The 55,354-nt window shown below is 57.1% G+C and carries 59 protein-coding genes and 1 tRNA gene (2 of these 60 running past the window's edge); 22 read left to right on the top strand and 38 right to left on the bottom strand.

The window, feature by feature from the left end:
* Together KF767_11770 and KF767_11765 are read right to left on the bottom strand one after the other, a co-directional pair.
* Window positions 1-700, bottom strand: the 5' portion of a protein-coding gene (locus KF767_11770) for a ParA family protein (protein MBX3018561.1). The gene continues 47 nt to the left of window position 1, outside the view; 700 of the gene's 747 nt are visible here — the first part of the coding sequence; it begins with the start codon at window positions 698-700; its stop codon lies off the left edge, out of view.
* Between the two features lie 109 nt (window positions 701-809).
* A complete protein-coding gene (locus KF767_11765) occupies window positions 810-1,319 on the bottom strand; it encodes a hypothetical protein (GenBank protein ID MBX3018560.1) in 510 nt (169 codons plus the stop codon).
* Between the two features lie 225 nt (window positions 1,320-1,544).
* Here KF767_11765 and KF767_11760 point away from each other — a divergent pair, with 225 nt between their 5' ends.
* Complete coding sequence (locus KF767_11760) at window positions 1,545-2,240, top strand: response regulator transcription factor (GenBank protein MBX3018559.1); 696 nt, start codon at window positions 1,545-1,547, stop codon at window positions 2,238-2,240.
* Here KF767_11760 and KF767_11755 read toward each other — a convergent pair.
* Window positions 2,237-3,442, bottom strand: a complete 1,206-nt coding sequence (locus KF767_11755; protein MBX3018558.1) for an MBL fold metallo-hydrolase — start codon at window positions 3,440-3,442, stop codon at window positions 2,237-2,239. The genes KF767_11760 and KF767_11755 overlap by 4 nt on opposite strands.
* Window positions 3,443-3,483: 41 nt before the next feature.
* Complete coding sequence (locus KF767_11750; GenBank protein MBX3018557.1) at window positions 3,484-4,479, bottom strand: hypothetical protein; 996 nt, start codon at window positions 4,477-4,479, stop codon at window positions 3,484-3,486.
* An 88-nt stretch (window positions 4,480-4,567) separates the two neighbouring features.
* Here KF767_11750 and KF767_11745 point away from each other — a divergent pair, with 88 nt between their 5' ends.
* Window positions 4,568-5,569 carry a VOC family protein gene (locus KF767_11745; protein ID MBX3018556.1) on the top strand — a complete coding sequence of 334 codons (1,002 nt, stop codon included), beginning with the start codon at window positions 4,568-4,570 and terminating at the stop codon, window positions 5,567-5,569.
* Window positions 5,570-5,591: 22 nt separating this feature from the next.
* Here the strand turns inward: KF767_11745 and cheB are convergent, their stop codons facing one another.
* The 9 genes from cheB to KF767_11700 all read right to left on the bottom strand — a co-directional run bounded on the left by cheB (window position 5,592) and on the right by KF767_11700 (window position 16,144).
* Entirely contained in the window at window positions 5,592-7,202 is a 1,611-nt protein-coding gene (cheB, locus tag KF767_11740) for a chemotaxis-specific protein-glutamate methyltransferase CheB (GenBank protein MBX3018555.1), read from the bottom strand.
* The gene (locus KF767_11735; protein MBX3018554.1) at window positions 7,199-8,056 is read right to left on the bottom strand and encodes a protein-glutamate O-methyltransferase CheR; all 858 of its coding nucleotides are present in this window, start codon (window positions 8,054-8,056) and stop codon (window positions 7,199-7,201) included. Before KF767_11735 ends, cheB begins: the two co-directional genes overlap by 4 nt.
* Window positions 8,057-8,068: 12 nt before the next feature.
* Window positions 8,069-9,811 carry a methyl-accepting chemotaxis protein gene (locus KF767_11730; protein ID MBX3018553.1) on the bottom strand — a complete coding sequence of 581 codons (1,743 nt, stop codon included), beginning with the start codon at window positions 9,809-9,811 and terminating at the stop codon, window positions 8,069-8,071.
* 22 nt (window positions 9,812-9,833) lie between these two features.
* Complete coding sequence (locus KF767_11725) at window positions 9,834-10,343, bottom strand: purine-binding chemotaxis protein CheW (GenBank protein MBX3018552.1); 510 nt, start codon at window positions 10,341-10,343, stop codon at window positions 9,834-9,836.
* Window positions 10,340-12,067 (bottom strand): chemotaxis protein CheA, encoded by a 1,728-nt coding sequence (locus KF767_11720; protein ID MBX3018551.1) that lies wholly within the window; start codon window positions 12,065-12,067, stop codon window positions 10,340-10,342. The genes KF767_11725 and KF767_11720 overlap by 4 nt, the downstream gene beginning before the upstream one ends.
* 244 nt (window positions 12,068-12,311) lie before the next feature.
* Window positions 12,312-13,352, bottom strand: coding sequence for an NAD(P)-dependent alcohol dehydrogenase (locus KF767_11715; GenBank protein MBX3018550.1), 1,041 nt, complete (start codon window positions 13,350-13,352; stop codon window positions 12,312-12,314).
* 116 nt (window positions 13,353-13,468) lie between these two features.
* Window positions 13,469-14,848, bottom strand: a complete 1,380-nt coding sequence (locus tag KF767_11710; GenBank protein MBX3018549.1) for an ABC transporter substrate-binding protein — start codon at window positions 14,846-14,848, stop codon at window positions 13,469-13,471.
* 80 nt (window positions 14,849-14,928) lie between these two features.
* Window positions 14,929-15,753, bottom strand: coding sequence for a methyltransferase domain-containing protein (locus KF767_11705; GenBank protein ID MBX3018548.1), 825 nt, complete (start codon window positions 15,751-15,753; stop codon window positions 14,929-14,931).
* Window positions 15,754-15,784: 31 nt separating this feature from the next.
* Window positions 15,785-16,144, bottom strand: coding sequence for a DUF1428 domain-containing protein (locus tag KF767_11700; protein ID MBX3018547.1), 360 nt, complete (start codon window positions 16,142-16,144; stop codon window positions 15,785-15,787).
* 115 nt (window positions 16,145-16,259) lie between these two features.
* On the opposite strand from KF767_11700, the gene KF767_11695 reads away from it, so the two are divergent.
* Entirely contained in the window at window positions 16,260-16,718 is a 459-nt protein-coding gene (locus tag KF767_11695; GenBank protein MBX3018546.1) for a hypothetical protein, read from the top strand.
* A 208-nt stretch (window positions 16,719-16,926) separates the two neighbouring features.
* Window positions 16,927-17,736: a hypothetical protein gene (locus KF767_11690; protein MBX3018545.1), complete on the top strand. Its 810-nt coding sequence runs from the start codon at window positions 16,927-16,929 to the stop codon at window positions 17,734-17,736.
* A gap of 99 nt (window positions 17,737-17,835) precedes the next feature.
* On the opposite strand, the gene KF767_11685 is transcribed toward KF767_11690, so the two are convergent.
* The 10 genes from KF767_11685 to KF767_11640 all read right to left on the bottom strand — a co-directional run bounded on the left by KF767_11685 (window position 17,836) and on the right by KF767_11640 (window position 24,531).
* Window positions 17,836-18,141 carry a hypothetical protein gene (locus KF767_11685; GenBank protein MBX3018544.1) on the bottom strand — a complete coding sequence of 102 codons (306 nt, stop codon included), beginning with the start codon at window positions 18,139-18,141 and terminating at the stop codon, window positions 17,836-17,838.
* A 53-nt stretch (window positions 18,142-18,194) separates the two neighbouring features.
* A complete protein-coding gene (locus tag KF767_11680) occupies window positions 18,195-18,506 on the bottom strand; it encodes a hypothetical protein (protein ID MBX3018543.1) in 312 nt (103 codons plus the stop codon).
* 540 nt (window positions 18,507-19,046) lie between these two features.
* On the bottom strand, window positions 19,047-20,147 hold the full coding sequence (locus tag KF767_11675) for a site-specific integrase (GenBank protein ID MBX3018542.1): 1,101 nt from the start codon (window positions 20,145-20,147) through the stop codon (window positions 19,047-19,049).
* 1 nt (window position 20,148) lies between these two features.
* On the bottom strand, window positions 20,149-20,370 hold the full coding sequence (locus KF767_11670) for a helix-turn-helix domain-containing protein (GenBank protein ID MBX3018541.1): 222 nt from the start codon (window positions 20,368-20,370) through the stop codon (window positions 20,149-20,151).
* 240 nt (window positions 20,371-20,610) lie between these two features.
* A complete protein-coding gene (locus KF767_11665; GenBank protein MBX3018540.1) occupies window positions 20,611-21,336 on the bottom strand; it encodes a hypothetical protein in 726 nt (241 codons plus the stop codon).
* Between the two features lie 45 nt (window positions 21,337-21,381).
* Complete coding sequence (locus KF767_11660) at window positions 21,382-21,834, bottom strand: sigma-70 family RNA polymerase sigma factor (GenBank protein ID MBX3018539.1); 453 nt, start codon at window positions 21,832-21,834, stop codon at window positions 21,382-21,384.
* A 79-nt stretch (window positions 21,835-21,913) separates the two neighbouring features.
* Window positions 21,914-22,681, bottom strand: a complete 768-nt coding sequence (locus KF767_11655) for a hypothetical protein (GenBank protein ID MBX3018538.1) — start codon at window positions 22,679-22,681, stop codon at window positions 21,914-21,916.
* Window positions 22,681-23,496 (bottom strand): hypothetical protein, encoded by an 816-nt coding sequence (locus tag KF767_11650; protein MBX3018537.1) that lies wholly within the window; start codon window positions 23,494-23,496, stop codon window positions 22,681-22,683. The genes KF767_11655 and KF767_11650 overlap by 1 nt, the downstream gene beginning before the upstream one ends.
* Window positions 23,493-24,299, bottom strand: a complete 807-nt coding sequence (locus KF767_11645) for a site-specific DNA-methyltransferase (GenBank protein MBX3018536.1) — start codon at window positions 24,297-24,299, stop codon at window positions 23,493-23,495. Before KF767_11645 ends, KF767_11650 begins: the two co-directional genes overlap by 4 nt.
* On the bottom strand, window positions 24,289-24,531 hold the full coding sequence (locus KF767_11640; protein MBX3018535.1) for a helix-turn-helix transcriptional regulator: 243 nt from the start codon (window positions 24,529-24,531) through the stop codon (window positions 24,289-24,291). Before KF767_11640 ends, KF767_11645 begins: the two co-directional genes overlap by 11 nt.
* Before the next feature lie 43 nt (window positions 24,532-24,574).
* Between KF767_11640 and KF767_11635 the strand changes: the two genes are divergently transcribed.
* Together KF767_11635 and KF767_11630 are read left to right on the top strand one after the other, a co-directional pair.
* Window positions 24,575-25,426 (top strand): Dam family site-specific DNA-(adenine-N6)-methyltransferase, encoded by an 852-nt coding sequence (locus KF767_11635; GenBank protein MBX3018534.1) that lies wholly within the window; start codon window positions 24,575-24,577, stop codon window positions 25,424-25,426.
* 68 nt (window positions 25,427-25,494) lie between these two features.
* Window positions 25,495-26,976, top strand: coding sequence for an SIR2 family protein (locus tag KF767_11630; GenBank protein ID MBX3018533.1), 1,482 nt, complete (start codon window positions 25,495-25,497; stop codon window positions 26,974-26,976).
* 6 nt (window positions 26,977-26,982) lie between these two features.
* Here the strand turns inward: KF767_11630 and KF767_11625 are convergent, their stop codons facing one another.
* The 4 genes from KF767_11625 to KF767_11610 form a co-directional block, all read right to left on the bottom strand.
* Complete coding sequence (locus tag KF767_11625; protein MBX3018532.1) at window positions 26,983-27,423, bottom strand: TIR domain-containing protein; 441 nt, start codon at window positions 27,421-27,423, stop codon at window positions 26,983-26,985.
* Window positions 27,424-27,432: 9 nt separating this feature from the next.
* The gene (locus tag KF767_11620) at window positions 27,433-27,807 is read right to left on the bottom strand and encodes a TIR domain-containing protein (protein ID MBX3018531.1); all 375 of its coding nucleotides are present in this window, start codon (window positions 27,805-27,807) and stop codon (window positions 27,433-27,435) included.
* Between the two features lie 54 nt (window positions 27,808-27,861).
* Entirely contained in the window at window positions 27,862-28,068 is a 207-nt protein-coding gene (locus tag KF767_11615) for a hypothetical protein (protein ID MBX3018530.1), read from the bottom strand.
* A gap of 250 nt (window positions 28,069-28,318) precedes the next feature.
* A tRNA-Met gene (locus KF767_11610) sits at window positions 28,319-28,395 on the bottom strand.
* A gap of 176 nt (window positions 28,396-28,571) precedes the next feature.
* Here KF767_11610 and KF767_11605 point away from each other — a divergent pair.
* The 4 genes from KF767_11605 (at window position 28,572) to KF767_11590 (ending at window position 31,373) form a co-directional block, all read left to right on the top strand.
* Window positions 28,572-29,300, top strand: coding sequence for a hypothetical protein (locus KF767_11605; protein MBX3018529.1), 729 nt, complete (start codon window positions 28,572-28,574; stop codon window positions 29,298-29,300).
* The gene (locus tag KF767_11600) at window positions 29,301-30,632 is read left to right on the top strand and encodes a hypothetical protein (GenBank protein MBX3018528.1); all 1,332 of its coding nucleotides are present in this window, start codon (window positions 29,301-29,303) and stop codon (window positions 30,630-30,632) included.
* Between the two features lie 79 nt (window positions 30,633-30,711).
* On the top strand, window positions 30,712-30,897 hold the full coding sequence (locus KF767_11595) for a hypothetical protein (protein MBX3018527.1): 186 nt from the start codon (window positions 30,712-30,714) through the stop codon (window positions 30,895-30,897).
* Entirely contained in the window at window positions 30,861-31,373 is a 513-nt protein-coding gene (locus KF767_11590) for a GNAT family N-acetyltransferase (GenBank protein ID MBX3018526.1), read from the top strand. Before KF767_11595 ends, KF767_11590 begins: the two co-directional genes overlap by 37 nt.
* Before the next feature lie 4 nt (window positions 31,374-31,377).
* Here the strand turns inward: KF767_11590 and KF767_11585 are convergent, their stop codons facing one another.
* Entirely contained in the window at window positions 31,378-32,493 is a 1,116-nt protein-coding gene (locus KF767_11585) for a hypothetical protein (GenBank protein MBX3018525.1), read from the bottom strand.
* A gap of 271 nt (window positions 32,494-32,764) precedes the next feature.
* Here KF767_11585 and KF767_11580 point away from each other — a divergent pair, with 271 nt between their 5' ends.
* On the top strand, window positions 32,765-33,436 hold the full coding sequence (locus KF767_11580) for an SDR family oxidoreductase (GenBank protein ID MBX3018524.1): 672 nt from the start codon (window positions 32,765-32,767) through the stop codon (window positions 33,434-33,436).
* A gap of 25 nt (window positions 33,437-33,461) precedes the next feature.
* On the opposite strand, the gene KF767_11575 is transcribed toward KF767_11580, so the two are convergent.
* On the bottom strand, window positions 33,462-34,973 hold the full coding sequence (locus KF767_11575) for a hypothetical protein (protein ID MBX3018523.1): 1,512 nt from the start codon (window positions 34,971-34,973) through the stop codon (window positions 33,462-33,464).
* Between the two features lie 121 nt (window positions 34,974-35,094).
* On the opposite strand from KF767_11575, the gene KF767_11570 reads away from it, so the two are divergent.
* Window positions 35,095-38,178, top strand: a complete 3,084-nt coding sequence (locus KF767_11570) for an outer membrane lipoprotein-sorting protein (protein MBX3018522.1) — start codon at window positions 35,095-35,097, stop codon at window positions 38,176-38,178.
* A 13-nt stretch (window positions 38,179-38,191) separates the two neighbouring features.
* Window positions 38,192-39,346, top strand: a complete 1,155-nt coding sequence (gene crtY / locus KF767_11565; protein MBX3018521.1) for a lycopene beta-cyclase CrtY — start codon at window positions 38,192-38,194, stop codon at window positions 39,344-39,346.
* A gap of 16 nt (window positions 39,347-39,362) precedes the next feature.
* Here crtY and KF767_11560 read toward each other — a convergent pair whose 3' ends face one another.
* Together KF767_11560 and KF767_11555 are read right to left on the bottom strand one after the other, a co-directional pair.
* Window positions 39,363-40,073: a PilZ domain-containing protein gene (locus tag KF767_11560; GenBank protein ID MBX3018520.1), complete on the bottom strand. Its 711-nt coding sequence runs from the start codon at window positions 40,071-40,073 to the stop codon at window positions 39,363-39,365.
* Window positions 40,070-40,540 (bottom strand): OsmC family protein, encoded by a 471-nt coding sequence (locus KF767_11555; GenBank protein MBX3018519.1) that lies wholly within the window; start codon window positions 40,538-40,540, stop codon window positions 40,070-40,072. The genes KF767_11560 and KF767_11555 overlap by 4 nt, the downstream gene beginning before the upstream one ends.
* Before the next feature lie 96 nt (window positions 40,541-40,636).
* Between KF767_11555 and KF767_11550 the strand changes: the two genes are divergently transcribed.
* The 3 genes from KF767_11550 to KF767_11540 all read left to right on the top strand — a co-directional run bounded on the left by KF767_11550 (window position 40,637) and on the right by KF767_11540 (window position 43,377).
* Window positions 40,637-42,226 carry an HDIG domain-containing protein gene (locus KF767_11550; protein ID MBX3018518.1) on the top strand — a complete coding sequence of 530 codons (1,590 nt, stop codon included), beginning with the start codon at window positions 40,637-40,639 and terminating at the stop codon, window positions 42,224-42,226.
* Window positions 42,227-42,363: 137 nt separating this feature from the next.
* The gene (locus tag KF767_11545; GenBank protein ID MBX3018517.1) at window positions 42,364-42,732 is read left to right on the top strand and encodes a hypothetical protein; all 369 of its coding nucleotides are present in this window, start codon (window positions 42,364-42,366) and stop codon (window positions 42,730-42,732) included.
* Between the two features lie 9 nt (window positions 42,733-42,741).
* On the top strand, window positions 42,742-43,377 hold the full coding sequence (locus KF767_11540; protein ID MBX3018516.1) for an HAD family hydrolase: 636 nt from the start codon (window positions 42,742-42,744) through the stop codon (window positions 43,375-43,377).
* A 195-nt stretch (window positions 43,378-43,572) separates the two neighbouring features.
* Here KF767_11540 and KF767_11535 read toward each other — a convergent pair whose 3' ends face one another.
* From KF767_11535 to soxR, 5 genes are all read right to left on the bottom strand, one after another.
* The gene (locus KF767_11535) at window positions 43,573-46,056 is read right to left on the bottom strand and encodes an acyl-CoA dehydrogenase (protein ID MBX3018515.1); all 2,484 of its coding nucleotides are present in this window, start codon (window positions 46,054-46,056) and stop codon (window positions 43,573-43,575) included.
* A gap of 139 nt (window positions 46,057-46,195) precedes the next feature.
* Complete coding sequence (locus KF767_11530) at window positions 46,196-46,390, bottom strand: acylneuraminate cytidylyltransferase (protein MBX3018514.1); 195 nt, start codon at window positions 46,388-46,390, stop codon at window positions 46,196-46,198.
* Window positions 46,391-46,535: 145 nt separating this feature from the next.
* On the bottom strand, window positions 46,536-47,363 hold the full coding sequence (gene mutM / locus KF767_11525; protein ID MBX3018513.1) for a bifunctional DNA-formamidopyrimidine glycosylase/DNA-(apurinic or apyrimidinic site) lyase: 828 nt from the start codon (window positions 47,361-47,363) through the stop codon (window positions 46,536-46,538).
* Window positions 47,364-47,365: 2 nt separating this feature from the next.
* Window positions 47,366-48,028 (bottom strand): SIP domain-containing protein, encoded by a 663-nt coding sequence (locus tag KF767_11520; protein ID MBX3018512.1) that lies wholly within the window; start codon window positions 48,026-48,028, stop codon window positions 47,366-47,368.
* A 119-nt stretch (window positions 48,029-48,147) separates the two neighbouring features.
* On the bottom strand, window positions 48,148-48,600 hold the full coding sequence (gene soxR / locus KF767_11515) for a redox-sensitive transcriptional activator SoxR (GenBank protein MBX3018511.1): 453 nt from the start codon (window positions 48,598-48,600) through the stop codon (window positions 48,148-48,150).
* A 147-nt stretch (window positions 48,601-48,747) separates the two neighbouring features.
* On the opposite strand from soxR, the gene KF767_11510 reads away from it, so the two are divergent.
* The 3 genes from KF767_11510 to KF767_11500 all read left to right on the top strand — a co-directional run bounded on the left by KF767_11510 (window position 48,748) and on the right by KF767_11500 (window position 51,057).
* Window positions 48,748-49,326 (top strand): superoxide dismutase [Fe], encoded by a 579-nt coding sequence (locus tag KF767_11510; protein ID MBX3018510.1) that lies wholly within the window; start codon window positions 48,748-48,750, stop codon window positions 49,324-49,326.
* Between the two features lie 286 nt (window positions 49,327-49,612).
* Entirely contained in the window at window positions 49,613-50,149 is a 537-nt protein-coding gene (locus KF767_11505; GenBank protein ID MBX3018509.1) for a hypothetical protein, read from the top strand.
* Complete coding sequence (locus tag KF767_11500; GenBank protein ID MBX3018508.1) at window positions 50,149-51,057, top strand: DUF4105 domain-containing protein; 909 nt, start codon at window positions 50,149-50,151, stop codon at window positions 51,055-51,057. Before KF767_11505 ends, KF767_11500 begins: the two co-directional genes overlap by 1 nt.
* On the opposite strand, the gene KF767_11495 is transcribed toward KF767_11500, so the two are convergent.
* Both KF767_11495 and KF767_11490 read right to left on the bottom strand, forming a co-directional pair.
* Window positions 51,051-51,821, bottom strand: a complete 771-nt coding sequence (locus KF767_11495; GenBank protein ID MBX3018507.1) for a hypothetical protein — start codon at window positions 51,819-51,821, stop codon at window positions 51,051-51,053. The genes KF767_11500 and KF767_11495 overlap by 7 nt on opposite strands.
* Window positions 51,818-52,189 carry a hypothetical protein gene (locus KF767_11490; protein ID MBX3018506.1) on the bottom strand — a complete coding sequence of 124 codons (372 nt, stop codon included), beginning with the start codon at window positions 52,187-52,189 and terminating at the stop codon, window positions 51,818-51,820. The genes KF767_11495 and KF767_11490 overlap by 4 nt, the downstream gene beginning before the upstream one ends.
* Before the next feature lie 103 nt (window positions 52,190-52,292).
* Here KF767_11490 and KF767_11485 point away from each other — a divergent pair, with 103 nt between their 5' ends.
* The 3 genes from KF767_11485 to KF767_11475 form a co-directional block, all read left to right on the top strand.
* Window positions 52,293-53,498: a hypothetical protein gene (locus KF767_11485; protein ID MBX3018505.1), complete on the top strand. Its 1,206-nt coding sequence runs from the start codon at window positions 52,293-52,295 to the stop codon at window positions 53,496-53,498.
* A gap of 178 nt (window positions 53,499-53,676) precedes the next feature.
* Window positions 53,677-54,771 (top strand): murein L,D-transpeptidase catalytic domain family protein, encoded by a 1,095-nt coding sequence (locus KF767_11480; GenBank protein MBX3018504.1) that lies wholly within the window; start codon window positions 53,677-53,679, stop codon window positions 54,769-54,771.
* A gap of 91 nt (window positions 54,772-54,862) precedes the next feature.
* A protein-coding gene (locus KF767_11475) for a hypothetical protein (protein MBX3018503.1) crosses the window boundary here: on the top strand, window positions 54,863-55,354 show its 5' portion. It continues 213 nt past the right edge of the window; 492 of the gene's 705 nt are visible here — the first part of the coding sequence; the start codon lies at window positions 54,863-54,865; its stop codon lies beyond the right edge, outside the window.

Raw genomic sequence — 55,354 nt, 5'->3', positions numbered from 1 at the left:
TACGGGGTGCGTACGCCAAGACCGGCAGATGACGGTGATGTGCTTCTTCCACCGCGATCGAATCCGGGATGTAGTGTTCGAACACTTTCAAACCGTACTTCTCTTCAACCTCTTGAATGACGTTGCGGGCGACACGACGATCCCGGAAACGCGTGATCACCACGCCCCGCACGCCGACCTTATAACCCAGACCCGTGCGGATATTGGCCAAAGTATCGAGGATCAATTCGATCCCTTTCAGCGAAAAATACTCGGGACAGATCGGGATGATGATGTCCTTCGAGGCCATCAGCGCATTGATCGTCATCAAACCCAACGAGGGCGAGCAGTCGATCAAGACCGCATCGTACTTGCGCGCGATGGGCTCGAGCTTTTTGCGCAAGATGGTTTCGCGGCCGAAGTGCGCGGCCAACTGAATGTCGATCCCCGAAAGCAGAATTTCGGCCGGAGCCACGTCGATCCCGAAATTTTCCGAATGAACGATGATGTCTTGAATGGAAGTTCCCGCGACGATGACGTCGTAGATCGTTTTCTCGAATTCGCGATCGCCGAAGATCGCCTTGGTCGCCGAAGACTGCGGATCCAGATCGACCAGAAGAACTTTCTTGCCTTCCTTCGCCCACCCCGCCGCGACATTCAAAGACGTTGTGGTTTTGGCGACGCCGCCCTTTTGATTGATCACGGAAACAATGGCCAAGATTCCCCCTTCGAGAGACCGGACATGGTCCGATCTAACCCGGCCCCATTCTAAAAAAGGGTCCAGGTCCCGCCAAAGCAAAACGGCTTCGGCGGGACCTAGGTCTAGGGATTTAGGAAGGACGTCCGTTTTTGCCGAGGAACGCATGGCGATAGGCGAACATGGCGCGAATGCTTTCGATACATTCGATTGGATCGATGGGTTTGTTCACGAGGAACGGAAAACGATCCCGATCTTTGCCGACCATCTCGTTGAACTTTTTCGGACTGAGCGCGCTCACGAACAGAAACAGCGACTCGGACTCGGGATGTTTGCGCCACAAATCGACGCCCGTCATCTTTCCCGCCAGCATCACGTCCGCCACGATGAAATCAAAGACGCCGTGACGTTTTCTTTGTTGTTCGATCAAAAACTCCGCGCCCTCGCCGGTGCGTGACCAGCGAATGATGGCCTGCGGATCGATCGTCCGAATGATGCGCTCCCAGACCGGCTGGATCGAGGCATCATCCTCGACCACCAGGAAGCGTGGAGCGTACGTCTCTTTCATCAGACGCGATCCTTTCACGGACATCTCTTCCATCTCTTTTTGGAAATGCTCTTCGGGATGGATATCGATCATCATAAAGACCCCTTTCACATGGACAACATGTGCCCATACTCATTCATCGACCTTCTTGATTTGCCCGAAATCATGGCGGCGTCAGGATTTCTTAATCCCCTGCGGCAAGGGTGAAATTCACGTGAGAGTCCGTCCTTTTCGTCCAAAAAAAGGACGTCTTCCCTCGGCGAAGGTCTAACCTCGCGACGGCTCTTTTCAAGACCGGGGGTCTCCGTTAGGCTTGAGTCCGTGGGCCGCGTTCTTTGCGTCGAAGACGGATTAGATACCATCGCCATTCTCGAAGCCACACTTCGTGGCCACGATTTGCGTTTCGCCCGCAGCCTGCGCGAAGCCGAAGAAGCCCTCACTTCGGGTGAATTCTTTCACCTGATCCTGCTCGATATCGAGCTTCCGGATGGGTCCGGCATCGATCTGATGAGCCGACACGCTTCGGAGTTCGAAGACGTTTCGGTGATTTTACTGACCGGGAAAACGGATCTTTCATGGAAGGCGGCGGCCTTCGCCCTGGGCGCCGAGGACTTCATCGAAAAACCTTTCGATCCGCAAGAGCTGCGCCTGCGCGTCGAAGCGAAACTGCGTCGCGAGCAGCGCCGACGCACCCTTCATCTGGGCAATCTGACCTGCTCTTTGGACGAACAACGTCTGTTCAAAGGTCCCCAACGCGAACCCGTGGATTTGACGACTTTGGAGTTTCGGATTTTCACCCTGCTGGCGCGCACGCCGCAAAAGATCTTCGCGCGGGGCGAGATCTTGGACCGCGTCTGGGGCTCTCACGTTGCCGTGACCGAACGCGCGGTCGATGTTCACGTTTCCAATTTACGCAAAAAACTCGAGGACACGGGCGTCACGATCGAGGCGGTCGTCGGCGCGGGTTACCGTCTGTCCGCCCCGAATCTGACTCGCGGACGCGATCTTTCGCTTTAGTCCTCACCCCGCAGACGCCGTAGCTGTCCACGTTGATAACATCCCACGTCCCCCCGATAGAGGGCTTGCAGTAAAGGATCCTCCAAGGGGTCGAAATCTTCACGCAGCTCCCTTGGCGTCACGCGCGCATGGATGGACGTCAAAGACTCGCCCGTCTTTAGCGCCGCCCAAAGCTTGAGCGCGGGAATTTCGGTCAGCACCTCGGGTTCAACCCCTTCGGGAAAATTGAAAACTTCGGCCGTCCCGGTCTCATCGTAGATCATCAAACGCCAGCTGAAGTTGGGCGCGAAATTCTGCGCGCGCACCCACTGGCGAATCAAGGTCCGCGTCGACGGATCGAGCGCCCCCAAGCTTCGCGCGATCTCACCGATGGAAGTGGGGATCCCCTCCGGATCGTAAACGTACTCGACCAGTTCACTCGACAAAAGCTCAACCCACGGAAGTCGACCGCAACGCCGCATCTGCCCGGCGTCCCATTCCCAAACCTCACCGGGTTCCATCCGCACGATCTGTACTTCGGGTAAAACCGCACGGACCTGCCGGGCGAAGCCCGCATAGGTGATCGGAAAATACTCATGATTCAACCATGAGCCCGGCGGAAAACGAAACTGACACGAGCTCGGTACGAGCGCGCGTGGATTCAAAACCCGCCACTGCGCAGGCCATTCACTGGGCACCTCACCCGTCGCGGGCTCACGCAAGGCGGGGCACAGCGCCTCGATCTCGCGCAGGGTTTGGAAAGGCCATAACACCAGATCCCAGGGGCCCGGTAAACGGGCCAAGGTGGAATCCGTGATCCAAGAGTCCACCACATTTAAAATACGCCGTCCGTCCGCATGAACTTCGAAAATCGAATCCGTGTCGGCGTCGAGAGCCGGGCGCGGGATGACTTCGATCTCCCCCACTTTCACCGGAATGTTCAGATCCAGCGCGTGAACTTCGCGAAAACCCATCTCACGCAAAAGAGCAAAGAACTCTTCGTGCACCGAGTACAGATAGATCGGCGTCGTGCGCGCGATCAAATCCAGACTTTCGAGGGACAGATGATCGTCATGGTAGTGCGAGATCAAGAGCGCATCGAAACGCTCTTCGCGGATACGGGCGACGTCAAAACGCACGTCGGGAAAGGCGTGGCAATTTCGGCTAAACGGAGTCTCGAAGAGCGGATCGAAAAGCACGCGCGTGCCCGCCAGTTCGAACACATAACCTGCATGAAGAACGCGCGCGATCCTGAGCGACAAAGCTAGTAGCGGCCTTGATAAACGACCGCTTTACGAATCACTTGACCCGAAACCGGGTCTGGATAGTTCGTCTGCGCGCAGGCGAGGATCTGGTTATCCTCGGCCAGCAGATCGCCCAAAAGTTCACCGGGCCGCCGCTGACCATTCACCTCGAAGTACACGGGCGTCCAGTTGACCAGGACCGGCTGCGCCGCACGGACTCCGCTCAAAGAGGTTTGATGCAAGATCCCCCAGTTGTTGATCAGCACCTGGTCGCCGCGCACCTGCAGGACCGCGTTGGAAAGAACGCCGCTGCCTTTGCGGTCGTAATTCGCCACCGCACGCTCGTTGTTCTGCAGGTCCCACAGCAAAACACCATTGAAGGGGAAGGGCGGATTATTCGCCACGGTCACACCTTCGACGGCGAAGGCCACTTGTTTGTCATCGACGCGGGCGACGTCAATGACTTTGGAACGGTGACCATTCGTCTGCTGCAAACCCAAATCGCTTCCCGCCAGCATTTGTTTGGTGGAGGGGAAATAAAAAACCGCGCCCTTTTCGCCATGGGCGATGACGAGCATCCCGCCCAAAACGACGAGGGCCTGGGCCTCGTCATTCGCTACCGTCGGTGCGGGCCCCGTCGCCACGTCCGCCGTTTTCTCGAAGGTGATCAGATCATATCCGAGCAGCCGGTCCGCAAAAAGCACCCACAACTGTCCTTCCGCGACCTCGAGATCGCGAATCGAATTTTCGAAACGCAAGACCTCGGTCACCAGTCCCGGCGCCTGGGCATCGACCTTCACGACCGCATAGCTTCCGGCCGAGGCCGGAGGCAGACTTTGCGTGGCGTAAAGAACTCCGCTCGACTCAACCAAGCTCGGACGGTAGATATGCCAGAACCCGGGTTTCGTCGGATGGGCACGCACCCCGGTCTCGCAAATATTTTGCAACATTTCGGGGGTCGCGGCGGACGCGAACGAGGTGCTCAGCAGAATCAATGCGGTGATGATGCTTTTCATGGAGCCTCCGAACGACAAATTTATTGAAATCGTGAACGTAGGGCGAGAAAAAGACGAGTCAACGCCAGGCGCCACAGCAAAGGAACACATGAGTCATCCCCTGATGCAGCAAGCCCTGCCCTTTCTCGAGGCGCTCGGTCGCGACCTGGAGCGGCGGGCCTTCGCACTTCCCGCTCATTGGGACGTGGATCATCTGTGTTACCGCGTGGGAAGTCTTTCACGCTACATAGAGCTGCGCGAAGAGCTTCGTGTCAGTGACATTCTTCTCACCGAGACGCCCGTCAACGGACGCCCCATCGCCTGTTTTCAACTGCGGAATCCCCTCTTCTGGCGCGAAGTCCGCATCGACGTCATCGAGCTTCCCGCGCCAAAGGCCGGTCGACCGACACCGGAAGGTTTCGAGCATATCGAGATCGTCGCGGATCAAAGCTTTCAAGAGATCCAGCGCGCGGACCTTCCCTTCGAGCTCTCACCGAAAAACTTCAACGCCGAATTGAAACTCGAGCTGGGTGAACGCAACTTGAAGTTTCACCATCTTTCGCTTCACTCGGTCGTGCGAATGGAATCCCACACGCGCGCGGCCGCGGCCCTGAAAAATTCGCGGATTCTAGAGGACTTCGCTTCGTTCCGCCCTCTGGTCGCAGGAACCTTTCCGCTGGGTCTGGACACTCTCACTTCCGATTTGGATCTGCTTTTCGTAGCGAGTGACCTCGATGCGCTCGATCTTGAACTTCGGCGTCGCTTCGCAACGTGCGTGAGCTTTCGCCAACAACGTTTGACGGTGGATGAACTCACGACCTCGATCACGAATTTCGTGATGGATGACGTTCCTTTCGAAATCTTCGCGCAAAATCGCGAACCCGTCCTGCAACGCGCCTACCGACATTTCCTGATCGAAGAAAAGCTCTTGAAGTACGGAGGAGAAAAGCTGCGTGACCGCGTCGTTCAGGCCCGTGCTCGGGGTTTGAAAACCGAACCCGCCTTCGGCGAGGCCTTAGGTCTTCAAGGCGATCCCTATCTGGAACTTCTGCAGTGGCAAGAGCTTTCGGTGGGGGAGCTTCGTCAGCGCTTGGAACGCGCGCTGGCTTAGGCCGCCTTACGGCGGTAGGATACTAGGCCGCCTTACGGCGGCGGAGCGCGAGCAAAACCTCGTGGGCCATTTCGTCGAGGGGGGCGACTTTTTCGACCGCGCCCATCTCGAAGGCCGCTTTGGGCATGCCGTAGACGACCGAACTGGCCTCATCTTGCGCGAGCGTGCGCGCCCCCAGCTGACGAAGCTTCAAAAGTCCTTTCGCCCCGTCCGCCCCCATGCCGGTCAGAATCACGCCGACGCAATTTTTGCCGATCAGTTCCGCGACCGAATGGAAAAGGTAGTCCACCGAGGGTTTGTGACGATTCATCGGCGGATCATCGGTAATGCGAACGCAGTAACCCGTGCGCGTCGCCTGCAATTTCATTTGCCGTCCGCCGGGCGCGATCAGAACCCGCGAGGGGCGAAGTTCGTCTCCATCTTCGGCTTCCTTGACCTCGAAAGGGCAAAGCTGATTGAGCCGGTCGGCAAAGGCTTTGGAAAAAACCGGAGGAATATGCTGAACGATCACGGTCGGCGGGATCTCGTCCGGCATTCCGCACATCAAATCCTTCAAGGCTTCCGTGCCCCCGGTCGAGGCCCCGATCGCCAAGATCGTCCGGAAGTCGACGTCGCCCGCCTTCTCGCGCACGATGGCCGACTTACGGCGCTGGAAGACTTTCGCCGAGGACGCCGCCTTCACCTTCTCACGAATGACGGGGCTCACGATCGGAAGCTCGGCCAGCGTCGGTTTTTGAATGTAGTCGACCGCGCCAAGCTCCAAGGCACGGAAGACCTCGTTCCCCTCACGCAACTGGAGTGACGAAATCATCACGGCCGGAATCGCGTGACGCGGCAGCGTGGCTTCGAGCCATTCGACCCCCGATTGACCGGGCATATTGACATCCAGAGTCACCACATCCGGACGCGATTGCAGCAGCATCTCGGTGGCCTCTTCGGCGCTGGCGGCCATGGCGCAAACTTCCAGCTCGGGGTCTTCCGACAGAATTCGTTTTAACAGATCACGAATCGTTTTTGAGTCGTCGACGATCATCACGCGCCGACGACGAGTCGGCATGGGCGCTGACGTCGGTGTCGATGCGGGACGCGGGACCGGCGCGTCGGTTTTCACGAGCGTTGGTCGAACTCCCAGGATCGGCGGTTTGATCTCTTCCGTGCTGGGAGCGATCTTCGCGACCTGAAGTCGCTGGGTCGCCGTATGGAAGAGCGCCTTACGCCCCTGAGTCCCACCGACGTCTTCGCCGATCACCTTGATCCCCAGTGCACGCAGCGTCGTGAACGCCTGCTGCACGTTCTCTTTCCCCATACCGAGGCCAGAGTTTTCCGCCGCGATTTCCGTGGCCCCGCCGACGACTTTCGCGGTGAATGTCGCGCGCGGTTCACCCGTCGCCTCTTCCATCGCGTCGACCAGGGCGCGAATCGCCACGTCGCCGTAGCGATAGTCCTCGTCCTGACCGTAATTCGACTGCAGCTTGGGGTGGGCATAATGATTCATGCCACCCATCTTGGAAATCGGAGCGTGCAAACATACCGAAACGCACGACCCCAGAACCGTCGAGATCACGATCGGTTCCGGCGAGATGATGATCTCGCCAATATTCAAATAATGGGTCGGCGAAACGGCCGGTTTCACGCGCCCGGCTTTCCAAAAATCGAGGGCCCCAGCGGATTCCACTGGTGTTTGAATCCTTGCAACGACTCGGAGTGGCCGATGAAGAAGTAACCGCCCGGTTTGACCGTGCGGAAAATTTTCTTCTGGACGAAGTCGATGTTTTCCGGATTGAAGTAAATCAAAACGTTGCGGCACAGGACCAGATCAAAGACCGCCTCTCCCGGAGCCGTGCTTTCAATCAGGTTGTGCTGACGGAACTGGATTTTTTCGCGCAGGTGCGGCTTCATGCGAAACCAACCGCGCGCATCACCTTTGCCAAAATCCAAACAGGTCGAATGAAACTCGACCGGAATCTCCGGTTTTTTCGCGATGGCGTAGACGGAATTTTTCGCCGTCGCGACCACTTCGGTATCGATGTCCGTCGCCAAAATTTTGAAGCTGCGCCCCGCGGGCAAATGCCGATCCAGCAGCATCGCCAGCGTGTAGGCCTCTTCCCCCGTGCTGGAGGCCGCCGACCAGACGTTGAAAGTCTGCGCGTTCGTCTTCAGCCACTGCGGAAGGATCGTCTGCACCATGAACTCAAAGTGTTTCGCTTCACGAAAGAAGTCGGTCTTGTTCGTGGTCAAGAGGTTCGTGAACTCCTGCCACTCCGGATCGTCCTTCGGCAGCGACGCCAAGTGATGACGGTACTCTTCGTAGCTTGCGAACGACAGCGCGGCGATCCGCGAGCGTAAACGCGTGCGAATCAGATCGCGCTTCGCGGGCTTCAGCGCGATGCCCGCCCGCCGCTCAATCACTTCGCTGAAGTAATTCAGATCTTGATCCGAAAGCTCCGGCGTGGTCGTCCCCGCCAGAATTTTTGCCGTCGCGTTCATTTCAACCTCAATCTAAACGTCACTAAATCCGCCACTATCGTAATCCGGAGTATCGCCCGAAGCTTTCTTCAAGGCGAAGTCCGGCGCGCTCGGGCTGGGACGCGCCTTCGCTTTCAAATGGATCACGTTATTCGGCATCTTCTTGGCGGGCGCGGCGCTTACCTTCGTTGCGGCGACGGGAATTTGCGTTTCCGCAAACTTTCCGTTGCCCCCTTGAATCGTCAGCACCAGTTGGCTTACGGCTCCCTTCAGGGCATCGGCTTGCGCGGACAATTCTTCCGCCGCCGAGGCGCACTCTTCCGAGGTCGCCGCATTCTGCTGAGTCATCTGATCCAATTGACTCATGGCCTTGGTGATTTCCGAGATTCCGCGCGACTGCTCGTGCGAAGCGGAAGAAATTTCGGTCGCCATGCCCGACACGGTGTTCACGTCATGCAGAACTTCTTCGAAGACGTCTCCGCAATCGCGCGCGACTTGGATGCCTTCGTTGATGGTTCCCTTGGAGCGGGTCACCAGCTTTTCGACGTTGGTCTTCGTGTCATTGACGACCTGATTCACTTTCGTGATCGACTGCTCCAAAAGCGCGCCGATCTCTTCGGCGGCGGCGCCGCTCATCCGCGCCAGGTTGCCGACTTCCTCGGCCACGACCGCGAAACCTTTGCCGTGTTCTCCGGCGCGGGCCGCCTCGACCGAGGCGTTGAAAGACAGAAGTTCCGTCTTGTTCACGATTTCGTTGATGACCTTAGTTTTTTTGTCGATTTGTTCGATGACCTTCACGATGCCGGCCATCGATTCGTTACTCTCGTTGATCTGCTTCATGATGGTTTCGTTTGAAACGCTGATCGCGTCCATGGAACTGGCCATCTTGTCGACGGTGTCTTTTCCGGTCGTCGCACGTTTTTGCGAATGGTCCGCGGTCGAAGCCGCGGAGTTGGCATTCTCGGAATTCTTCGCGACCATCGAATTCAGCTGCTCGACCGAAGCCGCGGTTTCTTCAAGGGATGCGGCCTGTTCGGTCGCCGACTGGGAAAGCTCTTCCGAAGCCGATGCGATCTGCGCCGACGCCGAAGAAACTTGATGCGCGCTGTCCGAAAGACCACGCACGACCGACGAGATGGAGCGGCTAACCGCGCGCAGCACGAAGAACGAGATGATCAAGGACATCAGGATCGAAACCGCGGATACGATCGCATTCAACGCCAGCGAGTACTGCGCATCGGCGATGGCTTCATCCGCCACGGCCTTCAGATCTTTGGCGGTCAATTCGTTGACCTCAATCATCAGCTCACGCATCATGTCCCGCCCCTCGTCGGCGGTCGCCAGGACCGCGAGGGCCTCATCGTTTTTGTTCTCGGAAGCAAGTTCGCGAACCTTGTTCGCGAGCACGATGAACTTGTCGTACTCGGCTTCGTACTTCTGAATGATCGCGACGCCTTCGGGCGAACCGATCTTCTTATACTCCGCGAAATATTTCTGCAGGGTCGCCCACGATTTTTCGAAACGTTTATTGTTCGCCTCGATGGTCGGTGGATCCTGGCGAACCATGATCTCAAACAACGAAATCAACAGCGTCCGGTGGGTCGAATTGATTTCGGAAGTCATCTGGTCACGCTTCACGTTCACTTCGGTGATCTCGTGCAAGGCCTTCTGGGCGTCGTGGGCGCTGTACACCGCGAGGCACGTGCAGACGACGAACCCCAGACTCAGCTGTCCGATTACACCCCAAATTTTCTGATTCAAACTCAACTTTTTCAAAATAGACTCCTTAAGAATTTGATCAAGCCGCATTCACGCGGGATTGGGCCAGAAATTGCTGATCGGCGATATCCAGGGTCGCCCGGATGTCCAAGATCAGGGTCATCTTGTTGTCCCGTTTCGCGATGGCCGTCACGAAACGATCTTGCCCGCCCATTGTGTTGGGGGCCGCACTCATATCCTCGCCATGAAAAGCTTGGACGCTATTGATACGATCCACGATGACCCCGATGCTGAGCTCCGGATCCAGGTCCAAAATGATGATCGCCGTTTTGGGACCATTCTCGATCTTTTGCAGCTGGAGTTTCGCGCGCAGGTCCAGTACCGAAATCACCTGACCACGTAGGTTGATGATGCCTTTGAAGAAAGGCGGCGACTTCGGCATGGGCGTCGGCTCGGTCATTTCGATGACCTCCTTCACCTGCAAGAGCGGAATGGCGTACTGCTCTTTGCCGAGCTGAAACGCCAGATATCGTTCACTCGTCGCCACTTGACGGGCTTTCGCCGACGATTTGCTTTCCTCGTAACTCATGATGCGGCCTCCAGTTTCGGCTCGATCTTTTTGCGGGCGGACGCCTTGGGCGCGCCCAAATGTTTAAGCAGTTCAAATAGGTCCAGAATCAAAGCGGGCTTTCCGTCACCCAGAATCGCCGAGCCCATGAAGCCGACCTTGTCGCGGCTTTCCGAGCTGAGTTGCTTGATGACGACCTGCTGTTGCGCGACGATCTTGTCGACCAGGATCGCGGACTTGTTCGCGCTCCCATCGCTCACGATCAGCGCCGTGTATTCGGAAACGGGCTTCACGTTCGCTGGGCGTTTGCCGTTCACAAGCTCAACCAATCGGTGCGCGCCCATCGTTTCGGCGCGCACGCTGACGATCTCTTCGCGGTCCATGACGAAGTTCACGTCGGTCGCCGCCGGACGGTAGAACTCCGAGATCTGCGATAACGGGATGACGAATCGGTGTTCGTCCGACATGACAATAACGCTGTCGATAATCGCGAGCGTCAGCGGCAAGCAGATTCGGAAACAGGTGCCCTTGCCAAGCTCGGTTTCGATCTCGACTTGTCCTTTCAGGGCGGTGACGCTCGTCTTGACGACGTCCATCCCCACCCCCCGACCGGAAACGTCCGTGACGTTTTCTTTGGTCGAAAACCCGGGCAGAAAAATCAGTTGATGCGCTTGCGCCGGCGTGGGCGAGGCATCCTGCGGGATCAAGCCTTTCGACTTCGCCTTGGCCACGATGACGTCGCCGTTCAGCCCTTTGCCATCGTCACGAATCTCGATGATCACTTGCCCCGCGCGGTGATAGGCCTTCAGGTGAATATGACCGGTCTCGAGTTTGCCGGACGCCGTGCGCGCTTCGCCGGATTCAAGACCGTGATCCACGGCATTGCGGATAATGTGGACGAGCGGATCGGCCAACTGCTCAAGAACGGTTTTGTCGACTTCGGTGTCCTCGCCGCTCATGTGAAATTCGACTTTTTTTCCGAGAGCCTTGGACGTATCCCGCACCAAGCGTTCCATTTTCTGGAAAGTTTGTTTCACGGGAAGCATCCGCAAACCCATCGAGAGACTCTGCGTTTCTTTGATGATCTTCGTCATCGAGCTGAGCGTCTCGCGCATCAGCTGCGGCAAGTTTCCTCCGAGAGTCACGCTCTGCTCGGTCATCACCGCCTGCAAAATCGAAAGCTCGCCGACGTTATTCAATAGTTGTTCGATCCGCGAAAGGCTGACGCGGATATTTTCATCGCGGTTCTTCGCGGGCGCCGCCCGTGAAATTTTTTGGGGAGCCTCTTCGTCGTGAGCAGGTGACTCTTCCGTCGAAACCTCCGCGGTGACCGCGACGTCCTCGGTCGCGCCCGCATATTCGCCGCTCGCGGCCAATTGCAGCTCACCGGCCAAGGCGGCGTTCTCGTAGCCCGCATCCAGATCACTCAGCAGAGTGTCGATCGTCGCGACGAGATAGTCGTTCGTACGCAGCAGCAGGTCCACCACGGCGGGTGTCAATTTCACTTTGTGCTCTTTGACCGCGATCAGCAGGTTCTCGAGCTTGTGCGTGAAATCGCTCAGCCCCGCAAAGCCCACCGCACCCGATGAGCCCTTCAAGTTGTGCGCGAGCCGAAAAATCTGATTCAAGTTTTCGAAGTCGTCCGGCGACTTCTCAAGAATCAGAAAACACTGCTCTGTGTTTGTTAGAAGCTCTTTCGCTTCATTCAGAAAATCCGTTTTGATTTCGAGTTCGAACGAGTCCACCGACACCTCAGAATCCCGTTAAGAAGGACCCTTTCTTATCGTCCAAGGTGTTGGAAACTATAGGCTTGCTTCAGAAATTAAGATCCCCTCATTGGGCGACTCGCGCAACGATCGTGGAGTTGAAAGTCAGATCGAAATGAACGACCGCCTGAACTCCGCGCCCCTCATTTCGTCCAGGTTGGAAGAGTTCTTCGCAACGACTCGAAGCCCCTCGCCAACGCGACGAAGGGCGGGTGGAAAAGACCTAGAGCGCGCCCATATCCATCACGAATCGGTAACGGACATCACTCTTCAAAACCCGTTCGTAGGCTTCATTGACCTGCGCGGGCTTGATGAGTTCGATGTCCGGCATGATCTCGTGCTTGCCGCAGAAGTTCAGCATTTCTTGCGTCTCTTTGATGGAGCCGATCACCGAACCCGCATAACTCCGCCGCATCATCACGAGCGGGAAAGGATGAATGGACAGCGGGTTTTCCGGAAGTCCGACCACCACGAGGGTGCCGTCAAGCTTCAGAAGTTCGAAGTAGTCCGACATGTTGAGCTCGGCCGAAACCGTATTGATGATCAGATCGAAAGTCCGCGCCAGATTCTTGAGCGCGCCCGGCTCCTTCGTGGCTACGAAATGTTGCGCGCCCATACGTTTCGCATCTTCACGCTTTTTATCCGAGTGGCTCAGCACCGTCACCTCGGCCCCTAAGGCCGCGGCGATCTTCACTCCCATATGACCGAGGCCGCCCAAACCCATGATCGCCACTTTTTTGCCCGGCCCCGCGTGCCAGTGCTTCAGCGGCGAGTAGAGCGTGATCCCCGCGCACAGAAGGGGTGCGGCCTTGTCGAGCGGAAGAGACTTCGGAATCTGCAAAACGTAGTTTTCATCAACCACGATCACATCCGCGTAGCCGCCTTGCGTGCGCGCACTGCCGTCGCGCTCCATGCCACCGTAAGTTTGGGTCATCCCCTCAAGGCAATAGTTGTCCAGATCACTTTTGCAGTTCACGCAAGTGCGGCACGAATCGACGAAACAGCCCACGCCCACATGGTCGCCGACTTTGTGTTTCGTTACCTGCGAGCCGATGGCGCGCACGACGCCGGCGATTTCGTGACCGGGCACGATGGGGTATTGGGTCGGTCCCCATTCGGATTTCACCGTGTGGATGTCCGAGTGACAGATCCCGCTGAACTTGATGTCGATCACGACATCGTGCGGTTTCGGTTCACGGCGCTCAAAGCGGTACGGGCCGAGGGGTTCTTTGGAAGAGAAGGCGGCAAAGGATCGAGTGGGAATCATGGCGGACCTCCGTTGAATCCGCGCAAGATTACGCCCGGCCCGCTTCGTCGTAAAGACTTTCGCGCCGGGCCGGAGGTTTGGAAGAGCATTATTTCGCGCAGCGAGTTTACACTCTAAAGATTTTCGTTCGGTAGCGGGCGCATCTCGGTGCTCGTTCCCGAAAGAAGTCGGCGCACGTAATCGACGTGGACACGCAAATGATAGAACTGATCCGCATAGGCCGGCCGCACGCGCATCCGTCCCAAAGCCTGATCAATGCGCTCGAATTCCGCGCGCAGGACCTCCAATCGGCGCTGATCATTTTCGCGGCGACTTTTCTGCTCGACCTGCAAGAGTTCGCGATAAAGCCGACGGATGCGAATTTGATTTCGCCAGCGGAAGAGGGCCGGCACGCTGCGCACGGCCGGGATCAGAAGGACCAGCATCGGGACGAACACGATCAGGATCCGGTTGATGGAGCTCGCGAGCCAGAACGGCAGGTGACGGTAGAAGAAGGTTTTCCCCGATTTGTAGAAGCGGGTCGCATCGTCGCTGAGTTTGATGTTCTGCTCGATGGCGAGCGGAAACTCGCCCCGTTTTTGAAACATTCCGGGGCGCGCGTGGATCGAGGTCGCGGCGTCCAGCACCAGATCGCTGATGGCGGGATGTAGATTTTCACTCGCGATCAGTTCGATCATGGGGCCGACGAGTTCCACGTCCTGCGCGGGGACATTCGCGCCGAAGTCGATGAGGCCTTGGGGCAGATCCATGACGTTCAGGTAATCGATCTTGCGCGCGTAGGCGTTCGCATTACGAAAGCTGAACAGGCGAATGCCGGGTGCGAGCATAAGCTTGCGGAGTTCGGCGATCGCCATGTTTTCACTCATGATGAAGGCCGCGTCGATTTCCCCCGACAGCAGCGAACCCGCGATTTCCTGCGCGTCGCGATTGTAGATAGGGGTGGTGTCTTCTTTGATGCCGTTGAGTTCCAGAAGTTTCAGCGCGAGTTTACGCGCGCCCGATCCGCCTTTGCCGACGACGATCTTTTTGCCTTTCATCTCGACAAGACGCTCGATGGGCGCGCCACGGTAGAAAAGATAAATGGGTTGTTTTGAAATCGCGCCCAGTGAATTCACGTGCTCAAGTCCCGCGACGTCCTCGGCCACGCCCGTCGCCACCAGCGCGAGGTCCACCTTCTGATCGGCGTCGATCACGCGCAGCAGGTTTTCGAGGGAACCTTCCGACGGCAGAATGTTCAGCTTCACTCCGCTTTCGGCGAGCGCCTTCTGGTAGCGAAGAGCCGTGCGATGAAAACTTGAATCCTCGGGACCGCTGGACATCGTGACCTGCGAGGGCGGCGCGCTTTTGACGATGTAGTAAGCGCCCGCCATGAAGACGGCGCCCACCATCGCCAGAACCAGCAGCGCGACCCAGGGGCCGATGTCGAAAAGTTCCATGACGGTGTCGACACCGTAGCGGTAACGGCGCGGGGGCTTCGGCGACTCTGGGCGCATGCGGGGGCTCCTTTGGACTTGGAGTAGATTCGCCCGAATCGGTCACGGGAGCAAATTGCAGTCCGGCCTCGCGCCGAGCGTCAACCCGGCTTGCGAACCATGAGGTGGCGTAGGGACTGCGCGTGAAGCACGAGGTGCTCCTGATCTTCGAGGGGGCGGAGTCGCTCCAGGTAGCGGGTCGCGAAGCGCGCTCGCGTTTCCGTCGGCAGTCGCCCCACTCCGTAAGTCAGCTCGAAGTACTCAACCACGGCCGGAGCCGGAACGCGCCAGCGCACGACGAAGTCACGGAACTCGACCGGGGCTTGGAAAGGTTTTGAGGCGAAAAGACCGCGCAGGCCGTCGGTCTCTCTCGTGCGGGCGTCGCCGAGGGGTGTGGGTTTGGCGATCCCCTCCTCGTGGAGGATCTCCTCGAAGACCGTGCGAAAGATTGCGGTCGCGGGATCGTCATGGGGCGGCCCCATCACGACGGCCGAGAAAACTCCGCCGGGCCTCAGCACGCGGTGAATTTCCGCGACGACTTCTTCGATCCGGTCCATGAGCATAAACGCCAAGTGGCAAAGTACGGCATCGAACGTCGCGTCCGCGAAGGGCAGTCGCTGCGCCCGGCCCTCGTGAAGCGAAACTTCTGTGTTGGCAAGACGGTGGGCTGCGGCGCTGAGTTCATCGGGACTGAGGTCCACGCCCGTGAGGGTTGCCGTAGGCGCATAGGTCGCGCGGACCTGTTCAAGTAGGTAACCGTCGCCACAGGCCAGATCGAGAATCGACGTGGGCGTGTGCGCCTTGAGGGGCGAGGCGACGATGTCGTAGGAGGTCTCGCCCTCTTCGGTCCGTCCGGTGGCGAGCACCACCGAGGTGCAGCCGGGATATTTTCGGTGAAAGTCGCGCAAGAAGTCTTCGGTCGACATGGGGCCTCCGGGGGCAGTGCGGGTTCGCGAACTAAGCGATAACCGTGAATCCGCCTGCCGACATCCGTTTGGAGTTGAAGGGTGGACTCTTCGGATCGGGCGCAATTTTTGACAAATGCGGATCTTTTTCCACCTTCGCGTTCACGCGGTCGCGGTGCGCTTTTGATTTATAGGTGATCCAGGCGAAGAGCAAGGTCTCGCCGGCCTTGAGTTTGGTCAGCTTCGGAAATGGCAGACCGAAGTTCACATGGATGTCCGTGCCGACGCACTCTTGATAATCGAGTGCTCCGTGCTTGAGCCAAAGCGCCTTCGAGGCCCGCGCGATTTTCTGGTAAGCTTTCACGTTCTTTTTCGGAATCGGAATCACGAATCCGTCGACAAACTTCGGCATCAGTGGCCTCCTCGATTTTATTTCACGTTAACGAAAGCGAAGAATCGGGGCAAGACGCGCGCTGCGCACGAAGTTCGCGTTGGAGATTTCAGGGCGACATGAGAACGTGAACCCAATGGAAATTTTCTGCGAACTTCTCATCGGCGGGACGCCCAAGGACACATTGCTCCAAGAGCTGAGGGCCGCGGGCGTTCAGTTCAATGACTCTGCCCAAAAACTTTTCGCGCATCCCGGGTTCAACCCGGATCATGCCCCACAAAAGCTGAAGCTCATCAAAACAAGCATGGGTGAGTTCGGTCTCGAAGGTCCACAGTCCTTGCAGACAATCCTCGACCACGCGGCCGCGCGCGGACTTCGCCCCTGCCCGCTCCATACGGCGGCCCACCTCCGACTTCAATACCGAAACCAGCGCGAAGGCCCCTACCTGACGGTCGCCTCCCCGCCCCCCGAAAGCGAGGCCGACCCCGCCGGTTTCTACGTGAGAAACCGCGACCAAATCTTGTGGCTGAGAGGCTACCGCGTCGACGGCACACCCGAGTGGCCGAAGGAAAATGAATTCGTTTTTCAGATTTAGGAGATTGGGACTGAGGCCAATCCCATTTGGCTCTGGACAGGGACGCGAGCCACCACGAAACTGATGGCGTGAGAATAGTGATCTTTACGTCAGTCCTACTGTTGGCGGCCGTTTGTTATCCGAACTCTTCTCGAAGCAAGGGATCCATCCTCGTGCAAAAGCTATTAACCAAAACGCAAGTAGTTTCAAACTGCAGGAGCTCGCAGACATGGGTTTAGAATTTGTATTTCAAAGTTTCAAGGACATGAAGACAAGTCTTGGGAAATATGATGCCTATATCGAAGTAAATGAAGTAGCACTTCGACACTTTCTGAAAGAAGCTGAGCGTAAAGAAGATCCTGCTGTTTATGTTGAAAAAATGGCTCGTGAAGTTGGAATCAATGTTCGCTCCGACTCTTTTTTAGAAACTCTGCATCGTATGTCAGGGCTGTACATATTGTCCGTGTATCAAGCTTTCGAAGTTTTTCTAGGTGACTATAAAGAAGAATTCAAAGGCTACTGGGATACATGGACTCCCAAGGAAGATGGCGAAACACTGATTTCGAATACCCTAAAAAATATAAAAGGACTGCCCAATGGCTCTAGTAAAGCCATTGGTCCTGAGCATCTTGCAGTAGTTGAGTATTATAGGGTCGTGCGAAACCATTTCATGCACAATGACGATAAGAGCAAGAAACTGGTCGATCAGGGGTTCTCTAAAATAGGTATCTATCAGGAAAAAATTCAGAGCTTTTACAAAACTAGGTCATCTCCAAGCTCCTACAATCAACTGAACGTTGACGATTTTTTTCTTTTTACCAAATCAGCAAAGGAAATTGGATTACAGCTCTCGCGCCTAGGAGCACCTTCGGAAGAAAAGATCTCTGATCTCATTGCGAAACCAAAATTCAGTAAATTTAAAAATAATGCTAAAAGGCTTGAGAGTGCGCTTATTCTAGAAGCTCAATCCAGATTCAATATTGATATCAAGGAATCCCGCATTTTAAAGTTGGCTCTTAAAAAAGTTATGACCTGTTAGTTTTAGTGGAAAAACGCCCCCTCCATAAGCGATCGAGGATTAGCTTTGATGGTTTGTGAAGGGGATACCTCGGTTCGATTCCGAGACAGGTCCCTTTTCTTAGCCCCAATCTTTAGGGTACCCGGGCAGCTCCCGATCTTTTCGCAGCTTAAGGAATTTCGCCAAACTGACAGCTTGATTGCCTGAGCACCGGTCATGATTTTTTGCTTTTTTTCCATCAATCGCCGAGTCTCGTTCAAAAAATTCTTTGCCCTCGTCATCGAGGTCATCCATGGTGACGACGCAGTCACCGACGATGTTGACCGTTTGAATGATTGGCTCACGATTTTCGAACGTCGCGTGCAACTCGCATTGGGTGTATTCGTCGATAAAAGTGGTGACACGGATCTCTTTTCTCTCGCCCATAAGCGAATCATCACCTCGCTTATTAGAAAATGCTCAGAAAATTTTGTTTCTCGCTACAGCCGGCAAGAATCTTCGCGGATTTGCAAATCAAACAAAGACAATAGCTCGGCGCCGACCAACGCCTTCTCTCCAGTCGCTCCAGAAATGGCTGCAGTCGTTATAATCGGAATACCGTTGATGACGAGAAGCACTTTGAGAGTGGGCGCTTCGACCGTCGAGCCATCGGCATTGCTGACCCCGAACGTCTGAACCAATGTCGATTCGTCGAGACCAATTTGATCCGCCACGAAGGAAGGAATGACAATGGCAAATTGGCAGCTGGTATCAATGATAAAATCAACTGCTGAATTTCCTTGCCGTTCCATAAGTTGCGTAGATTTGCCGTCAAGACATACGTCTTTGATGTTCGGATCGGATATTAAATCGTCCTCTCAGATTGGCCAATGACTTCGGCGGCCATGATTCTCTTTTGTACTGGAGCTGTCGTTTGTGGGTCCGCTTGCACAAGGTAAGCAGCTCGCATTGCTTTGTACATGGGACCTCCTCCCGTAAAGATTGGCGACCACATCACTTCAGAAAAAGCTACTTCGCACAGTTAATTGACCGTCTGGTGTTTCGCCCTGACGGGATCGACATTCATTGTCATCCGGTCCAAGCAGAAGTGCTGGCCCTCCAATCCAATCAACAGTCCAAGTCCACAGGTACAGAGCCTGTGGACTTGGCATGCTTTAGAAAATCCAAAGACCAACAAAAGCAGGCTTCGCCGCCATGCCCCCCGATCAGGTTCACAACGAGAAGTTTGAAAAGTATTTTATCGTAGGGATTGGTTGCGGGGATGGGTTGCGCCCAACCCCGCGAAAACTTTAACAATCGGTATCGCGAGAAGCATCGGGAAGCAAGGCGTTTCAGCCCCGCTGCCGCAAACTCAGGATTTGGGCTTCACCGACCTGCGGAAGTTTATAACCCAGCTTATCTGTACCGCCTTGAACCTCCACCCCGGCTTTTCGTAGATAGCCGTTCGTGGTCTTGAGCTGGTGATGCCCAACGATGGACATCACACGCGCCAAGGATTCGCCTCGGGCCAGTAAGTTGGTGATAAACGTCGCTCTCAGATCGTGAAACTTGATAGGTGTGACGCCGACGACCTGGCAGAACTCTCGGGTAATCCGCGCCTGCTCGCCGTTCTCCCATTCCGGGAACCTCGGTAGAACAGATTCCTCCGCGCCCCTTTTGAGCTTTAATCCTTTCAGGAAGCTCAAAAGGTCGTCGGAGATCGGGACGATCCTCGATTTCTGCGTTTTCGTCGGTCCATACCCATTCTTGGAAGTCCATTGCCGCGTCACATGAATGATCCGGCTATCCAGGTCCACGTCGCTCCAGCGGAGCGCGAACATCTCGCCCGATCGCATCCCCGTCATGAGGGCCAAGGCCCACATGGGATAGAAACGATGATCGGCAAGAGCTGCTTCCCGCAGGAACTTCTCGGCTTCGGAGGTGGTGAGCACCTTCTGCTCCACCTCCGAAGCCTTCACCTGGATTCCCGCGCAGGGAGTCCGGTCGATCACGCCTTCGTCCACGGCCATCTCGAAAAGCCTCTTTACGAGCTTCAAGACGGTTTTGCGGTTGTTGGGCGTTCGGATCGCCGCGCACTTCTCAAAAATCATCTCATGCACGTCGGCCCTGGTGATCGCCCGCATCTCGGTATCCCGCCAATGCGGGAGCACCCATTTGCGGATCTGGCTCTGGTAGTTGTCCACGGTGGAAGGTCGCTTGTCGATCTTCATCTGCCGCATACACTCGTCGAACCACTCACCGAATCGGAGCGGCACCTTTTCCTCTCGCAGCACCGCCAGCTCGCGCTTGAGCTCAAATTCGACCTGCTCGGCTTTGCGGAGGGTTTCGATCCCATTGCGTTTCCGTTGGACTCTTGCTCCGCGGGAATTGCGCCCGTTCACATAGACTTCGTACAGCTTTTTCTCGTTCTCGATATAGGTTCTGATCGCCATTTTAGGCCCCTTTCTTTTGAAAGAGGGCCTGGCAGTCCTTCAGCTTGAATCGCAGTCGGCGTCCGATCTTGTACGCTTCGATCTGGTTTCGATGCACCATGATTCGGAGCGCGTTCGGGCTGACCGCGAGAAAGTGAGCTGCTTCCTTCGTCGTTAGCCACTCGCGTTCTCTTCGATTGTCAAAGATCGCCGAGCTTTTCAGCTCGTAAATGTTGCTGACCATGTTACTTCCTTACCCCTGATTGCTCAAGGTTCGTCCGTATGGATCATGCTCAGTTAAAACCGCAAAACTTCCACCCGCCCAGATGGATAGGTTACTCGCTCCTGACCTCCCTTCACCGCTTCGTCGGGGGAGGGAGGTCAGGAGCAAAAGAGGAACCGTTGAATGGGCGGGTGGAATCGAATTCAGCAGTGATTTCGGTTTGTAAGAATCAGATGACGAACCGGCGCGCCGAAGCGCACATCATGCAGCGTTTGCAGGATGTCTGCACAGTGGCCCGACCACGTTCCGGAAACTTTGGCTCGGCGTTGTCTGCCAATTTTCGAGCGAGATAAAGGCCACTGGAGTTTCGTCTAACGGAAAATAAGTCGTCTTGATCGCGCGCAGGATTGCGTTCTTGATGACATCCTTCTTGTGGACAAAAACCACGCCGCCGACGTCCTTCATGCTCGCGTAGGCGTTCATCGCGCGACAGTATCGTTCCGTAGACTTCCGCGAGAGCTCCATTTCGACGGCCCAAGGGCGATCTGCGTTCGGTAAGTCGACAAGTACATCTGGATACTTCGCGTTCTTATACTCGTGCGGGTTGTAACCGAACTCCTGCCCGAGCCGCGACTTGATCTTGCCTTCGGTTTCCCAAAAACGGACCAGGCCGCAGCGTTCGAGATGGAGAATGCCCCTGTAGAGATGGAGATCGTGTTCGATAAAGTCGATGAAGGTCGGCTTTACGGGCTTGCCGTAAAACCATTCCCCTCGTGGACATCGTTTCAGGTCCAAGATGGATACATCCTTCAGGCATCCGGTGGGATGCGGGGTTAGGTAGCCGGCGTCGTGCAGATTTCGCCAGGACTGGTAAGCCCAGCGTTCGCTGCCACCTTTAAAGAAAAACTCAAGCCAGAGATCGCGGGTGATAAAGCCAGTCTTCGCGACGAAGTTGAGCAGTTCCGTGGGCCGTTCGTGTTTGGGCATGATAGCGCCTCCTATTTTTCGGGGAGATCGCTCAAGTCGAAAAAATCAGCTCGCTATGGTGTCGAGGTGTTTCGGTACTTCGATTGGGATTTCGGAAGATTTCAAGTCTCTCACTATACGGGGATCGTATGACAAGAGCTTCCGTAGCTTCTGGATCGCCCGGCGTTTCAGCGTCTGCGTGGTGGACTTCGTGACTTGCAGCCGCTCCGCTACCTGCGAAAGTGAAAGGTCTTGCCAGAAAATCAGGTGGATTACTTGCTGTTCCCGCGTCGTCAGCTTGGCGATAGCCTCGTGGACGAGGCGTTTTTCGGCATGGCTTAGACCGCTGCTGGTTTCGCCCCAGACGGATTCCTGCATGGCTTCCGCGCGACGCCAGTAGGATTCCCAGGAAATGAGCGATTCGCGCCTGAGCGTATCGAACAGGCTTAAATAGCTATTCCAGCAGTCAATCTGGTGTTGGTTGTTTTTGAAGCCTTGACGGCGAATCCCCTCGGTCATGCGAGCTTTTTAGCAAGTGAAGTTGTTTATCTCAAGCGGAGTTAATTCGCCAAAATAGCTAATGCCCACACGCCATTAGCTATTTTGGCGAATTAGGATTCCCGTTGGGTGCGGACAAACCGCCGACCGTTGGCGATGGCAGATGGACTTCATCCTTGGAGTTGCAGCTTTTGATTCCAAAGAAGCTACCGACGGCCAGAAGCAGTACAAAAAGCGTATGCCAGAATCCGAAAAATTCCTTTCCGCGCACCCACACTGACTTTCTATTCGAGTCCCAGGGAGAGTGATTAAGGCTTGGAGAAAACTTTCTTTTGAGAAATTTGAATTTCCCGCCGAACCTCAACTTATGGATTTCTTTAAACCCCTCAGAGAATGACTTCTGCCTCAGAATGTCGAATTTCAAATTGAGGGATGAAATCGGCTTTCCGCCCATCGTCTGCCAAATGGAGAGCTGGGTCAGGTAGTACAAGTCACAAGACAGAGACTTGGCTTCGATGCCGAGTTCTTCGGATAAGGCAACGACGGTTATCTCTTGAGATGGATTTCTTCTGAACCTCTCCTTCAGCGCATCCAGAGCTGATTCGCACCTTTGGACGATGGCGCGACTCTTTTCCGTTTCAAGAATAAATAACCCGAAGATAGACAGCTCCAGTTGATCATTGACGTCATAAATCAACTGCTGTTCCACCAATTTTTCAATGAGGTCCGTCTGCGCTTCGTGTGCAATGAGAAAATGTACTTTCCCTGGAAAAGCGCCGTCGCGATAGAAGGCGTCTAATAGATCGGTGAGGACTTCTTGCCGTAGATGCTTAGCTCGGGTCGCGAAAAGTCCGCCTGGAATCCTCATTAGACATCCCGTCTTGCCCGAACCAGCTTGGTAAGGATGGGTTCCCACTCCGTTTCGATCGTTCGCCCGATGAATAGATGGTCGATCAGTCCCTGGTTATGCAGGTCGATGAATCGGGCCAGATCCGACTTCCTACTGTGCCACTGGTCCTTTCCATCGAGAAAGACGACGTGCGCGATTTTGTGCTTCGATTTTTCCTGGTACTCGCGGATCTCGCGGCCAACGAGGTGACACTCGTAAACGGCGTCGCTCATCTTGCTGCCGCCGCTGGTTTTGCCCCAATACTCTTTGATCTCCCACACAATGTACGGATCTTGCAGCGAGGGCACCGCGCCGTCGAGGTTCCTGGCCGTAACGTGAAGATGATTGTCAATGCACCAAACGCATCGCTTTTGAGGATTCGGTTCGAGCGTTTCGCCTAGGCTCTTGCAAACGCGTTCCGCAATCGCGGAAACGGTCGCGATCAGCGTCTTTGTAGATTGATGGTGGTCTTTGCTCTTTGTCTTGGTAACAGCCCATTCAATCTTGTTTTTCTTGCAGAACGAGATGGCCTCTTCTTCCGTCCGAAGCGATTCGAGCGCCTTTTCAATAAGTTTTTCCCGCTGCTCGCAATAGCTCACGATGAGCTTTGCCGCATCATCGGTTAGTCCGAGCAGATCCCACCATCTTGAATCCGGCGACTTGGATCCAGAAAGCTCCTTTAAGAATGCCTTCTGCTCATTTCCACGCAGCGAGCAATAAAAGCGTAGGAGCTCCCAGAAGGGATCTCTCCAGCCAAGTTTTCGCCAGGGATCGAGCGAGAAAGCGTCTTTCATTGGATGACCTCATACTGCGGCCGGGTTTCAAGGAGGGGTTGAAGATCAAAATCCAGCCGTTTTTCGATCAGGATCGGGCATTGCGGGTCGATCTCGAAGCCAACGAACCTTCGATTGCAGCGATTGGCCGCGATCATCGAGGCCCCCGTGCCCATATACGGATCAAGAATGGTGTCACCCTCGTAGGAATACATTCTGATGATTCGGTAAGGAATTTCGACCGGGAAAATGGCCGGATGGTGTTTGAACTTCTCAGAGATGCTTTCGACACGCCACCATTGCTGAGTCCAGGATCTCCACTCCTCCAGCGCAAATTTGCTCTTTTCCCGGACCTCCTGCTTCACGCGGCGCTTGCCGGGCTTCTGCAGAACCCAAATGTACTCGAAGTAGTTTTGATTGAAGATCGTGAGCGGGTACGGATAGCTGCCGAGAAGCGGGCCGCCGAAATTTCGGGTGAAGCCCTTGTCCCAGATAAATCGTTCCAAAAGCCTGAAGCCCGCTTGCTGCGCCACCTGGAGTGTGTCGCTGCCAAAGGGTAGCCTGGTGATTGTGTCGTCGTCGGTGTAGCGATACTTCGTGATGATGTCGGCGACATTCAAGGCAAAGCGTCCGCCAGGCACTGTTACACGAAAAATCTGCTCGCAAACTTTCGAGAAGTGTTTAATGAAGCCGTCGTAATCGAACTCCTGATCGCGCTCGAACTTTGTCGTCACGTAGGGCGGGCTGGTGACGGTCAGGTGCACGCTCTGATCTTCGAGGCGTTCGAGCTCGCGGTTGTCCATGACGAAGACCCTATGCGTCATCTCCGCCTCCCACGCCTTGTAGTAATCTCGATGTTGGAACTCCGAGAGCCCGCGCAATTTTGACTAAAACTGTCAGGGTTGGATTCCGCTCGCCACGCTCCAGTCCGCCCAGGTATGTTCTGTGCACTTCAGCGTGAAGAGCGAAGCCTTCTTGGGAATACCCCTTCTGTTTGCGGAGAATCCGGAGACGCTGTCCGAATTGAACGCATTCCGGATGTTTGGTTTCAGCCATTGACAGCGAATATGCAGGGTTGCTACTTTTAAGTCCACAGCCTATGAGTATCGAAACGAAGCAGCTAGATTTTGGCCTCCGATCTTCCGTTGAACCCGAGTTCCGGGCCGAGCCTTTCATTAAATGGGCTGGAGGGAAGCAGGCTCTCGTCTCGCAACTTCTTCCGCATTTCCCGAAGACGTATAAGCGTTATTTAGAGCCCTTCATCGGCGGCGGGGCAGTTTTCTTTTCCTTGCGGCATCCCGTGGCTGTGATCTCAGATCAGAACGAGTGGCTGATCGACACCTACGAGGCCATTCGCGACGATTGGAAGGCTGTCGCTACGAAACTAGAGCGGCTTCCCAATACCAAGGAAGATTTCCTGCGGATTCGAGCGATCTCCCCGAAGACGTTGGATCTAGTTACGAGGGCAGCCCACTTCGTTTATCTGAACAAGACCTGCTTCCGTGGCCTCTTTCGTGTGAATCAGAAGGGCCAGTTCAATGTTCCTTATGGCGCATATGATCGCAGGTATTTCGACCCTGATAACTTCCGCGCGGTTTCTAAGGCATTGGCGGGAACGACGATCCTGCGGGGGGATTTTGAGGGTGCCGTTATCGGCTGTGAAGAGGGCGATTTCATTTATTTCGATCCGCCTTATTACAAGCTGGGCGGTTATGCCGACTTCAATCGCTATACGGCCGGCCAGTTCCGCGAGAAAGATCAGGTTCGCCTGGCTGCTCTTTGCAATGAGCTTACGGAACGCGGAGTGAAGTGGGCTCTTAGCAATAGCGATACGCCGTTTATTCGTGCCATTTACAAGCAATACCGCCTAGAGCCGGTTAGGGCCCGCCGCGAGATCAATCTTAACTCGCAAGATCGAGATGTGGCGGAGCTGTTGGTGCTGAACTACTAGCCCGACGACTCTGCGGCGAATTGGTTTGGCTTCGGGGCGCGGAGCTTGCGCATGAGTGGGGTTGCGACATGAAAAAGACCACAAAGGTAAAACGCTTCAAGGTTACCCCCGAAATCGAAGATTTCCTTGATAGGTACGTGAAGGCAATTGAGGAGAGAACCGCAGCCATTTTTGCTGGCGCGGGACTTTCGATTCCGGCTGGATTTGTCGATTGGCGTGGGCTTTTGCGGAAAATTGCAAAAGAGATCAGACTGAACGTAGATCAGGAGAATGACCTCATCGCCGTCGCCCAGTATCACGTGAACGAAAAAGGCGGTCGACATCGTATCAATGAAGCGCTGGTCAATGAATTTAGTCGGAAGGCGAACCTCACGGAGAACCACCGAATCCTCGCCAGGCTTCCTATCCAGACGTATTGGACGACTAACTATGATCATTTGATCGAAGAGGTGCTTGACGAGGCCGGGAAGACTCCAGACGTAAAGAAGACTGTTCCGAGTTTGGCCGTGAACGTCCCAATGCGCGATGCAATCGTCTACAAAATGCATGGAGATGTTTCCTTGGCCGATGAAGCCGTGGTCACCAAGGATGACTACGAGGGCTATTCTAGTAAGCGAGAGCTGTTTTCCACTGCCCTTCGCGGAGATCTGGTGGACAAGACCTTTCTTTTCTTGGGGTTCAGCTTTAGCGATCCGAACATCGAATACATTTTGAGCCGCATTAGAATTTTATTGGGCAAAGATCAGCGTGAGCATTTCTGCCTGATGCGCCGGGTTCACCCGACTGATCCTGCATTCAAAAATAATCGTGATGCGTACATTTACGCCAAGACGAAACAGAAGCTACAGATTCGCGACCTGAAGCGGTTCGCAATCAAGGTCATTTTGCTGGACGACTATCACGACGTGACGACGCTTTTACGCATGATTGAAACGCGGGTAAAGCGGAAGAGAGTTTTCATCTCCGGCAGTGCAGAAACGTATGAGCCCTTTGGAGAGCCCGAAGCTAGACAGTTTGTCCATGAACTCGGCAAAAGCCTGGTAAAAGGCGGATATGAGGTCGTGACAGGATTCGGTGTCGGAGTAGGTGACGCCGTAATCAATGGAGCTCTAGACCATATCTTTTCCACGAAGTTTCGCCGTGTCGATCCATTCTTGATTCTTCGTCCGTTCCCTCAGTTTGCTACCGGAGGAAAGAGCCTGCCGGCGTTGTGGACGCAATACCGGGAGTCGATCTTGGACGAGGCTGGGGTTGCAATATTCTTGTTTGGAAACAAGAGAGATAAAAAAACTGGGGCTATCGTTCTCGCCAATGGCGTTAAAGAGGAATTTGAAATTGCCTTGAAGAAAGGCATGCCGGTAATTCCTGTTGGTTTCACCGGTCATATGGCAGGCGCACTTCTGCCGAAGTTATCCAAGGTCAAGGGCTCATGGAAAACCAAGCAGTTCTTGGCTGAGCTGAAGCGTCTGGAGAAAAAACCCAGATCTCTGACCGCGAGTGTGCCAAAAATTCTTAAAATGATTAGACGGCTTCAAGAGGAGCGCTATTGAGCGAGGTTAGTGTCCGGCATCTGTTGCCGCCTTCTCGATCCAGTCACCCATATTTTTATATCCCTCTTCTTTGAACCAAAGGTAGAAGGGGTAACCGTCGGGGATTTGCCCGCAACGGTCCGACGTTTCACCGTCAAAGTTTTTAATTTTGCTGATGTCGATTCCAAGCAAGCCGTTGCCACGCTTCTTGCTTTGTTCGATTTCGTATTTTACCCACTTGCTCCCGCATGTTTTTGCCCCAACCAAAACAACGGTGACGGACGTTCCTTCTAGTTGCTGATCGATCCATGCTTTGATGGAGGCGTCACCCTTTCGCTCCACCTCCTCGAAGTCGGCGGCATCAATGAAGCCCGCAGCTTCTTTTTCCTTGGTGACCCAGCTATTTCGGACCACCATCGCGCGAGTGACGTCTTCATATTTGAAACTAAAAAAGACTTTTCTGGCCATAAGCGCCTCCTACCGCAAAAGATTCTTTAGGTTTTCCCAGTTCCACTTGTAGAGAGTGCCGGCGTTCGGAACAGGAGTCGGATTGCCGTCCTTATAGCCAATAATCTGTACGATCTTTTTCTGATGTTTGGCGGCCATCGCCACTTCTTTTTTTACCCCAGGTGCAGCGTGGGTTTTGTCGCCCACCATTACGATCACCAGATCGCAGCGTTTGATGCGCTTTTCCGCTTCGGCTTCCCAGGTTGCTTCGGGCTTTTCTTCTTTGAGCGAATGGTCCACCACGGAAAAAGGAGAATCTTCGAGCTTCGATTGCCCAATCAGAAACTCCTTTAGAATTCGATCATTATCGAAATCAAAGCTGACAAAAACGCCCTTTTTAGCCATGAAGCCTCCAAAGTTAGATGGAATCTCGTAATCATGGTTTCTGATTCGTTAGTGTCAAGGTACAGCAGTATATCTTTTTCGATCGTTGACCTGTTTTCGAACCGGCAAAAGAGGCGCCTTCGGCCACTTACTCGCCCGCGATTCCTCCAACAGCTTCAACTGCGCGATCCTCACGGCCAGCACCATGCGCGGGAGCTGGCCGGTCGCGGCTCCAATCAGTGCGGCCGTAAGCGCAATCTGGATCAATTTTTCGAGTCTCATGGGATTCTCCTTCGTCAAAACGATCAAGGCACCCGCAGAGCCGCGCCTATCACGGCTCTGCGGGGCCTTGAAACGATCTGAAATCGAGAGAACGAAGAAGCATCCGAGAAGCATCTAGGAAGCAAACTCACGAAATTTCGCGAAAGAATCGGAAATATCAGGATGAAGGCTGTCAGACCCTCTGGAGTGATTTTAGGTACTTAACTTGTTTTGGATTTTGCGATCCCGGTCAAATCGCGATACCGAAAATTGGTTGCGGGGGCAGGATTTGAACCTACGACCTTCGGGTTATGAGCCCGACGAGCTACCAGACTGCTCCACCCCGCGTCCGAGTGAAGGTCCGACAGTACGCCTGCCGTCCCCTCACGTCAACCCCTCAACTTCCGAAAAGAATGCCGGTCCGTCCCAAGATGCGCCTCCCGTGCGCGCCGAGACGATCAGGTTCGACATGGCGGGCTTCGGCGCCTAAACTGAGCGCGAACTCACGGAGGAGGGCCCCCACCATGCTGCTGCTTTCTGTTGCGAGCGCGCTCGTTTTTTCAACTTCGGCTTTCGCGCAAAGCACTCTGCCCGCACCGAGCGGTCCTACGACCGCGACCAATACACCGAGCGGGGCGACGGCCGCGCCCGTCGAAAGCGAAGACCTCACCACCAACGACCAACCCAAATCCAACTTCAGTTTCCAAAACGAAGACATGGCGAAGGTGCTCGAGTCCTACTCGCGCATGGCGGGCGTGAAGATCGTCATCGACCCCAGCCTCCGCGGCCGCATCACGATCTTGAACCCCCACCCCGTCACGCTCCAACAGGCCTTCGACGATCTGAGTCTGGCGCTGTCGCTCGAGAGCTACGGCTTCTCGCGCGTGGGCGACACCCTCGTCGTGCGGAGCGCGCGCAACCTCCAGCGCGGACTCATCGAAGTACGCACGCAGCTTCCACCGCTGAAACCTGAACGTATGGTCACTTACGTTTTGAAACTGAAGAACATCCCCGCCATGGGCGTAAACCGCGACATCCGCATTCTGCTCTCGAAAGACGGCGAACTTGTGCCCGACGCGAACTCCAATAGCCTGATCATTTCGGATTGGACTTCGAATTTACACCGCGTGCACAACCTGATGCTCGAACTCGACGTGCCCGCGAACGCCAAGATGAAAGCGAAAAATGCGGCGGCCACATCCTCCAGCGAGCCCCGGCCCGCGCTGCCCCCGAAAAGTAAAACCGGGAACTGAATGACCGCGCCGCTGCTCGCCCTCTTCGCTGCCCTTTTCACGTTGATCGCTCCCACTCCGGCCCATGCGGCCAAGCTCACGAGCGAGGGCGAGATCCGTCTGGGGCAAAAGCAGTTCCTGAGCGATCCCGACCCCGCGCCCCCGCAACTGCAAAAATCCGCGGGCTTCGTTTGGGCGACGCCGTCGCTTCAGTACGCGGGCGAAAATACGCGGCTCAAATTCAAAATGATCGCGGGCATCGACGGCGGCGAAATCGAAACGAAGGATCGCACGCAGCTGATCCCGCAGGAGCTCTTCGTCGAGCACCGCCGCACCCACTTCAACTTTTCCGCGGGGCTGAACACCTTCAACTGGGGCGTGACCGACGTCGTGAATCCGCTGGACGTCATCAATCCGCGCTGGATGAGAAATCCGCTGAGCCCCGTGAAGATCGGCAGCGCCGCGCTGACCGCCACCTGGACGCACGCGGAAGGCGGTCTGGATCTGGTCTACGTCCCGCGCCAGTTCCGTCACGAGCTGCCCACCCGCACGAGCCGCTACCTGCCGCGCGACGCGAGCTTCGGCGACTACGTCGCCGAGTTTCAGGGGAATCCCGTTCCCATTCAGATGCCGAACCAGCCGCTGCGCTTCAGCTTCAAAGAGGCGAGTGATCCTTCCCACGCGCTCGATCACAACTTCGCGGCCAGATACCATCACAACTTCGGAAGCGTCGATCTGCACGCCGTCGGCTTCGAGGGCATCCCGAGCTTTCCGGATTTTTCGGATCCGTCCGTCACGCTCACGCCCGTGAGTTTTTCGCCACTCGTCTTGGAGCTGCAACCCGACGTCGAACTCGAGCCCAAATACCAGCGCGTGCGCATCGCGGGCTTGGGACTTTCGGCGCAGCTCTTCGGCGCGCTCGTGAAATTCGCCCACGCCGAAACCTGGCGCGCGACGCAAGACTTCGAGATCTCGCTTCCGCGCACGACGGTCCTGGGCCTGGAAAAATCCTTCAGCCCCTGGGGACTTGAGATGACGCTTCTGTATCAAGCCGCGCGCATCACCGACTCTTCAAAGCTTGCGAACTCCGTGTACTCCACCCGCGAGATCTTTGATCAGAGTCATCTTCTCGGTCTGCGCGTGAGTCAGGGCTTTGACTGGAACGCGCTGATTGCCGCGATTTATGCGCCCCCGTCGGGTGCGCAGATCCTGCAGGTCGAAGGGCAGTACCGTTTGAATGACACCTATCAGCTGCGCGCCTCGACGCAGCTGATCCGCGGCAATCCCGGAACCCTCGCCCATGCCCTGGAAAAGGCCTCGGACGCACAGATCGGCCTTTTGGTTTTCTGGTAAAGATGCCCGGTTTTCAGGCTTGCCAGGACCGCAGCGACCTCGTATTCAAAGCGGGAATCTTCAACACTCTGGAGCCGTCATGAAATCACTCGTCGTCGCCGCCGCCCTCACTTTGATCCCGCTCTTCGCTTCGGCACTTCCCGAATGCACCAGCGCCAACGAAGGCCAGACCCTTCTTCTGGAAGACGGCCAAGGTCCCGCGCAAGTTTACGTCTGCACCGAAGGCGCATGGGTTCCCGCTTCCACACTGCCGAAGGCGAACTGAATTTGATTCGCCCGGCCCGTCCTCAGGACGTTTCGCAAATCCTGAGCTTCATCCGCGAGCTCGCGGTGTACGAAAAACTCGAACACGAAGTCGTCGCGACGGAGGAGTCGCTCCGCGCGACGCTTTTTAGCGACAAGCCCGCGGCGGAAGTCGTCTTCATCGAAGACAACGGAATCCCCGTCGGTTTCGCGCTCTACTTCACGAGCTACTCGACCTTTCTGGGAAAACCCGGGCTTTATCTGGAAGACCTCTACGTGAAGCCCGAGGCGCGGGGACGCGGCTACGGCAAAAAACTTCTCGCTTACTTGGCGAAAGAAGTGGTCCGCCGCAACTACGGCCGTTTGGAGTGGTCGGTGCTCGACTGGAATCTACCGTCCATCGAATTTTATGAGAGCCTGGGCGCAGAGCCCCTGGCGGACTGGATTCGCTACCGTTTGACGGAAGCGCCGCTGAAACGTCTGGCCGAATCGGTCTGACTTGTTACTGGCCGGTCGTACGGTCGTTCCAACTATAACAATACTGTTTGGGAAAATCGCGCTTGGAGCCGTGCACGGTTCCCGTTCCGTCGATGACGGCGGTCTTGCGCGCGCGGACGTCGTTTCGCCACTGCGAAAGCACGCGGCGCAGACGGATTTCCAAAAGGCGTTTCAGAATTGTCGCTTCGTCTTTGAGCCCCTCACGCGCGATCGCACCCTGAAGCTCGGTGAACTCGGCTTCATTGAGGCCTCCGTTCTGCACGCAGATATCGAACATAAAAAGATACGAGCGCAGGCTCGTGAAACCCAAGCGCGCGGCGTAACCGAGCGCGCGCCGGTGCAGCACTTCGGCCGCGAGGATCTGCTCACTGACGTAAGCCGGATGACCCAGAAGATTTTTAAGTTCCGCACTCCATTCGGGTTTGAAGCTTCCGTTCGACTGATAAAGATTCGCCTTCGCCCATGTGACCGAAGCGTCTTCCGCCACTCCCAGGGTTTGAAACTCACCCATGGTCCGAAACCCCTCGGGCATATCCAGATGCGACGAGGTCGGCGCCTCTTCCACCATCTGACGTAAACTCGCGGAGGTCAGCGTCGGGACGCGGTAGGATTTCGCCGCCACCCATTTATCGACCATCGAAAGAAACGAAGCCCGGCGCGTGCTCGAAAGCGCGTTGTAGGCCGCGGGCGCCCGCGACTTCAAATTCGCAAGCAGCGGTTGCAGCGAAGCGGTGCCGAGAGTTTGATTCAAAAGTCCCGCGCTGAGCCCCATGCCGTCGAAGTTGTTGGTCAGATTGCGCCAACCGTTGGGGCCTTCAAAACTTCCCGACAGACTGAGCGCAATCGCCAGGCTCCGACGCTCGTAGGGCGTAAGGGCCGCATTCCACTTCACACCTTCGAAACTTAAACTCGAACAGTAAGGTTTCACGGGAGTCGTGCCCCCGCCCCCCGGATCGGGAATGACGGGATCGGGAGTCACGACCTCTCCCCCGCCACCGCCACCGAGCGCGGCTTCGTCGCCCGAACCCGCGGCCAGCTCGATGCGCGCGCCGTCGCCGCAGGCGGAAAGCACCAGCAAAAAGATCGCGACCAGCAAACGAGAGAACCGGAAAAGCGCCATGGTTAAGGATTCGGAGGGAATTCGCCCGCTCTTGAGTTCGGCCAACGCTGTCGAAATTGTGGCGCAAAGGGCCGCGCCCCGGAGCTTTCACTCGAATCTGTCAAATTCACGCGCAGCCCCGGATCTCAGATCCAAGGCGTTCGAATACAAAAAGGCCGCACCGCTTCCGTCTCAACCCGACTCTCCACGCCGAACCGAAATACGCGGAAGACTTCTCAATTTCTTCCCGACCTTCAGGCCTTATGTTAAATTCCCCGCCGAAGGAGACCTTATGAAAGTCGTCATCACTGGAACTTCCCGCGGTATCGGTTTGGAACTCACCCGTCAGGCGCTCGAGGCTGGCCATCAAGTGCTCGCGGTCGCTCGCGATCCGCAAAATGCGACCGAGCTGCAGAAGCTCGCGCCGAAATTCCCCGACGCCCTCAAGATCTTGGCGGCGGACGTGAACGATCCGGCGGGACGTGCGCGCATCGTGGATACGGCGGGCTCATGGGGTGCGGTGGACACGCTGATCAACAACGCGGGCGTCTACAAAAAAGGCGTCACCGAAGCGGACTTCACGGAAAGCTTTCGCACCAATACGATCTCGCCCTATTTGCTGACCCTGGAGCTTCTGCCGCTTCTCAAAAAAGGTCAGAGCCCGAAGGTGATTTCGGTGTCGAGCCTCATGGGTTCCGTCGGGAACAACAGCTCGGGCGGATCGGCCGCTTACCGCGCCTCGAAGGCCGCGCTCAATGCGATTCACAAAAGTCTCTCCATCGATGAGCCCTGGCTGACCAGTTTCGTGATGCATCCGGGTTGGGTGCAAACGGACATGGGCGGCACCGGCGCCACCTTGAGCATTCCGGATTCCGCGAGCGGGATTTGGAAAGTGATCCACAACGCCAAGCCCGCGACCAGCGGTCATTTCCTGAACTATACGGGTGAAGAGCTGACGTGGTAAACGGATGAGGCCATGAAAGCGCCGATCAACGACGCTTCAGGCCCATCTTCAAAGTTTGATTTTCACGACGTAGATTTGCGGCCTCGACTTCGATGTCGGGGCCGAGTTGCAGCTGCGGAAGTTCGATTTCAAAAATCTCTTGAGCCAGGAAGTCTTTCACTTCCGATTCGATGGTCGAGATACCGACGCTCGAACTATAGAGCTGCCCTGCCGGCACATCGAACCGGTACTTCAGCGCGGTCCGGGGCGCGCCCTTCATCCCGATGCGCAGCTTCGAGTTCTTTACGCTCATCGCCAGCTCCAAAGACACCGGCGTATAGAAGGTCATATAAGAGGACCAACGCCCCGCCTCGGGGTAAAGCATGCGGCTCGCGATCTGCGTCGAAAGCGCATAACTCACGCCTGAACTCGCCGCCACCGGACGCAAGCTCAGCGCGCCGTAACTGGACGTCATGAAGTGAAAGTCCGTCGACTTCGGAAAGCGCATCAGATCCTGCCACACGAAGAACTGTAGAAACCGCGACGACATGAGTTTACGGAAGCCCGCGATCTCTTGACCGCGATCCTCGCGTTTGAGCTTTCCCCGCTCGTGCAGACAACGCCCCCAAAGCTCGACGACTTTTTCGTTCGCCCAGAGTTCAGCGGTGCGGACGCTCAGCTTTTGGCCGTGTGCGGGCAGATAGACGTCATCCTTCAAAGTCGCGCACAAAGTCTTTTCGTTCGGATTCGCGTCCACGCGCATTTCGATGCCGAACACCCAGGCCTCGCCCGCGTCCTGGAAGGTCTTTCCCTCCAGCGTGACGTGGCTGTACAACTCGGGCACCTCTTTTTCGACGCGCAAGGTTCCCGCGAACCACTCTTCCAGCCCCCGGTTCACGTCCTCGAAAACGTAAGCCGGCAAATCTTTCGATTCACTCCAGAGCTTCGCGAGCTGCTCGTTCAAAAAGGCGGTGAAGCCGGGCGCGGCTTCGCAAGAGGCGGTTTCAAGTTTCCAAACGCCCGCCACGTGCGCCCAGTCCACGTCTTCCAGCTGCAAGCTCAAGCGCGGCAGTTCGCGGACTTGACCCTTCAGTTGAAAGACAACGGGCTTTTCATTGCGGATGGTGACGCCCTGGCAAAAGGCTTTGATCGGAATCTTGGCCTTCACTCCCGACGCTTCGACTTGCAAGACGGTGTCGATCTTTAAGGACGCCGCGCGCGCGACCACCTTCGTCACTTCCACTTCGGTGGCGAACGCGCCCCCCAAACCGGGGTTCAAGGTCTTCACCTGGTATTCGAAATCCAGATCGATGTTTTTCAGCTCGACCGGGAACTCGCTCGAAAACGTCAAACTTTCGCGCGAAAACTTCAGCGCGCCCTTTTGTTTGAGGGCTTCATTGACCATCTCGGATTTGGGCAAAACCAACTGCAGATCGGTTTTCAAAACTCCGGCGGTCGCCGGAGTCGCCGAAAGCGTCGAACAAATGGTGAGCACCGCGAGCGCGAAAACGCGCAAAGATGACTTCTTCGTCATCACTTTGATCAGGCCCAATTTCATTCGAGAAATGACTTTGAAAAGCATTCGTCCTACCTCAAGAAGCCGAGAAGCCGCGCCGATGAAGGCTCACACGAGAAAAGGTATCGGACGTTGGTCCAGAAACCCAAAGGAAAATTTCGTCATGTCTCAGCCCGGTCGCGATCCGAAAATCTCCGAGAAAAACGTCAAGCGGTTGTCCGCTTTCGCGCTCGTCTCGCTGTTTCTGCTGACCGCACTGATGGCGTCGCCGATGCTCAAGACGAAAACCGTCTACGACCTTGAACAGTTTTTGCCAAAAGGCGATCCCACACTCGAAACCGCACAAAAGGTGCGCGAAAAATACCAACTCAGCGAGGATCCCGCGCTGGCGGTGATCGTCACCCGCCCCGCAGGCCGCACTTGGATCGACCTCGAAGCCGCGCGCAAACTTCGCGAGGTCGGCGCCGCGCTCAAAGACGTCGAGGGCGTCGCGACCGTCATGAGCTTCGCCAATCGCCCCGGCGCCGAAATCGGCGACGAGTCCATTCAGGCGGGCCTTTTGACCGACATCGTTCCCGCGAAAGACTGGGAGCGACGTTTTCAGAACGACTCGCTGATGACCCCGCTGCTGCTGTCGCCCGATCAGAAATCGGCGCTGGTCTACATCGAGCTCACCACCACCGACATCCCCAAGATGAAAGCGGTCTTCGCGCGCGCCCATGAAGAGGTCGAAGCGGCCTTCCCGGGCGCCGTCGTTCAGATCGGCGGCATCCCCGCGATCCAGGCGGGCTTCCAATCGCTGCTCGAAAACGAGCTTTTCCGTTTCGTGGGTTTCAGTTTCCTCGCGACCTTTCTTTTGATCTTCGCGCTCTTTCGCGGCATTGCGCCCGTTCTGGTTTCGCTCATCACGGTCGTCGTTTCCAACGTCGTGGTGCTGGGGTCGCTCACGCTGCTCGGCGTGGATTTGACTGTTCTGACGGTCACCGTCCCGATCATGGTGACCGTGACGGTGATGGCGCAGCTGGTGCACACCTTCTTCCGTTTGCACGAGCGAAGCCACGAAGACTGGCGGAAACACCTCGCCGTTCAACGCGAGCTGCTCTTCCCGAACTTCCTGGCGAACCTGACCACCGCGGTGGGCTTCGCGACGCTCGTGCCTTCCGACATCCCGATGATCTCGCAGTACGGAGTCGTCGTCGGCTCGACCATCATGATCAGCTGGATCATGGCGTCCTTGATCCTGCCGCCGCTGACCCTTCTTTCCCCCGAGCCCGTACCGCGCGCCTGGACCCAGTTCCGCGCGCGCCTGACCTTGATCGTCATGCGCCACCACAAACCGCTAGTCCTGGGCATCGGCGCGCTCACCGTGATCGCGTCGCTCGGCGCGCTGGGCCTGAACTGGCACACCCGCGTCTTCGACGATCTGCCCGCCGGTCACGCAAGCCGCGTGACGACGGAAACGATCGACCAAAACTTCGGGGGCGTGATTCCGCTGAACGTGGAGTTGACCGCGAAGTCCGAAAGTTTCTGGAAGGATCCCAAGAATCTCGAGCGTTTGGACGACCGGGTTCAAAGTTTACGCGAGACCGCGGGCGTGGGCCAGGTGCTGAGCCTGGTGGATTTCCTGAAGGCCTTCGGCGAAAACCGTTTCCCGAAAACTTCGGCGGGCGTTTCGGAGCTCATGTTCCTGTACACGCTGTCCGGCCCCAGCCCGCTGAAACCCTTCCTTTCCCCCGACGGGAAAAGCCTGCGTTTACAAGTGAAGGTCCGCGACATCCCCGGCCCCGAAATGACGGCCCTCGTTCACCGCATCGACCGCGAACTGCAAGCGGACTTTCCGGAAGTGACGGTGTCGGCGACCGGCATGGCGAATCATCTGCACGCCACCAACAACCGCGTTTCGGGTCGACTGATCTTCGGATTCTGGGAGGCGATGCCCGCCATCTTTTTGATCTTGGTCCCCGTCTTCCGCTCGGTGCGCTGGGCGCTCGTGGCGTGTTTGCCAAACCTGATCTCGCCCGCGATTTTGCTCGGCATGATGGCTTTACTCCAAACGCCGATCAAACCCCCGCTCGCGTTGATCTTCTCGATTTCACTGGGACTCGCCTTCAACAATACGGTCTATGTCTTCGACCGCCTTCAGCTTTTGATCAAAAAGGGGCGCAAAGTCCGACTCCTTGAGCACGTCTTCCAGAAAGAGATCGTGAACTGCTTGCACTCGACCTTGGTGGTGGTTGCGGGATTCGCGGTCTTCTTGTTCGCGGAGTTTTCGGTGAACCAAAGCTTCGGCGCCTTCATGTTGGTGTCGATCCTCGCGGGCGTGATGGGAGACTTGGTCTTCCTGCCGGCGCTGCTCGCGTGGAAGCCGGGCCTACTCGGCCTGGAAAAGAAGCCCGTGGCCGAAGCCCCCACGGCACCCGTCCTTCCCGTTTTGAATCCGTCCCCTCAACCCGTCCGGAGACCCGATATGTCTGTCGATCTGAATCGCGCCGCATCCCTTCTTCTTTTCGCCCTGATCTTCGCGGCCAGCCCCCTCGCGCACGCGCAGGCGGACCTGAAAGTTCGCTTCCAGAAAGCGCTCAAACAGTTCGAATCCAAAGATGAATCGGCGAAAGTGAAACTCACGATCCTTGAAACCGACGGATCGAAACTCGTGCGCGAGATCGAGATCCAGCGCACCGGCGGCAAGAGCGAACAGCGCATGCTCGCCCGCATCACCGCCCCCTCGGATTTGAAAGGCACAAGCCTTCTTTCCATCGTCACCAAAGAGGACGAAAACCAGTGGGTCTACCTGCCCTCGTCCAAACAGGTGCGCAAAGTCGTCGCGGCCGAATCTTCGGAAGGCGGCGTCCTGGGGTCGGAGCTCCGTTACGAGGATTTCAATCCGTCGGTCATCCGCGAAACCGAAGTGAAACTTCTGGGCCAGCAGGAGCTGAACGGCAAAAAGCACGACGTGCTGGAAGCCACTCTACCCTCCGGCAAAAGCCCCTACGAGAAGGTCCAGGTGTGGATCCTTCCCGGCAAAGACTTGCCGATGCAGCTCGACTACTTCGTGAAGGGCGTGAAAGCGAAAACGATTCAGTTCAGCGGCTACAAAAAAGTGGGTCACGTCATTCGCCCCACAAAGATGGCGATCCGCAATCTCAGAAATAAGCGCGGCACCGACATCGAACTTGCGGACCTGAAAGTGAACAAGGGTCTGCCCGCGCAAAAACTGAGTGTGGATTCACTCGCCAAGGCGTGGTAGCGTCCTCACCTGCATGCGGCAGGTTCTTGATTTCGTTATCATCGGCGGGGGTTTGGCGGGTTGCCTGACGTTTCAGGCACTCAAGCGCCAAAATCCCCGTTTGAACATTCACCTCTTCGAAAAAAATGCCCGCCTCTGCGGCAATCACACCTGGTGTTTCCATGACTCCGACATTCCCGTCGGTGCGGACACTTGGCTGCGCCCTTTGATTTCGAAAACTTGGACCGAACAGGAAGTCCACTTCCCCGAGTACTCGCGCACGCTCGCGGCCCCTTACCACTGCCTGCGCGCCGAAGACCTAGACCGCTCCACCCAAGAGCTCGCGGGCGAAGCTCTGCACCTGAACGCGGAGCTCGAAAAGGTCACCGAAACTCCCGAAGGACTGCACGAGCTGCACTTCAAAGGGATCGCCGAGCCGATCCTGGCGCACTCGTATCTGCTGGCGCGCGGCTGGAAGCCCATCGAAGATCCGAAAACCGCGGGCTGGCAGAAGTTCGTGGGGCTCGAGGTGAAACTCAAAGCGCCCCACGGCCTTTCACGCGTCATCTTGAAGGACGTGCGCATCCCGCAGATCGACGGCTACCGCTTTTTCTACGTGCTGCCCTTCAGCCCGACCGAGCTTTTGATCGAGGACACTTATTACTCGAATCACGCGGGACTGAAAATCGAGCGCATCGAAAAAGAGGTCCTCGCCTACGCGCAGAAAAACGGCTGGGAGATCGCGGAGATCCAGCGCCGCGAATCCGGCGCGCTTCCGCTTTTTCTGACGATGCCCGAGATCCAGTCGAGCGGCTCGCCCGAGATCGGTGCCGAGTCCATGTTCGTTCATCCCGTCACGGGCTACTCCACGCCCATGACCTTGCGAATGATCCAAAGCCTGCTGGAGAAGTCGAACCTGACGTTACCGTCGCTGAAGAAGGTCTTTCGTAAAAACTGGGAGCGCGAAAAGTCCAAGATTCAGTATTTGATTCTGCTGAACCGGATGATGTTTCTGGCGGCAAAAAACGAAACGCGCTACAAAATCCTGGAACGGTTCTACACCTTCCCTGAACCCATGATTGACCGGTTCTACTCTGGGAATCTGACTTGGTACGATCGCGTACGGATCTTAACCGGAAAGCCGCCCGTCCCCATTGCGGATGCGGTGCGGGCTTTGCGCGGGCCTTGAATCCCGTACCCCGGAATTACTCCGGGTCTTGATCGCGCAGGACCTCGCGCTGAAGTTCAAGCATCATACTCAAAAGCTTACGTCCCAAGCCCTCCGGCACGTTCAACCACTGCACGCCGAAGACGTCGTACTGCTCGCCGGGGATGACGTGCATGATCTGCCCCAGAAGTTCGAAGGTCCACTTGCCGCGGATGTGCAGCGCGCAGCGGATCCGGACGCCGCTCTTCAGGTCTTTGACCTTCCCCTTCAGGGTTTGCAGACGCGCCCCGCCCTGCGAGACATCCAAAACGATCGCCGAAATGAAAACGGACTTCCCGTCCTGATTGATGATGTTGCAGCCCCGCTCCAGCGATGCGGGAAGCTCCACGCGATAGTGCAGACGACGCTCCAAGCGGTAGAGGATTCCCGTGGGTCGTAAATAACCGGTTTCTCCCTGCGGAGTGAACTCGCAGGTCGTATAGTAACGTTCGTTTTCCACGTTGAAGTTGATCACGACATTTTCGGCTTTGACGTCGGTTTCTTCAAACAACACGACTTGGCCGTGAAGCCCCGCCTCGGGAAGGTACCGCTCGGGCTTGAAAGCGAAAAGGCTTCCTTCCCCTTTGCAGTAAAAATCCTGCCCCCCGCGCGCGAGCACTTCGAAAATACGACGGGCCTCGGTCGCGGATTTGATCTTCTCAAATGGCGACTTGTCTTTCGAGATGACGACTTTGGAGTCTTGGCTCATGGACTTCCCGCCGCCATCGCTTCGGAAAAGTCGGCCTCGCCGCTTTCGATCAGCTGACCGTTGGCGAAGATCTTGAACTTGATGGGCGAGGTGGCGTCCACCATCGCGCTCACGCCGCAGTATTTCGTGAGCGACATCTTGACCGCTTTCACGATCACGTCGTTTTTCAGCTCGGCTCCGCCCGTGACTTTGAAGTGGACGTCGATGTGATCGAAGATCTGCGGATGCGTCTTGATGGTTTCGGCTTGGGCCTCAACCTCGCAGGCGGTGAAGCCCGCGCGCATCTTCGTCATCAGGCTCACGACGTCCATTCCCGTGCAGCCGATCACCGAGGCGAGCAGGAGTTCTTTCGGCGTCGGCCCCAGATCCTTCCCGCCATGCTCCAATTTCGCGTCTTGGATGAAGCGATGGGTGCGAATTTGGGTCTCGAAACTCATTCCGTTTTGCCAAACGATGCGTGCGTCCATCCCTTCAGCATGACAACAGCAAAAAGCGTTGGCAAACCCCACTTCAACACGCCCCGTTAAGATGACTTTTCCCACGGAAGCGACTATAAAAAAGCGATGAACCTGAACGAACTCCCCCTTGGGGTCGTATTTGCCATCGCCTTGGTTTTAGGACTCGGTCTGGGCTGGATGACTTACCGCCTGTACCGGGCCTCGCTTCGTCGCGCGGCCGAGGCCGAAGCCGACGAAATCGTCGCCGAAGTCCGCGATCAGGCCGAACTTCAAGATCTCGAGCACAAAGAGCGCTTCACGGAAATCGAAACGGAAGCCTGGGCCAAAGTGGAAAAAGAGATGGCTGCGCTCGAAGAGAGCGTGGACGAACTCGAAGGCCTGGTCGAAGAGAAGAAGCAGAAATCCGAGCAGCATATCCACCGCCTGAAGTCCTCGCTGGGTCAGGTCGAACGCGACGTGAAGCAGCTCGAGGACAAGGCGCAGAACAAACAGCGCGCCCTGGACTCCAAGCGCCACCGCAATAAACAAAATCTCGAAAACCTCACCCAAGCGCTCGCCACCCGTCTGGGCGCGGAACGCGAAGCCTTGATCGCGAAGATCGGCGAAGAGCTCATCCAAGAGGCCGAACGCCGCGGGCAAAAGACCGTGGAGTTGCGTGAAGCCGACGCCACCGAACATGCCGAAGCCCACGCAAAGGGATTTTTGGAGCGCGCCCTGAACCGCTTCCATCGCCCCTACTCCGCCGAGCGCGGGATCTCGCCGGTTTACTTCACGACGCCCGAACACCGCCGCGTCCTGTGCGACCCCGAGGGCAAAAACGTGAAGCTGATTTCGGAGCTCACGGGCTGTGACGTGATCGTCCAGGACGACATGGAGCTCGTCGGCGTCGCGGGCTTCGACCCCGTTCGCCGCGAACTCACCCGCCGCGTGCTTGAGCGGATCCTGAAAGAGAAAAAGCTCGTCACGCCCGAGTTCATCACCCGCACGGTCGAGAACATCAAACGCGAGCTTTTGTCTTTGATCAAAAAAGACGGCGACCTCATCGCGAAGGAACTCAAACTTGAGGGACTTCATCCCGAGATCCGCCAGATGATGGGCTCCCTCCGTTACCGTTACTCCTTCACCCAGAACCAGTACTTCCACTGCGGCGAAGTGGGTTGGCTGTGCGGACTGCTCGCGCAAGAGATGCGGAGCGCGCAGGTGAAGAAGGCCCGTCGCGCGGGCCTGCTGCATGACTTGGGTAAATCGATGGACCACGACATGGACGGCGGTCACGCCGTCATCGGCGCGAACTTCATCGAAGCCCGCGGCGAAGCGCCGGACGTCGTCCATGCCGTGCGCGCCCACCACTATGACGAGACTCCCTCCACGGATTTGGCTTTCCTGGTGATCGCGGCCGATGCCATGTCGGGCGCGCGCCCCGGAGCCCGCCGCTCCACGCTCGAAGCCTATTCGCAAAAGGTGAACGAACTCGACGCCATCGCGCGCAGCTTCCCCGGCGTCACCGAGTGCATCGTCCTGAACGGCGGCCGCGAGTGCCGCGTGATGGTGAACTCGCGCCAAGTGGATGACTTCACCGCTTTGAAACTCAGCCGCAAGATCGCCGACCGCATCCAAGAAGAGTGCAACTACCCCGGCCAGATCAAAGTGGTCGTCGTCCGCGAAACCGTGGTCGCCGAAAGCACCCGCTCGTAAGGTAGCCGGGGGCGCCTAGCCGCTCACTTCTTGAAACGCGGCGCTTCAAGTTCCCACAGGAAAGGACCTGCGATCCTCCGTGAGGTCGCAGGGTCCTGAACCCTAAGCCGTAAACATCTCACCGAAAGAGGTCGTCCATGAAGAAAATCGTGATCGTGTTTGGTGTCGCCGCAACCCTGATGCTGGCGCTTTTGATTTTCGGCGTGGGCTATCTGCTTTTCGCCTTGGTGCCCAAGGGCGGCGAAATCCTGAACTCGGCCCGCGACGGTGTCTTCATCCTCGAAGAAAACGGCCGCAAGATCGAACGCCGCCTGAGCCGCGAGTGCGTGGCCGGCATCGAGAAGATGACGACTTTGGCCAATATGTGGAACGTTTTTCAGGCCGAAGACTGGAAATCGCTGATGCCGGAATCTTGCTTGCGCGATTTCGACCAGAAGGGTATTCCCGCCGATCCCGCGCCCGAGACCGATCTCGAGTGGGAATCCCAGAACTCCGAAACCATTTAGGTTAGGTCTATGAAAAACATTTCGTCGATGATTCAAGGCAAGTCCCATGTGTTGTGGGACTTCAACGGCACCCTATTGGACGACGCGCACCTCTGCGTGAAGTCCGTCAACGTGCTGCTGACCGAGGCGCAGCTTCCCGTCATCACACTCGCCGACTACCACCAGAAGTTCACCTTCCCCGTCCGCGACTACTACAAGGATCTCGGTTTCGATATGGAGACGGCCGACTTCGCGGCGCTCTCGGAGCAGTTTCACGATCTGTATCACTCTTGGCTCGATGAGGCCGAGATCTTCCCCGGCACCTTCGAGGTTCTGCAGGAACTTGCACACCTGAACCACCACGTGCTGAGCGCAGCGAATATTCACGACCTGCACCGCATGATCGACAAATTCGGCCTGAAGCCCCACTTCAAATCCGTCTACGGTTTGGGCGATCGCCTGGCACACTCGAAAGTCGAACTCGGCCGCGAACTGCTGCGCACGCAAGAGCTCGATCCCCGCGAGTGCGTGATGTTCGGCGACACCCTCCACGACCTCGAGGTCGGCGAAGCCCTGGGCCTCGACGTCATCCTGGTCACCGGTGGCCACCAACACGTCGACCGCCTGAAGACCCGCGCTCCCCGCATCTGGACCCGCGGAGGGTGAAGGTAGCCGCTCACTTCTTGAAACGCGGCGCATTTTACCCTCCAAAAGGTAGCAGGTACTTTCCGGAAAGTAGCGCCTACCTTTCAGAAAGTAGAAGCTACCTTCAAACGTGAAAAAGCCCGGGGATCTCCCGGGCTTTTTCACGTTTAACGCACTAGCGAGACTCGCCGTCCGCCACCAAAGGGAAGAAGGTACCTAATGGTTGGCGTGGTAGGCCTCTTGCGTGAAGTCGTCGACCTGGATGGTGTCCCAGCGCGCGTCGACGGCTTTTTTCAGGATCGCGTATTCGTCGGACGTGATCACGTTTTTCTCTTTCGCGGCTTCCATCAGGGCTGCGCCCTTGATGCGCGGGAGTTGACCGCCCTTACGAGCTTTGTAGACCTTCGATTCGATGGCTTCGGCTTGCAGAACCAAGCGCATCGCGTTTTCGAGGCGGGCCGCCTGCTCGTTTTCACCCTTCGGCAGATAGATGCCGTCGACCAGACGATTGCGGGCCGCCGAGTCGCTCAAAAGCGAATTACAGATCACGTGTTGCAAGTGATCCGAAGCCTGCGAGCCGATCGAGTTGATGCGCGACCACGAACCCAGCACCGTTTTGAACATGAAGTGCAGGAAGCCGAAGGTCAGCTTCGCGCCGAAACCTTTTTGCTTGATGCCGTACATATTGTCGAAAAGCGCGTCGAATGCCGACTGCATTTCGGTCAGGCAATGCTTCAAGAAATACTTCGCGTAAGCGAGGTCGTCCTCGCGACGGCCTTCCGCCTCGAAACGACGGATGGTCGCGGTCATCATGTACATATAAGCCAGGATATCCGCGAAACGACCGGTGATCTTCCCGCGGAACTTCAGCGAACCGCCCAAAGTCCCCATGGCCAAATCCGCCAAGATCGCGAACGAAGCCGACGCCCATTGCAGACGACGCGCGTAGAGTTTCAGCTCCGGATGCACCGGCGCCGACGCCAGATAACCGCGAGTCAGCGACAAGAGGACCGAGCGCGAAGCGTTGTTCACGATGTGGCCGACGTGTCCCCAGAAGACCTGATCGAAAGTGTTCAGATCTTTTTCGGCGATCGCCTTCACCTCTTTGTAAGCGTAAGGATGCGAACGGAGCGCGCCCTGACCGAAGATGATCAGCGTGCGGGTCATGATGTTCGCGCCCTCAACCGTGATCCCGATGGGCGTCGCGGTGTAGATCTCGGCCAGCAGGTTCCGTTGACCCAGCGAAATCGCCGCGCCACCCAGGATGTCCATACCGTCGTTGATCAAAGTCCGACCCATTTCGGTCGCGTAGTATTTGCCGATGGCGGTGATGACCGCGGGCTTCACGCCCTTGTCCAAAGCACCCAATGTAAAGCGGCGCATCGCCTCGATCCCGTAAGTGTAACCACCCAGACGCGCGAGGGGCTCTTCGATCCCTTCGAATTTTCCGATGGAAACGCCGAACTGATTCCGCACCACGCAATGGGCGGACGCCGTCCGCGCCGTGAGCTTTGCCCCACCCGTCGCTTGCGCGGGCAAAGAGATCCCGCGACCCGCGGCCAAACACTCCATGAGCATCTGCCAGCCGTGACCCGCGTTCTTCAGACCGCCGACGATGCACTGCTCGGCATCGACGACGACATCGTGACCTTGCGTAGGACAGTTGTAGAACGGAACGCCCAAGGGATCGTGACGTTTTCCGAGGACGACGCCTTTGGTGTTGCCGGGGATGAGGGCCACGGTGATACCGAGGTCTTCGCCCTTACCGAGCAAGTTCTTGGGATCTTTCAAACGGAACGCCAGACCGATGACGGTCGAGATCGCCGCCAGCGTGATCCAACGTTTGTTCCAGTTGAGCTTCATGTAGATCTTGCCGTCGTCACCCTTGAAGAGTTCACCGGAAGATGTGATCGAGCCCGCGTCCGAACCCGCGTTGGGTTCGGTCAAACCGAAGCAGGGCATCTCTTCGCCGATGGCGAGTTTCGGGAGGTACCGATTTTTCTGCTCATCAGTTCCGTAGTGCGCGAGCAGTTCGGCCGGGCCGAGAGAGTTCGGAACCATGACCGTGATACAAGCCGAGATCGAGCGGCTGGCGAGCTTCATGACGACTTCCGAGTGCGCGAGCGCCGAGAACTCCAGGCCGCCGTACTTCTTGGGGATGATCATGCCCAAGAATTTTTCTTTCTTCATGTAGTCCCAGACGGCTTGATCCATCTCGCGGGTCTTCCAGAGTTTCCACGCGTCGATCATCGAGCAGAGCTTCTCGACTTGGTTGTCCATGAAGGCTTGCTCTTCGGCGGTGAGCTTGGGGTAGTTCTCTTCCATCAGCTTGCCGACGTCGGGGCTTCCCGAGAAAAGATCTTTTTCGATCCAGCTGACGCCGGCCTCGAGCGCGACCATTTCGGTTTCGGAAATTTTCGGCATCGCGGGGCCGAGGATCTTCATCACGACGCTCGAGAAGAGCACGCGACGGATGGGCGCGATCTGGAACAGCAGGTAAACGACCAAAAGCGCAATCAACGCCCAAGCCGGGGCTCCCCAACCGACGAGCAAAGCCGCGCCGATCAGAAACCAAACGATGAGGGGAGAAGCAAAGTATCCGGTAAAGAGCAGAACGAGAATCGTTCCGAAGATAGCGAGTACGCAGTACTCGTGAAAGATGCCGTATGCGGGACCTAAAAATTCGCCAAGGTTTTCCACTGAGAGACTCCTTATGATGGGGCAGCGAGCTGCTTCTGGATGAGGGGCTCTGGCGCTTCCGCAACCGTCACCCCTGATTCAGAGAAGGTCGATCGACCTTCCCCTTCATTAGAAACCTCAGGAATACCCGAGGCAAGGACTACTGAGTGGGCTGACCTTCAGCGGGAGTCGCTGTTGTGTCTGCGGGAGCACCTTCAGTTGTTGCGGGAGCTTCTTCCACTGCGGGAGTTGCTTCCACAGCCGGAGTCGCCTCGGGAGCGGGAGTGTTTTTCGAGCAAGTGAAGCCCGTAGTGAAGCTCAGAGCGAGCAATGCAGCTGCAACGATCTTTGTCATGGAATTGTCCTTTCGTGACATTTCATTCCTATCAGCCCCTTAGCGGCTCACAGGTTGGTTTTAAACTCAAATGACTCGACCTACGTCGTGTCAACTCAATGAGCCCGGGACAATACAGAAACAGGGGGAGGCGAGCAAAGAAAATCTAGTGCTGACAATGCGGGCACCAGTAGCTGGAGCGGCCACCGATGACGGCCTGACGAATGGGAGTGTGGCAATTCGGACACGGACTCAAATCGCGTCCGTACACAAGATGCTGATTCTGAAATCCGCCTTCGCCCTGAGACAAACTTCGATAGTCGCGAATCGTCGATCCCCCGGCGCGAATCGCCGCCTCGAGAATGATGCGAATCTCCGTCAGAAGTTTGGAAGCTTCGCGGGACGTGACTTTCCCGGCACGACGACGGGGCGAAATGCCCGCGCGAAAGAGCGCTTCGGAGGCATAGATATTCCCGACGCCCACCACCACTTTCTGATTCATGATGTGGGTTTTGATCATCGATTTCCCGCCCCGCAGGCGCGCCCAGAACAGCTCCGCCGTCAGAAGTGGATCGAGCGGCTCGGGCCCCAGATGCTTGAAACGTTTATGACGCTCAATATCAAGTCCGGCGTGAAAATCCAGAATCCCGAAGCGCCGGGGATCGCGAAACGCGAATTGCAGATCCTTGCCCAGATCCAGCACGAGGTGATCGTGCGCTTTTTTGTCCGGACGCTCGCCGCGCGCGAGTTTTCGCCACGAGCCCGTCATCCCCAAATGCGAGATCAGGCTCCCCGTCTCAAAATCAAAGAGCAGATACTTTGCGCGGCGACGCACGCCGACCAGCTTTTGCCCGCGCAGGGTTTCAATTTTCTTCTTCGGAATGGGATCGCGCAAATCGGGTCGCAAAAGTTGAAGACCGCGAAACACCGCTTTTTCGAGAAGCGCCTCGCTCAGTTCACGACGAAGGGTTTCGACCTCGGGAAGTTCCGGCATGCTTAGTCAAGCCCCGCTTTTCCGTCCGCCCAGTAGGGACGGGTTTTGAGTTTACCGCCAGGAACGCCGGCCTCTTTCAGAAGCGTGCGCAGACGCTGGATCGAACTCGCCCGCCCCGTCAGGAAAAGGGTCGAGAACTCGCCGCTCTTTTCGATGAGTCCCCGCGCGAGCGCGGCAAGATGGGCGCCGTCGGCGACGCGCTCGTGAGTCTGCGCGGCTTCGATCCCCAGTCGCGCGAGAACGTCCCGCCCCTCGACCAAGGAATTCAACTCTAGAAAAATGTGAGCGCGCGGACCGATGACCCCGCGCAAGACGCGCGCGATCCCGAAGGAGGTTTCATCGCCGAACAAGGCGACATTCCCCTCGAGCCGAGAAAAGTCGAGCGAGTCCCGCGGCCCGAAGACTTCGCAAGCCTCACCCACGCGAAGCGCGTCCAGCCAGTCCGTCGCGGGATGCCCCGGACGTCGGTAGCCGATGATCGTGAGGCGCCCTTCTTTCCCACCGAAACGCAGAGGGGTGAACGTCCGAAACTTCAACCCACCGACGTCGATTTGGATTTTTCCGCCAGGAGTCCATTTGGCTTTTTCGATCGGGCTTCCGGAAAGCTCGACCTGCACGAAATTCTCCGAAAGCTTTTCGATGCTCGCGACTTGACTTGGGGTCATGAAAAGACCCAGGAAGGATTTCAAGCCCCTTTTCAGAAACGAAGTTTGATTCCCTTGCATTCATCCCCCACACTTTCCGCGCTCGTTTTACCGAAAAGCGCACACCCCCGCAACCGACACTAAAGCAAGTGTTGCCCCGGACCTTTACGCGCCAGGCGATCTCCGGGATTCTGTAACGGACATTCCTTCATCGACAAACAGCCGCAACCGATACAACCCGTCAGCTGATCGCGCAGCCGGGTCATCGTTTCGATCCGTGCGTCCAGGTCTTCGCGCCACGAACGGCCCAGGCGAGCCCACTCCTCTTTCGTGGGCGGGCGATCTTTCGGGACCACGCCCAACGCGTTTTTGATTTCTTTCAACGTGAAGCCGAGTCCCTGCGCGACGCGGATAAGTGAAACCAGGCGCAGGACCGCGCGCGGATAGCGGCGCTGATTCCCGTTGTTACGGCGGCCCGCGATCAATCCTTTGGCTTCGTAGAAATGCAGCGCCGAGACCGCGATCCCCGCCCGCGCCGCGACCTCGCCGACCGAAAGCTCATCCGTGGAAAGTTTGGCAGGCGTCTTCTTCATACCCAGGTCTTAAACCGGGGCAAGCCTCGGGTCAAAATGAATTCCCCCTTGACCTCAAGTTAACTTGAGGTCGTAGCGTGAATAAGAACACGAAGTGCTCCAACATCAAACACCAAGTGTTCCCAACCTCTAGAAAGTGAAACCCAAATGACTTACGAACTGCCCCCGCTCCCTTACGCTCTCGATGCGCTCGCACCCCATATGTCGAAAGAAACGCTCGAGTATCACCACGGAAAACACCACAAAACCTACGTCGACAACTTGAACAAACTCGTTCCCGGAAGCGCGCACGACGGTCAAGATCTCGAGACCCTCGTGAAGACCGCGAGCGGCCCCATTTTCAACAACGCCGCCCAGGTCTGGAACCACACGTTCTTCTGGAATTGTCTGTCCCCCCAAGGCGGCGGCGAGCCGAAGGGTGAACTCGCCCGCGCCCTCGCGCGCGACTTCGGCTCGGTCGCCGAATTCAAAGACAAATTCGCGGATATCTCGATCAAACAGTTCGGCTCGGGCTGGGGCTGGCTCGTGCAAAATCGCGAGGGCCGCCTGCAGCTGGTCTCGACGTCCAATGCGGGTTGCCCTTTGACGGAGGGGCTCACCCCGCTTCTGACCTGCGACGTTTGGGAGCACGCTTACTACATCGACCATCGGAACCGCCGTCCCGACTATCTCGCGGCGTTTTGGAAGATCGTGAACTGGGATTTCGCACAGAAGAACTTACGGTAATTCAGCGCGTACGCTCGACTTACGTCCGAGCGTACCCCTTGTCGTCATCCCGCGTGAGTGGCAACCTTGGAAGCTATGAAATCCATGATTGCCCGCTCCGTCATCGCCATTCTAGGTTCCACCGTCGTCATCGCTTTGATCTTCAGCGTCGCTTAACGTCGATCCGGTTTTTCCCCTTAGAAAAACTTCCGAATCCCCCCGCCCGGCCAACGCTGATTTGACCGGGTTCACGCCCTATGATCGAAACCGGTCATCGGTCCTCATCAACGATCAAAAAGGGGTTTTCATGATTCGCGCCATTCTGACCTTCGCCACCGTTTTGACTTTCGGATTCTCGGCTTTCGCCGAAACGCTGACGCTGGAGCAGTGGAAGGCGTTGACCCCCGACGATCAAGAAGCACTGATTCAAGGCTTCGATGTCGAAAAATACTCGAACCTCGAAGCCATCGACATCGCCGAACCCAAAGCCATGGAGAAGGTCAAGAATCCCGCAGCGCTGGAATTCGCCAAGAAGATGGACGCCTTCATGCAGGACAACGTGAGCTTCGAAATCGAAGATGAACACTCGCGCGTCGGCGAGACCGAAATCCACTGGGTGAACGTTCTTCTGCTCGACGGCCAAGCGGTCGGCGGCGCGATCGGCTACTTCCAGAAAGGTTGCGACCTTGAAGAGGAAAACTATCAATACTTTGAAACCGAAGACGAAGCCGTGGCCGCAGGCTGCGACGTCGGCGCCGACGTGAGCTGGCAAGCGCACGGGGCCTTCAACCAAGACCTCGAGCCGATCCGTTACGACAGCTACATGGAGTGGTCGGGCTACTGATGTCGAAACTCTTCACGCACGTGCGCTCGCGGCGCCTTCAATTCGGACTCGCGCTGGCGGCGCTCGTGGGTGGAGTTCTCATCGCGAGCCTGTGGTGGGCACGACCGGGCATCCCGGCGGCGCAAGCCCTGACCGTCACGAAGGTCGGTTGCGCCTGCCCGACGACGGAAGGCGACCCGCACGATCCGGCGTGGGCGCTCAACTTCGGAAGTTTCGGCGGCGTTTGCATCGACAACTGCAAGTACCGCGCGCTGAAGATCCTGGCCGAGCATGGTGCGAGCATCGAAATCGCGAACATCCTGCACGGCGGAGAATACTGGACGACGACCGTCGATCCCAATGAGATCACCGGCAGCGAAATCCTCTTCCAAAACTTCACGTCCATCATCAACCACGTCGCGATGGGTTTTCACCTGCCGCACGTGGTGTTGAAACCGCAAAGCGGTGATCCCGCGCGCCGCCTGGACGTGCCGGGCCTCGTGATTTCGGCCGAGGGCGTGCCGCCGCAAAATCAACCCTACGGCCTGTTCGACGCTCTCTTGGGCCGTTACGCGATGGCGTACCGGATCTCGAGCCTGGATCACTATCAAAACGAATCCGCCGCCTTGGGCTTCCCGCTCAAACGTTACGATACGAAGCTCGATGCGCGGGAGTCGCGACGTTTGTTCGAACTCGCGCTCGAGTACTCGGGCCGCGAGAGTTTTCAAAGCGTCTACCAGCTTCTGTACAACAACTGCGCGACGACCGCGATCGACCTGATGGCGATGGCGCGCGATCCGGAGCACCGGCGCCTCTTGGGACTCAGGGAATACATTGATCTGGAGCGCGGGATCCCCGCCACCTTCGAGTGGGGCACGCTCCGGCGGATGAAATCCGAGAAACTTCTAGGGAACGAAAGCCGTTACTGAACGCCGTCGCCCGCGCGAGCGCCATCGGTGGCGACGCCTTCGTTGGAATTTCCGTACTTCGCGGCGTACGCATCCAAACGCCGTAGATCCGAACGCAGATAATTGATGGCGCGACAGGCACCGCCGCTGAACCCGACCAAACGGGCCTCCGGGCGTTCACGATCGCAGCGGCCTTCGGCTTTACATCTTTCCGAAAGGTGAAGCGAAAGCCCCAGGGCATCGCTCATGCGCGTATGGATGTTGTCGAGATGGCGTTGGGCTTCGGTGTCTTTGACTTCCGTAACCGCGATCGCCGGATCCGCCGCGCACTGGGCCGGAGGAGAATTTTCATAACGTTTCATTTCATCGGTGCCGAGCTGGGGTTTGATGCTGACGCAGTAACTCTTCCCGCCCGGAAAGTTCAGTTTGAAGTTGTGGTCGGCGTAGTAAAATTTCTGCCGGTCTTTGCCCGAGGAATCCTTCGACGAGGGCGACGGCACCTTCGCCGCGAACACTTTATTCCCATCCGTGAAAGAGAGCTGCAGATAGGTGGTGCCGTCACGTCCGGCGACGCTGGGGTCGCTGGCGATCGAGCGCGCGAAAATCATTTCGTCTTTCTGCCAGACTTCGTAACGTCCTTTGGGCGCATGGTCTTTGAAACTCTGGTGACAAGCCATCGCCGTACGCGCGGCCGTCGCCGTGTCGCCGGTCTGCGACTGCGCGTACGTGATCGAAGACAAAAGAAACGAGCCCAAAAAAGAAACCGAGATCAGAGGGCGCATCATTCGGCACCTCCGCTCATGTCGCACATGGCCCCGCCCACAAAGATCTTCCCGTAACGGCCCCTTAGATCGTTAAACGCGCAGACGAGCACTTGCCGCTCCCAGTACGCGAGGTCCCCCGAAGCGGAGCCGCGGGTTTTGCGATCCAGGCGTTTCAAGCAGGCATCGATGGCCTTCGTCGTTTTAGACTCGCAGTCGCTCGCGGCCCAGCGGAAGCACTGCCCAAGCTCGCGGCTTTCACGGCAGGCCTGCTGCGGATACCATTCCCGCACCGACCGCAGTTGGGTGCGCTCGGTTTCGGTCAACGACCAGCCGGGAGCCGCACTGAAAATTACGAAGAGCATCAAGAAGATCGGGAGTCTCTTTGTCATTTGCCTATTGTAGCAGCGCCGTCCCGGAAAGAACTAGCCGCGGCTCAACTTGAGACACCCGCCCATTGACATCCTGGACCCTGGTCCCGGATGCTCCGTTCCGATGTTCCGCTACCACCCCCGCGTCGAAGAAGCGATCCTTGAGGGACAACCCATTTTTCTGGTGGGTTCGGATCCGCACGTTCTGGCCCGGCGCCTGAATGAGCTGTGCCGCCGCCACACGAAAGAGATTCCCTTTTGGGTCGTCTCGGCGCGCGATCTGGCGGCCGTGCACGACGTGCAAATCGGCGACTCCATGATCGTGAATTCAGGAGCCGCGCAAACCCAAGCCGTGATCGCGGCGCTTCGCCACGATCCCGACGGGCTCATCGCCGCGCCCCTATTTCCGGAGGCGAGCGAAAATTTTCTGCGCGCGCTTTTGTCCGGGCACAACTTCGGCGTCTACGCGACCTTAGAGTCCGCGAGCGTCGCCGAGGCCGTCACCGCTTGGCGCGCGGCGGGACTTCCGGACGACGTACTCGCCCCCGCTCTGGACGACATTTTGTTCATCGAATGGCACGGCACCGATTGCCGTTACGTCGAGGCCGAGCTTTTGGACGGACTTCTCGACGTCTGGGAACCTGAAGGTCTGGAGCCCGCGACGCCGCGCCTGCGGCTCGTGACCGAAGAGAACGCGACGCCCACACCGATGGCGCCCCTGACGGGGGCCGTGACCGAAGACGCCCGCGGTCCCGCCACCCGTCTCTCGGCCGCGGAAGTTTACTCCTGGGTGCAAGAGCGTGCCCGCACGAACTTCGATCCCGCGCGACCGCGGCCCGCGTTTATCCCGCTCACCGAAGAGATCGAGCCTGCGGACACCATGAAGTTCGTGACTTACGCCCGCGCCGTGGGCCACGGCGAGCTGATCCTGCAGCTGCACGCCGACAATCTGCCGCCGGGCTTCCCCGGTCGGCCCGCTGCCGGCGCGCATTTGCAGTTTTTCGTCGCGCATCGCGCGGGTCGCCGCGAGTACCACATGAAAATGGTCACCGAACGTGAACGCCGCCAAGCCCCCGTCGGTTTCCCATCGGGCAGTTATCTGCGCGGACTCTTCCGGGTGAAAAACTGGCTCGAGATCCAAGACTATCCCGACAACGCCGCGCCTTTCACCAAAGCCGGCGGCTGGCCCGTGCGACTCGACGCCACGAAGGCGCTCTTCTTCCAAATCGACACGGAGGCGCACGAATTCGAAGTCGCGCTCGGCCTGGCCACGCGCGCGTTCGTATTTTTCGACGGCGTGAATCTCGACGTCACCGAGTCGAAAACGTAAATCCCCAGGGGCCGGCGTCGAAGAGTTCGTCAGACCCCACGTCCCGACGCGCTTTCGCCCTCTATTCGATTTTAAGAACGAAGACGGTAACCCCGCAGATCGACCGCTGAATTTGCGTCTCGATTCGAGACACTTTCGATTTTCACACGGCACCGGTCTTGAATTGAGATGTCGTAAGATGAGAAATCAGAGCTGGGCACTCTTCTTCTTGATGATCTTCACGCTGGGTCTTGGCCACCTTCCCGCCGACGCGGAAGCCGCGCGCAACCGTCGGCAAACCCGCATCAAAAAAATCCCCGTCCCCACACCCCGCCCGACACGTTACGCGCAGCTCCCCCGCCGGGTTCCCGTCCCCGAAGCCCGCCCCCGGGTGGATGAGGGCGGCACCGTCGAAGTGCGCGCCGGAGACACGACCGGCGCCTGCGGCACTCCGCTCACCCGCACTGGAGGAACGACCACGGGCGAACGCGTCTTCCGCCCGGTCCCCGCTTACGTTCCCCCGACGGAAGAGCGCGACGACCGCGCCAACGCGGAAGCGACCCCCGGCGCGGACCTGCCGCCCGTCTCGGCGGATCTCGATGCCGTGAATCCGAATACGATCGCTCCCGGAATCAAAGTCCCGAGCTTGTCGGCCGCCTTCGCCCGCGCGCTCAAACGCGACCCGAAACGCTGCACCGAGGACCTCCGCCGTCTGAGTCACCGTACGACGGCCAGCCAACGTTCGGAAAAATTCAACATGGAAGACTATATTCGCGCCGGGGTCCGTGCGGGCGCCAGCGAATCCCAGATGCGGCAAACCCTCGCCGCATTCGCGGCGAATAAAGCGTCACTGAAAAACCAGAAACACTTGGCGATCATCGACTATTCCGATCGCTCGACCGCGAAGCGACTGTTCATTTTGGATCTCGAAACGAACAAAGTGAAATCCTACCACGTCGCCCATGGCAAAGGCTCGGATCCGAATGGCCGCGGCCGCGCGACGAAGTTCGGTAACGTTCACGAATCGAAACGCACGTCGCTCGGTTGCTACGTCGCGGGCGGAACCTACGACGGAACCAACGGACGCTCGCTGATCCTGCACGGCCTGGAGCAAGGCGTGAACGACAATGCGTGTGCCCGCTCCATCGTCATGCACGGTGCCGACTACGTCGGTGGAAGCCCCGGCCGCAGCTACGGCTGCCCGGCGGTGAAACACAAAGACCGCAAAGAGGTCTTCAACAAACTCGGCAACGGTGGACTCATCTGCTCGTTCAACGGCGACGATCGCAGTTAAGCCATCGGCTTACATAATGGCTGAGCCATCGGCTGACTCACTGGTTGACACATTGCCGCTTCCGACGGATGCTCACGCCGCGATGAATGAAATCCGGCCGCCCGACGCGAAACCTGAAAATGCTTTCTTGAACCTTCTGTTCAATATCGTCCTGCCGATTTTCATTCTGAATAAGGGCGGCGAGTGGATGACGCCCGTGCAGGCGCTCCTGATCGCGCTGCTTTTTCCCATCGGCTACGGCGTTTACGATCTTCTGCAACGTCGCAAAGTGAACGTCTTTTCGATCGTGGGTCTTTTGAACGTGTCGCTGACCGGGGGACTGGCCGTTTCCGGCTTGGGTGGCTTCTGGTTCGCGGTCAAGGAAGCCGTCTTCCCGCTGATCATCGGGGTGTTCGTCGCGGGCTCGGCCTTGACGAAAAAGCCGCTCATCCAAACCCTGGTCGTCAATCCGCAGGCCATGAAATGGGAGCTGATCGAGCAGAAGCTGCGTGAACTCGGCCGCGAGCACGACTTCCTGGCGCTGCTCCGCAAGTCGACCTGGCTTCTGGCCGGATCTTTTTTGATCAGCGCGATCCTGAACTTC

It is taken from the genome of Pseudobdellovibrionaceae bacterium (assembly GCA_019637875.1).
In the GTDB taxonomy this organism is placed as follows: domain Bacteria; phylum Bdellovibrionota; class Bdellovibrionia; order Bdellovibrionales; family Bdellovibrionaceae; genus JAHBUW01.
This window is presented reverse-complemented; position numbering and strand designations above follow the sequence as displayed.

Coding starts and splice junctions, on each gene's coding strand:
- KF767_11765 (MBX3018560.1), bottom strand. CDS start 1,319: ATGATGATCGATATCCATCCCGAAGAGCATTTCCAAAAAGAGATGGAA.
- KF767_11750 (MBX3018557.1), bottom strand. CDS start 4,479: ATGAAAAGCATCATCACCGCATTGATTCTGCTGAGCACCTCGTTCGCG.
- KF767_11745 (MBX3018556.1), top strand. CDS start 4,568: ATGAGTCATCCCCTGATGCAGCAAGCCCTGCCCTTTCTCGAGGCGCTC.
- KF767_11735 (MBX3018554.1), bottom strand. CDS start 8,056: ATGAACGCGACGGCAAAAATTCTGGCGGGGACGACCACGCCGGAGCTT.
- KF767_11725 (MBX3018552.1), bottom strand. CDS start 10,343: ATGAGTTACGAGGAAAGCAAATCGTCGGCGAAAGCCCGTCAAGTGGCG.
- KF767_11710 (MBX3018549.1), bottom strand. CDS start 14,848: ATGCGCCCAGAGTCGCCGAAGCCCCCGCGCCGTTACCGCTACGGTGTC.
- KF767_11705 (MBX3018548.1), bottom strand. CDS start 15,753: ATGTCGACCGAAGACTTCTTGCGCGACTTTCACCGAAAATATCCCGGC.
- KF767_11700 (MBX3018547.1), bottom strand. CDS start 16,144: ATGCCGAAGTTTGTCGACGGATTCGTGATTCCGATTCCGAAAAAGAAC.
- KF767_11695 (MBX3018546.1), top strand. CDS start 16,260: ATGGAAATTTTCTGCGAACTTCTCATCGGCGGGACGCCCAAGGACACA.
- KF767_11690 (MBX3018545.1), top strand. CDS start 16,927: ATGGGTTTAGAATTTGTATTTCAAAGTTTCAAGGACATGAAGACAAGT.
- KF767_11685 (MBX3018544.1), bottom strand. CDS start 18,141: ATGGGCGAGAGAAAAGAGATCCGTGTCACCACTTTTATCGACGAATAC.
- KF767_11680 (MBX3018543.1), bottom strand. CDS start 18,506: ATGGAACGGCAAGGAAATTCAGCAGTTGATTTTATCATTGATACCAGC.
- KF767_11675 (MBX3018542.1), bottom strand. CDS start 20,147: ATGGCGATCAGAACCTATATCGAGAACGAGAAAAAGCTGTACGAAGTC.
- KF767_11670 (MBX3018541.1), bottom strand. CDS start 20,370: ATGGTCAGCAACATTTACGAGCTGAAAAGCTCGGCGATCTTTGACAAT.
- KF767_11665 (MBX3018540.1), bottom strand. CDS start 21,336: ATGCCCAAACACGAACGGCCCACGGAACTGCTCAACTTCGTCGCGAAG.
- KF767_11660 (MBX3018539.1), bottom strand. CDS start 21,834: ATGACCGAGGGGATTCGCCGTCAAGGCTTCAAAAACAACCAACACCAG.
- KF767_11655 (MBX3018538.1), bottom strand. CDS start 22,681: ATGAGGATTCCAGGCGGACTTTTCGCGACCCGAGCTAAGCATCTACGG.
- KF767_11650 (MBX3018537.1), bottom strand. CDS start 23,496: ATGAAAGACGCTTTCTCGCTCGATCCCTGGCGAAAACTTGGCTGGAGA.
- KF767_11645 (MBX3018536.1), bottom strand. CDS start 24,299: ATGACGCATAGGGTCTTCGTCATGGACAACCGCGAGCTCGAACGCCTC.
- KF767_11640 (MBX3018535.1), bottom strand. CDS start 24,531: ATGGCTGAAACCAAACATCCGGAATGCGTTCAATTCGGACAGCGTCTC.
- KF767_11635 (MBX3018534.1), top strand. CDS start 24,575: ATGAGTATCGAAACGAAGCAGCTAGATTTTGGCCTCCGATCTTCCGTT.
- KF767_11630 (MBX3018533.1), top strand. CDS start 25,495: ATGAAAAAGACCACAAAGGTAAAACGCTTCAAGGTTACCCCCGAAATC.
- KF767_11625 (MBX3018532.1), bottom strand. CDS start 27,423: ATGGCCAGAAAAGTCTTTTTTAGTTTCAAATATGAAGACGTCACTCGC.
- KF767_11620 (MBX3018531.1), bottom strand. CDS start 27,807: ATGGCTAAAAAGGGCGTTTTTGTCAGCTTTGATTTCGATAATGATCGA.
- KF767_11615 (MBX3018530.1), bottom strand. CDS start 28,068: ATGAGACTCGAAAAATTGATCCAGATTGCGCTTACGGCCGCACTGATT.
- KF767_11605 (MBX3018529.1), top strand. CDS start 28,572: ATGCTGCTGCTTTCTGTTGCGAGCGCGCTCGTTTTTTCAACTTCGGCT.
- KF767_11600 (MBX3018528.1), top strand. CDS start 29,301: ATGACCGCGCCGCTGCTCGCCCTCTTCGCTGCCCTTTTCACGTTGATC.
- KF767_11595 (MBX3018527.1), top strand. CDS start 30,712: ATGAAATCACTCGTCGTCGCCGCCGCCCTCACTTTGATCCCGCTCTTC.
- KF767_11590 (MBX3018526.1), top strand. CDS start 30,861: ATGGGTTCCCGCTTCCACACTGCCGAAGGCGAACTGAATTTGATTCGC.
- KF767_11585 (MBX3018525.1), bottom strand. CDS start 32,493: ATGGCGCTTTTCCGGTTCTCTCGTTTGCTGGTCGCGATCTTTTTGCTG.
- KF767_11580 (MBX3018524.1), top strand. CDS start 32,765: ATGAAAGTCGTCATCACTGGAACTTCCCGCGGTATCGGTTTGGAACTC.
- KF767_11575 (MBX3018523.1), bottom strand. CDS start 34,973: ATGAAATTGGGCCTGATCAAAGTGATGACGAAGAAGTCATCTTTGCGC.
- KF767_11570 (MBX3018522.1), top strand. CDS start 35,095: ATGTCTCAGCCCGGTCGCGATCCGAAAATCTCCGAGAAAAACGTCAAG.
- crtY (MBX3018521.1), top strand. CDS start 38,192: ATGCGGCAGGTTCTTGATTTCGTTATCATCGGCGGGGGTTTGGCGGGT.
- KF767_11560 (MBX3018520.1), bottom strand. CDS start 40,073: ATGAGCCAAGACTCCAAAGTCGTCATCTCGAAAGACAAGTCGCCATTT.
- KF767_11555 (MBX3018519.1), bottom strand. CDS start 40,540: ATGGACGCACGCATCGTTTGGCAAAACGGAATGAGTTTCGAGACCCAA.
- KF767_11550 (MBX3018518.1), top strand. CDS start 40,637: ATGAACCTGAACGAACTCCCCCTTGGGGTCGTATTTGCCATCGCCTTG.
- KF767_11545 (MBX3018517.1), top strand. CDS start 42,364: ATGAAGAAAATCGTGATCGTGTTTGGTGTCGCCGCAACCCTGATGCTG.
- KF767_11540 (MBX3018516.1), top strand. CDS start 42,742: ATGAAAAACATTTCGTCGATGATTCAAGGCAAGTCCCATGTGTTGTGG.
- KF767_11530 (MBX3018514.1), bottom strand. CDS start 46,390: ATGACAAAGATCGTTGCAGCTGCATTGCTCGCTCTGAGCTTCACTACG.
- mutM (MBX3018513.1), bottom strand. CDS start 47,363: ATGCCGGAACTTCCCGAGGTCGAAACCCTTCGTCGTGAACTGAGCGAG.
- KF767_11520 (MBX3018512.1), bottom strand. CDS start 48,028: ATGACCCCAAGTCAAGTCGCGAGCATCGAAAAGCTTTCGGAGAATTTC.
- soxR (MBX3018511.1), bottom strand. CDS start 48,600: ATGAAGAAGACGCCTGCCAAACTTTCCACGGATGAGCTTTCGGTCGGC.
- KF767_11510 (MBX3018510.1), top strand. CDS start 48,748: ATGACTTACGAACTGCCCCCGCTCCCTTACGCTCTCGATGCGCTCGCA.
- KF767_11505 (MBX3018509.1), top strand. CDS start 49,613: ATGATTCGCGCCATTCTGACCTTCGCCACCGTTTTGACTTTCGGATTC.
- KF767_11500 (MBX3018508.1), top strand. CDS start 50,149: ATGTCGAAACTCTTCACGCACGTGCGCTCGCGGCGCCTTCAATTCGGA.
- KF767_11495 (MBX3018507.1), bottom strand. CDS start 51,821: ATGATGCGCCCTCTGATCTCGGTTTCTTTTTTGGGCTCGTTTCTTTTG.
- KF767_11490 (MBX3018506.1), bottom strand. CDS start 52,189: ATGACAAAGAGACTCCCGATCTTCTTGATGCTCTTCGTAATTTTCAGT.
- KF767_11485 (MBX3018505.1), top strand. CDS start 52,293: ATGTTCCGCTACCACCCCCGCGTCGAAGAAGCGATCCTTGAGGGACAA.
- KF767_11480 (MBX3018504.1), top strand. CDS start 53,677: ATGAGAAATCAGAGCTGGGCACTCTTCTTCTTGATGATCTTCACGCTG.